The organism is Moorena sp. SIO3E8 (genome assembly GCF_010692445.1).
GTDB classification, from domain to species: Bacteria; Cyanobacteriota; Cyanobacteriia; order Cyanobacteriales; family Coleofasciculaceae; genus Moorena; species Moorena bouillonii.
Genome location: NZ_JAAHHM010000035.1, coordinates 1 through 57,671, shown reverse-complemented (window position 1 = coordinate 57,671; position 57,671 = coordinate 1). Strand labels below are relative to the sequence as shown.

31 protein-coding genes and 1 pseudogene (1 of these 32 running past the window's edge) are annotated in these 57,671 nt (G+C 43.6%); 10 read left to right on the top strand and 22 right to left on the bottom strand.

Annotation, left to right across the window (positions count from 1 at the left end):
* The 13 genes and pseudogenes from F6K46_RS17095 to F6K46_RS17035 form a co-directional block, all read right to left on the bottom strand.
* Positions 1–3,698 carry the 5' portion of a beta-ketoacyl synthase N-terminal-like domain-containing protein gene (locus F6K46_RS17095; protein ID WP_293058820.1) on the bottom strand. The gene continues 451 nt to the left of window position 1, outside the view, so the window shows 3,698 of its 4,149 coding nt (coding positions 1–3,698); the start codon lies at positions 3,696–3,698; its stop codon lies off the left edge, out of view.
* The gene (locus F6K46_RS17090) at positions 3,698–10,252 is read right to left on the bottom strand and encodes a type I polyketide synthase (protein WP_293058823.1); all 6,555 of its coding nucleotides are present in this window, start codon (positions 10,250–10,252) and stop codon (positions 3,698–3,700) included. Before F6K46_RS17090 ends, F6K46_RS17095 begins: the two co-directional genes overlap by 1 nt.
* 89 nt (positions 10,253–10,341) lie before the next feature.
* Entirely contained in the window at positions 10,342–25,476 is a 15,135-nt protein-coding gene (locus tag F6K46_RS17085) for a non-ribosomal peptide synthetase/type I polyketide synthase (protein ID WP_293058826.1), read from the bottom strand.
* 152 nt (positions 25,477–25,628) lie between these two features.
* Positions 25,629–25,784 (bottom strand): hypothetical protein, encoded by a 156-nt coding sequence (locus F6K46_RS17080; RefSeq protein ID WP_293058830.1) that lies wholly within the window; start codon positions 25,782–25,784, stop codon positions 25,629–25,631.
* A gap of 124 nt (positions 25,785–25,908) precedes the next feature.
* Positions 25,909–27,321, bottom strand: coding sequence for a hypothetical protein (locus F6K46_RS17075; protein WP_293058833.1), 1,413 nt, complete (start codon positions 27,319–27,321; stop codon positions 25,909–25,911).
* 132 nt (positions 27,322–27,453) lie between these two features.
* Positions 27,454–28,842 carry a hypothetical protein gene (locus F6K46_RS17070; RefSeq protein ID WP_293058836.1) on the bottom strand — a complete coding sequence of 463 codons (1,389 nt, stop codon included), beginning with the start codon at positions 28,840–28,842 and terminating at the stop codon, positions 27,454–27,456.
* A gap of 80 nt (positions 28,843–28,922) precedes the next feature.
* Positions 28,923–29,279, bottom strand: coding sequence for an acyl carrier protein (locus F6K46_RS17065; protein WP_293058839.1), 357 nt, complete (start codon positions 29,277–29,279; stop codon positions 28,923–28,925).
* Positions 29,280–29,705: 426 nt separating this feature from the next.
* Positions 29,706–30,989 carry an RNA-guided endonuclease IscB gene (gene iscB, locus F6K46_RS17060; protein ID WP_293058841.1) on the bottom strand — a complete coding sequence of 428 codons (1,284 nt, stop codon included), beginning with the start codon at positions 30,987–30,989 and terminating at the stop codon, positions 29,706–29,708.
* Between the two features lie 235 nt (positions 30,990–31,224).
* Positions 31,225–32,973, bottom strand: coding sequence for a fatty acyl-AMP ligase (locus F6K46_RS17055; RefSeq protein ID WP_293058844.1), 1,749 nt, complete (start codon positions 32,971–32,973; stop codon positions 31,225–31,227).
* Between the two features lie 750 nt (positions 32,974–33,723).
* Complete coding sequence (locus F6K46_RS17050) at positions 33,724–34,164, bottom strand: transposase (protein ID WP_269087132.1); 441 nt, start codon at positions 34,162–34,164, stop codon at positions 33,724–33,726.
* Positions 34,165–34,917: 753 nt separating this feature from the next.
* A pseudogene (locus tag F6K46_RS17045) lies at positions 34,918–37,337 on the bottom strand (sucrose synthase).
* A 161-nt stretch (positions 37,338–37,498) separates the two neighbouring features.
* Entirely contained in the window at positions 37,499–39,022 is a 1,524-nt protein-coding gene (locus F6K46_RS17040; RefSeq protein ID WP_293058848.1) for a carboxypeptidase M32, read from the bottom strand.
* A gap of 729 nt (positions 39,023–39,751) precedes the next feature.
* Positions 39,752–40,543, bottom strand: coding sequence for a peptidase (locus F6K46_RS17035; protein ID WP_293058851.1), 792 nt, complete (start codon positions 40,541–40,543; stop codon positions 39,752–39,754).
* A gap of 213 nt (positions 40,544–40,756) precedes the next feature.
* Here F6K46_RS17035 and F6K46_RS17030 point away from each other — a divergent pair, with 213 nt between their 5' ends.
* Positions 40,757–41,974: a transposase gene (locus tag F6K46_RS17030; RefSeq protein ID WP_293058854.1), complete on the top strand. Its 1,218-nt coding sequence runs from the start codon at positions 40,757–40,759 to the stop codon at positions 41,972–41,974.
* A 74-nt stretch (positions 41,975–42,048) separates the two neighbouring features.
* On the opposite strand, the gene secG is transcribed toward F6K46_RS17030, so the two are convergent.
* The gene (secG, locus tag F6K46_RS17025; RefSeq protein ID WP_008191847.1) at positions 42,049–42,279 is read right to left on the bottom strand and encodes a preprotein translocase subunit SecG; all 231 of its coding nucleotides are present in this window, start codon (positions 42,277–42,279) and stop codon (positions 42,049–42,051) included.
* 77 nt (positions 42,280–42,356) lie between these two features.
* On the bottom strand, positions 42,357–43,955 hold the full coding sequence (gene gpmI / locus F6K46_RS17020) for a 2,3-bisphosphoglycerate-independent phosphoglycerate mutase (RefSeq protein WP_293058903.1): 1,599 nt from the start codon (positions 43,953–43,955) through the stop codon (positions 42,357–42,359).
* Positions 43,956–44,447: 492 nt separating this feature from the next.
* On the opposite strand from gpmI, the gene purN reads away from it, so the two are divergent.
* Positions 44,448–45,107 (top strand): phosphoribosylglycinamide formyltransferase, encoded by a 660-nt coding sequence (gene purN / locus F6K46_RS17015; protein ID WP_293058859.1) that lies wholly within the window; start codon positions 44,448–44,450, stop codon positions 45,105–45,107.
* 3 nt (positions 45,108–45,110) lie between these two features.
* Here purN and F6K46_RS17010 read toward each other — a convergent pair whose 3' ends face one another.
* The 6 genes from F6K46_RS17010 to F6K46_RS16985 all read right to left on the bottom strand — a co-directional run bounded on the left by F6K46_RS17010 (position 45,111) and on the right by F6K46_RS16985 (position 49,160).
* On the bottom strand, positions 45,111–45,245 hold the full coding sequence (locus F6K46_RS17010) for a hypothetical protein (protein ID WP_293058862.1): 135 nt from the start codon (positions 45,243–45,245) through the stop codon (positions 45,111–45,113).
* A 102-nt stretch (positions 45,246–45,347) separates the two neighbouring features.
* Positions 45,348–45,941 carry a CPBP family intramembrane glutamic endopeptidase gene (locus F6K46_RS17005; protein WP_293058865.1) on the bottom strand — a complete coding sequence of 198 codons (594 nt, stop codon included), beginning with the start codon at positions 45,939–45,941 and terminating at the stop codon, positions 45,348–45,350.
* On the bottom strand, positions 45,919–47,043 hold the full coding sequence (locus tag F6K46_RS17000) for a DUF3326 domain-containing protein (protein WP_293058868.1): 1,125 nt from the start codon (positions 47,041–47,043) through the stop codon (positions 45,919–45,921). The genes F6K46_RS17005 and F6K46_RS17000 overlap by 23 nt, the downstream gene beginning before the upstream one ends.
* Positions 47,040–47,225: a hypothetical protein gene (locus F6K46_RS16995; protein ID WP_293044317.1), complete on the bottom strand. Its 186-nt coding sequence runs from the start codon at positions 47,223–47,225 to the stop codon at positions 47,040–47,042. Before F6K46_RS16995 ends, F6K46_RS17000 begins: the two co-directional genes overlap by 4 nt.
* Positions 47,226–47,274: 49 nt before the next feature.
* Positions 47,275–48,501, bottom strand: a complete 1,227-nt coding sequence (locus F6K46_RS16990) for a transposase (protein ID WP_293058871.1) — start codon at positions 48,499–48,501, stop codon at positions 47,275–47,277.
* Positions 48,502–48,839: 338 nt separating this feature from the next.
* Positions 48,840–49,160: a 2Fe-2S iron-sulfur cluster-binding protein gene (locus tag F6K46_RS16985; protein WP_293058874.1), complete on the bottom strand. Its 321-nt coding sequence runs from the start codon at positions 49,158–49,160 to the stop codon at positions 48,840–48,842.
* 1,419 nt (positions 49,161–50,579) lie between these two features.
* Here F6K46_RS16985 and F6K46_RS16980 point away from each other — a divergent pair.
* The 5 genes from F6K46_RS16980 to F6K46_RS16960 all read left to right on the top strand — a co-directional run bounded on the left by F6K46_RS16980 (position 50,580) and on the right by F6K46_RS16960 (position 54,206).
* Complete coding sequence (locus tag F6K46_RS16980) at positions 50,580–51,002, top strand: hypothetical protein (protein ID WP_293058877.1); 423 nt, start codon at positions 50,580–50,582, stop codon at positions 51,000–51,002.
* 180 nt (positions 51,003–51,182) lie between these two features.
* Complete coding sequence (locus F6K46_RS16975) at positions 51,183–51,500, top strand: hypothetical protein (protein ID WP_293058880.1); 318 nt, start codon at positions 51,183–51,185, stop codon at positions 51,498–51,500.
* Positions 51,487–51,633, top strand: coding sequence for a DUF5989 family protein (locus tag F6K46_RS16970; RefSeq protein WP_366664712.1), 147 nt, complete (start codon positions 51,487–51,489; stop codon positions 51,631–51,633). Before F6K46_RS16975 ends, F6K46_RS16970 begins: the two co-directional genes overlap by 14 nt.
* A 108-nt stretch (positions 51,634–51,741) precedes the next feature.
* Positions 51,742–52,614, top strand: coding sequence for a sugar nucleotide-binding protein (locus F6K46_RS16965; protein ID WP_293058883.1), 873 nt, complete (start codon positions 51,742–51,744; stop codon positions 52,612–52,614).
* Positions 52,615–52,616: 2 nt separating this feature from the next.
* Positions 52,617–54,206 (top strand): hypothetical protein, encoded by a 1,590-nt coding sequence (locus tag F6K46_RS16960; protein ID WP_293058886.1) that lies wholly within the window; start codon positions 52,617–52,619, stop codon positions 54,204–54,206.
* A 127-nt stretch (positions 54,207–54,333) separates the two neighbouring features.
* Here F6K46_RS16960 and F6K46_RS16955 read toward each other — a convergent pair whose 3' ends face one another.
* Entirely contained in the window at positions 54,334–54,477 is a 144-nt protein-coding gene (locus F6K46_RS16955; protein ID WP_293058889.1) for a hypothetical protein, read from the bottom strand.
* Between the two features lie 189 nt (positions 54,478–54,666).
* Here F6K46_RS16955 and F6K46_RS16950 point away from each other — a divergent pair, with 189 nt between their 5' ends.
* The 3 genes from F6K46_RS16950 (at position 54,667) to F6K46_RS16940 (ending at position 57,582) form a co-directional block, all read left to right on the top strand.
* Positions 54,667–55,929: a class I SAM-dependent methyltransferase gene (locus F6K46_RS16950; RefSeq protein WP_293058892.1), complete on the top strand. Its 1,263-nt coding sequence runs from the start codon at positions 54,667–54,669 to the stop codon at positions 55,927–55,929.
* 27 nt (positions 55,930–55,956) lie between these two features.
* Positions 55,957–56,658, top strand: a complete 702-nt coding sequence (locus F6K46_RS16945) for a glycosyltransferase family 2 protein (RefSeq protein WP_293058895.1) — start codon at positions 55,957–55,959, stop codon at positions 56,656–56,658.
* 186 nt (positions 56,659–56,844) lie between these two features.
* Positions 56,845–57,582 carry an FkbM family methyltransferase gene (locus F6K46_RS16940; RefSeq protein ID WP_293058898.1) on the top strand — a complete coding sequence of 246 codons (738 nt, stop codon included), beginning with the start codon at positions 56,845–56,847 and terminating at the stop codon, positions 57,580–57,582.
* Positions 57,583–57,671 lie beyond the last annotated feature (89 nt).

Below are 57,671 nucleotides of genomic sequence, written 5' to 3'. Positions count from 1 at the left end.
TCAAAAGCAATTAATGCTCCCATGCTATGGCCGAAAAAAGCAAATGGTCTATCTAAGTAAGGACTGATAATTTCTCCTAAAACCTGGATGAGAGGAACAAACTCCGTAAAAGGTTTTTCCTGTAGGCGTCTTTGCCTGCCTGGAAGTTGAATTGGCAATACTTCTATATCTGTTAGGAGCTGATCAGACCATCCTTGGAACATTGAGGCACTTGAACCCCATGGGTGAAAGCAGAATAGACGCAGACGAGCATTGGGTTTTGGTTGATGATATGCAATCCAACGGCTTGTTTTGTCAACCAATTCTTTACTTTCATCTTCAGAATTTATAATCTCTGAAGAATAACTGTCTTGAGTCAATTGTTTAGTAAGCTCTTCTGCTAATTCAATTATGCTAGGTCCTTGTAGAATTTTGCCAGCAGATATAGTCACTTCTAGTTGAGTTTCAAGTTGACTTCTGAGTTCAAGACCAGTTAAGGAATCAAAACCCAATTCTAAAATGGATTGCTGTGGATCTATAAGGTTTGAATCATTGATTAGAAGTATTTTTCCCACCTGCTGTTGGATATATTCAACCAGAATTTGTTTGCATTCTTGAGTAGAAACTGTTGCCAATTTTTGGATTAGTTCAACATTTTTAGTTAATTGCTGCTGTGGAGAGGCACTCTTGATTGTTTCTTCCCCAAAATCTTTAGTGCTAACTGCTTTTAGTTGTTGCTGGTGCTGTTCAACTAGCAGTTCTATAAGTTTTGGTAGAAATTCAACTTCAGTTGGAGAAAGATTTCCCACTCTTTCTAGTTGTTGAGCTAAAGCTTTGGTTTCTCCTTGATTAATCAGATTGACGATCGGGGTACTGATCTTTTCTAATGGGATGCCACCATTTTTTTGATCGTCATTTTTAGAGGTCTCTACCCAATACCTTTGTCGTTGGAAGGGATATGTAGGTAAGGGTACTTTCTCACGAGCATAATCTTGGTCAAATCCTAACCAATCTACTTTAGCCCCCTGTACATGTAACTGTCCTAAACTAGACAGCATCTGTTGCCATTCTTCTACTCCCTCCCGCAATGATGGTAACCACAAACCTGCCCCCTCTGGTAAACATTGCCTTCCCATCCCTAATGATATTGGTTTAGGTCCGATTTCTAGGAAAGTTTCATAGCCTTGCTGGTTTAACTCTTTTATTCCTTGGGCAAACCTTACCGGTTGGCGCACATGACGAACCCAATATTGTGCTGTGGCGATGCTGTTGCCTGCCTGAGTTCCTGTGACATTGGATATGATTGGTATCCTTGGTTGATGGTAGGTGATTTGATTGGCTACAGTTTCAAACTCGGCCAACATCGGTTCCATTAATGGTGAATGGAAGGCATGGGATACTTGTAGTTGTTTGGTCTTGATGCCAACAGATTCAAGGTTAGTTGCGAGCTCTCCTACTGCTTCTGCTTCGCCAGAAATTACTGTGCTTTCGGGTCCATTGATAGCGGCAATGACTACTTTTTCTTCCAACGACATTGCCTTCAAAGTTTCTAGGACTTTCGACTTATCAGCCATGAGTGAAACCATTGCTCCACCAGCAGGTAATTTCTGCATTAAAGAGCCCCTAGCAGCAATTAGTTTTAGTCCATCTTCTAAATTGAACACTCCTGCTACAGTGGCTGCCACATATTCACCCACACTATGACCCATAACTACATTTGGTTTAATCCCCCAGGATTGCCAGAGCTTAAAGAGGGCATATTCTAGAGCAAACAGCACCGGTTGGGTATAGGCTGTTTGCTCTAGTAGGGATGTACTGAGCTGCTCTTTGTCTGCTGCTGGATAGAGAATTTCTCGTAATGAGGTTTCCTTAAACGTTTCGAGGCTACTAAGAATTTCCTCACATTGGTTAATTGCTTCACGGAAAGTTGGTGCTTGCTGATACAACTGCCTTCCCATGTTCACATATTGGGAACCTTGTCCTGTGAATAGGAAGGCGATTTTGGGTACTGTGGTGTTATTTGTCAGTTCTCCTGAGTAGATTCCGCCTACTTCTTCTTTTTTTTGGTGCTGTCGGAGTTTTTCAACTAATTCTTGTTGGTTAGAGGCAACAACTGCTAGTCTGTGGTGGAACTGTGCACGTCCTGTATTGGCTGTATGGCAGATATCAGCTACCTTTAATTCTCGATGAGTTTTTAGAGAATTTTGATAACTATTGACTAACTCACCAAGAGCCGTTTCAGTTTTCGCTGAGAGAGTTAATAGATGAACTGCACGTTCTAGCCCATCTTGAATTTTTAATTTTGACTTTTGACTTTTGGCTTTTACTGGCGCTTCTTCTAAAATTGCATGAGCATTAGTCCCACTAAAACCAAAGGAACTCACTCCCGCAATGCGAGTTTTACCATTGGTTTGCCAAGGGCTAAGTTTAGTCGAGACTTGTAGAGGTAATTGAGACCAATTAATATAGGGATTAGGTTGGTTAAAATGTAGTGATGGTGCTATTTTTTGCTGTTGCAGTTGCAGGACTACTTTCATTAAACCTGCTATTCCTGCTGCTACTTCTAAGTGACCTATGTTAGTTTTAACTGTCCCAACACTTAAGGGGTTTTCTTGAGAGTGAGTTTTTCCAAATACTGTTCCTATGGCTCCAACTTCAATGGGGTCTCCCAAAGAAGTTCCTGTACCATGAGCTTCAATATAACTAACACTTGCTGGGTCTACTCCCCCATTTTCGAGGGCTTGACGGATCACAGCTACTTGAGACGGACCATTAGGTACTGTCAATCCACCACTTGCTCCGTCTTGATTGATCGCACTGCCACGAATTACCGCCAGAATATTATCCTGATTGGCTACGGCGTCTGAAAGTCGCTTCAAAACAATTATTCCGCATCCTTCTCCACGGACGTAACCATTAGCCGAAGCATCAAACGTCTTACAGCGACCATCGGGAGATAACATTTTGGCTTTAGAGAAAACAATACTCAACTCAGGAGATAGGAGTAGATTCACACCACCAGCTAAAGCCATATTGCATTCTCGCTGTCGCAAACTCTGACAAGCCAGATGCACAGATACCAAAGAGGAAGAGCAAGCAGTTTCTACTGCCATATTAGGTCCAGTGAGTCCCAAGATGTATGATAAACGACCTGTAGCAGCACTCGGCACATTACCTGTACCCCAATAAGCCTGTGGTATCTCAGAGGTGGCCAGCTTACTCTGATAATTGCTATTACCAATGCCAATGAATACTCCTGTGAGACTATTAAACAATTTGTCTGGGACTATGTTAGCCCTCTCTATTGCTTCCCAACTAACTTCGAGCAACAAGCGTTGTTGAGGATCTAAGCTGTGAGCTTCTCGGGGAGAAATCCCGAAAAAGGCGGCATCGAAGCGATCTATTTGTGAGATAAAACCACCATCGCGGGTATAAAGTTTACCTGGAGCATCTGGAGAAGGGTCATAGTAGTCATCAATGTTCCATCGCGCTAATGGTACTTCTGCGATCGCATCTACTCCATGATGGAGTAGTTGCCAGAATGCTTCAGGAGAGTTGACTCCACCAGGGAAGCGACAACTCATGCCAATTATCGCTATGGGTTCTATTTTTTGATTTTCAAAAGTTTCTACTTGAGACTGCAAAGTTTCTATCTGGCGAAAAGCATTTTCCATTAATGCTTTGTAGTTTACAGTACGGCTGCTTTTACTTTCTTTCATTAGCTTTTATTTCTTCCCAGAGATTCTATTTTTTTAGCTAGTAGGTTGGCCATTTCTTCTTCCGAAATTTCTTGAAAACGAGATGCGTTATCTATTTCATCTTGTTCTACATTTTCTGTTTCATCTAGGTCAGAATAGAACTCTAGCGAGATGACATCATTGGCTAAATACTCTACCAGTGCTTCTACCGTCGGATAGTCAAACAATAGTGTTGAACTTAAGCTTGTCTCTAAGCTTGATTCCAAGCGATTTTTCAATTCCACTGCCATCAGAGAATCTAATCCTAAGTCAAACAAAGGTTGTCGCATTCCTATCTTTTGTGTATCTGTCCAGCCTAAGGTTTTGGCTATCAAAGAGCGAATCTGATTGGTTAATAACTCCTGACGTTCTGAAACTGGTACTGATTCTAGTTGTTCCCTAAATGCGGACTTTTGAGTTAATGACTGCTCAGTGGAAATCAAAGCCTCTAACAATGGCATCTTTTGCCCACCCGGTAGTTGGCTAACAAACCTTGACCAGTTAATCGGGAACACCCCCACTTGGCTTTGGGACTCTGATAACAATGACCCCAATGCCATCATGCCCTGTTCTGGTTTGATGGCAATCATGCCACTCCTATCAAGCCGCTGCTGATTAAAACTATCTAAACGAGCTGCCATGCCTGCTGCTGCCCATGGTCCCCAGTTAATACTCAATCCTGGTAATCCCTGCCCTCGACGATAGTGGGCTAAAGCATCCATAAACCCGTTAGCGGCGGCATAGTTTCCTTGACCTGGTGAACCAAACATCGAAACCATCGACGAGAAACAGACAAAGAAATCTAAGGGTACATCAAGGGTCAGTTGATGCAAATGCCAAGTTCCGGCCACCTTTGGTGCCATCACTTTGGTAAACTGCTGCCAACTCATGTTTTGCAGTAACCCGTCATCCAATACCCCGGCGGCATGAATCACTCCTTTGAGTGGGGGTAATGATGCTGATATTTCCTGTAGTGTCTTGGCTACATCTTCAGTATGGGAAATATCTCCTAATACTACTCTGACATGGGCTCCAGCTGTTTCTAACTCCTCTATGATGGTTTGTGCTGTTGGATTCGGAGCCCTACGCCCCATTAAAGCTAGATGCTTGGCTCCTTGAGTGACCATCCATTGGGCTACTTCTAACCCTAAGGCTCCTAATCCCCCTGTAATCAAATAACTGGCTTCTGGTTTGATGGACTTTTGCTGATCAGATAAAGCTTCTGGCATCTCCACCACTACTTTCCCTATATGCTTGGCCTGCTGCATATACCGGAAGGCTGCTGTTACTTCTGTACTAGGAAATACTTTATAAGGTAAGGCTTTGAGTTGTCCTTGGTTCCATCCCTGAGTTAATTCCTCTGTCAGTTGAGCCATTACACCTGGTTGTTGTTGGACTACTTCTGATAAATCAAAGGGGTAGTAACGGACATCTGGTCGTTTTTCCTTGACTTGCTGTTGGTCCCAAATCCCAATTTTGCCAATTTCGATAAATCTGCCTGTTGGAGCTAATACTTCTAAGCTTTTGGGAATGTACTCTCCGTTGAGGCTATTGAGGACTACATCTACTCCTTTTCCTGCAGTGTGCTCCAGGATTTCCCCGGCAAACTCTAAGGTGCGGGAGTTCATGACATGCTTAATGCCCAGGGATTTGAGAAATTCCCATTTACTCGGACTTGCTGTCGCAAATATTTCTGCCCCTGCCAGTTTAGCTATTTGCACGGCGGCTTGCCCGACACCACCAGCTGCAGCATGAATTAATACTCGCTCTCCTGGTTGAATTTTAGCTAAGTGCTGCAACCCGTAGTAGGCACTCAGGAATGTCAGGGGTAGGGTGGCTGCTTCGGTGAAACTCATGTGTTTCGGCTTTGGCATCACATACTCAGCGGGAACGGTGATGAAACTGCTGAAGCCGTCGTGCACCATGGTGGCTATGACTTCGTCTCCTACTTGCCACTGTGAGACTTGTGCTCCTACTGCAGTGATTTTACCAGCACATTCCAAACCGAAGGTCAGTTGCTGTGCACTGCTGATACCTAGATGAGAGGCATAGTAGTCTTTGAGTAATCCTAGGGCGTTGAGCACGTCTCGAAAGTTTAGTCCCACTGCAGCTACCTCGATTTCTACTTCCGTGGCTAATGGAACACGCCGCTGCATTAGTTGCCAGTTGAGGTGGTCTATCACTCCATATTCTGGCAGTTTCAATTGCACTGGTTGGTCGGCTGAGGTGATGGGCTGTTTGTGGGGTTTTTGTACCAGTCTGGCCACATAACGACGGCCCTGACGTATGGCGATTTGGTCTTCTACATCTTCTGATAACAGCTCTGTGACTAGGGCATCTAGGTTTTGAGTAATCTGCTTTTCTGGGTCGCAGTCGAGGCGTTTACAGCCTAGTTCTGGGTGTTCTTGGGCGATTACTCGTCCTAGTCCCCATAAGCTTCCATACTCGGGGTTGATTACTTCTTGGTCTGAGTTTACCCTCTGAGTTCCTTGGGTTACTAACCACAGCTGCGGGATTTTTTCCGGTTTGCTGTTGACGATGGCTTGCACCAAATGCAGCAGAGCCCCACAACTTTTTTCTTGAATTGTCTCTAATTCTAGGTGGTCTTTGCCAAGGAGTTCCGCCACGCTCCACAGATGCACCACCCCTGTCATCCCTGGGTTTTCTGCTAGCAGTTGTTGAAATTGTTCGGCACTGGCAGGATTGATTTGATAGTGTTGTGGACTTAGTTGCTCATAGGTCTGTCCTGGTGATACTCTGATGCACTCGTGACCAATGTGTTCTAGTGCTTCTACTAGGTGAGTATCTTCTGCCAATACTAACCATTTGCTGCTTGCTGCTGGTGATGGGGTCGTTGATGGTAGGGGTTGAGCTTGCCAGTTGATTTGATAATACCAATGGCTGATATCTGGTTGCAGACTTCTCCATAGGGCTGATTGTGTGGTTGCCCTTACCCTTAATCCCTCTAGGGAGGCTAGTATCGTGCCGAATTTGTCTACCAGCAAAATGTCGGCGGTTAAGCTGGTTTCTGGTATTTCTGCTATCGCCCATACAACGCTTGTTATCTGACGATACAGTTTCAATTTTTCTATCCCTACTGGCAGATAGGTCTGGTCGGTTTCGGTGTGGTCTATGGCATGACCTATCATTTGTAGAGCTGCATCTAATAGGGCTGGATGTAGCTGATAGTCTGTTACTTGTGTGGTTAATTCTTCTGGTAAGGCGATTTCCCCTAGGACTTTTCTTTGACCTTTCCACAACTGTTTTATTCCTTGGAAACTGCTGCCGTAGTTAATCCCTCTTTCGAGACATTGTTGATAATGTTGTTTAATGTCTATGGCTTGACTACACTCTTTCTGGTATTTTTCTAGGTCGATTGTTGCTTTTATCTTGGTGGTTGAGTCTGGAGAGATTTTCCCTTCGGCGTGCAATGTCCATTGGGGTGTCTGTTGATTTTCTCCTTGTGATGCGGTGAATATCTCGAACTTATAGCTGTTGTTTTCTAATGGGAAGACTACTGTTTTTATTGTCTTGATTTCTGTTTCTGGTAGGATTAAGCCTCTACCTATGAATAAATCTGTTACTGCGACTGGGGGTGAACCGAACAGATTTCTGGCTGCTGCTGTTGCTATTTCTAGGTAGCCTGTAGCTGGGAATAGTGCTTTGTCAAATACTCTGTGGTCACTAAGGTAGGCTGGGGATTCTGCTGTTAGGTGTGATTGATAATGCAGTTGATTCTCTATGCGGGGTAGGTGGATTTTTTCACCTAGTAAGGGATGCAGATATTTTGCTTTTAGCAAATATTGTTTTTGTCTGTAGCCATTTTGGGTTTCCATCCAATACCGTTGTCGTTGAAATGGATAGGTTGGCAACACCACTTTCTGACAGCTATAATCTCGATCTACCCCAGACCAATCCACGTTAGCTCCCTCTAGATACAGCTGTCCTAAACTTGAAAGCATCTGTTCCCAGTCTTCTACTCCCTCCCGCAACGACGGTAACCACACACCGATTTCTTCTGGCAGACACTGCCGCCCCATCCCTAATAATATTGGTTTCGGTCCGATTTCTAGGAAGATTTCATACCCTTGTTGGTGCAAGGTCTCCATACTTTGGGCAAACCTCACTGGTTGGCAGATATGATTCACCCAGTAGTCTGCCGTGATTACCTTATCGGTAGCTGTTTCTCCTGTAACATTAGATATGAGTGGAATTTGAGGCTGATTGTAGCTAACTTGTTGAGCAACTGCTTCAAACTCTGCCAATATTGGTGTCATCAAGGGTGAATGAAAGGCGTGAGATACGTTTAGTCGTTTGGTTTTCACTCCCTCCAATTCTAGGCTGCTACAAATTGCCCCAACAGCTGCACTCGCTCCCGAAATCACAACGCTTTGCGGCCCGTTTATGGCTGCGATTTCTACATTAGACTTAGCCAACCCCAATTTCTCTGCGTAGGTCGCGATCGCCTCTCGTAGTTTTGACTCTGATGCCATTACCGACACCATCTCTCCGACCGATGGCAACTGTTGCATCAACTGCCCTCGCGTGGCAATTAGTTTCAGACCGTCTTCTAAACTAAATACCCCTGCTACGGTTGCTGCTACATATTCACCCACACTGTGACCCATCACTGCACCTGGTTTGATGCCCCAGGATTGCCATAGTTTGAATAGGGCATATTCAATGGCAAATAGGGCTGGTTGAGTATAAGCAGTTTGGTCTAGTAGAGATGAACCAAACTTATTTGTAGTTTGATGATAGAGAACTGCTAAAAGGGATTGGTCTAGAACCGAACTCAGAATTTGGTCACATTCGTCCAAAGCTTCACGAAATGTCGGCTCTTGTTCGTAGAGTTGCCGTCCCATATTAAGATACTGGGAACCTTGGCCGGTGAACAGGAAAGCTACTTGAGGAACACTACTGGTGCTGGAAAATTCTTGTTGAAACACTCCTGCCACTTCTTCCCCAGCAGTCAGGTGGCTGAGTTTTGTCGCTAATTGTTGTTGGTCAGCAGCGATAATGGCCAGACGATGGTTATGGTCAACTCGTCCGGTATTAGCTGTGTAACAGATATCTGCCAGTTCTGATTCTCGGTGAGTTTCCAGGTAATTTTGATAACGACTGACTAACTCTGAGAGTGCTTCTTTAGTTTTTGCTGAGAGCGTTAATAAATGTAAGGGACGCTGATACTTATCTTCACTTTTGACTAGTTCTGGTGCTTCTTCGAGAATAACATGGGCATTAGTTCCTCCCACAGCAAAAGAACTAACTCCAGCTCGGCGAGGAGTGCCATTGCTTTTCCATTCTGACAAAGTGGTATTGACATAAAAGGGACTGTTGGCAAAATCAATTTTGGGATTGGGTTGCTCAAAGTTCAGGCTAGGAGGAATTAATTTGTGGTTGAGAGCCAACGTAGCTTTAATAAGTCCCGTTACTCCTGCTGCTTTCTCTAAATGCCCTACATTAGTTTTTACTGAACCAATGGCACAAAAGCCTTGTTTTTGGGTGCTCTGCTGAAATACTTTGGTCAAAGCTTTAATTTCAATCGGATCTCCTAGTTCTGTGCCCGTGCCATGAGCTTCTATGTATGATATCGTCTCTGCTTCCACCCCAGCCACAACCTGAGCGTCTGAAATAACGGCTGCTTGACCTACCACACTAGGTGCAGTATAACCAACTTTCAAAGAGCCATCGTTATTAATGGCAGAACCCTTGATTACTGCATATATATAATCTCTGTCTGCAATTGCATCTTTGAGTCCCTTGAGTAGTACAATCCCAAGACCATTACCAAATACGGTGCCCTTAGCCTTGGCATCAAAGGCTCGGCAGTGACCATCTGGAGATACAATCATCCCCTCCTGATATAAGTATCCAACTTTTTGAGGAACGCGGATGTTGACACCACCAGCAAGAGCCATGTCGCATTCGCCATTGAGTAAGCTTTGGCAGGCCAGATGAACAGCTACTAATGAAGTTGAACAAGCCGTTTGAACGGTGATGGCAGGTCCGGTTAGATTCAGGTTGTAAGCAACACTTGTTGCCAGGTAATCTTTTTCATTGCCTAGCAGTTGTTGCAACGAGCTGCTAGTAAGGTGAGAAAATTTAAAACTCGGATTAACGTTGTTTAAAAAATAACTGCTCATGTTAATGCCAGCATAAACCCCGATATAACCTTGATAGGTATCTAGGTTATAACCACCCCTCTCTATGACTTCCCAAGCACATTCGAGGAACAGCCGTTGTTGCGGGTCTAGCTCTTCAGCTTGTTTGGGAGTATAGCCAAAGAAACTAGCATCAAACATATCTATGTTTGGGAGCGCATTGCCAGCCCTGACGTAGTTAGGGCTATTCATTAGCTCTTTTTCAATCCCGGAGTTTAGCAATTCTTGTTCTGAGAAGAGAGATATTAACTCAACTCCATCCCGAATATTCTGCCAAAATTGTTCAATATCGTTTGCTCCTGGATAACGCCCGGATATACCAATAATTGCTATATCCTGATTATCATTAAGGTCTTCTTCTATGTTATTCATGCAATTAATTGCCTCCTTGTTAGAAATCTGGCGCTCTTTAATCAATTACCTAATGACAGTTACTAAAACCTAAGCCTAGTCAAAACTACTTAGTTTTGTTGTTGTTTACGTCTGTTTTTTCTAATAGTGCTCCTTTCCTGCCTAGTCTTCCCTTTTTTCGATAGCTTATCCCCACGACTTTTGCTAGTTTCTATGGATATTTTTTCCCGATCAAGCTGAGCAATATGTTGGCTTAAGGAATGTACCGTTGGGTTAGTAAACAGTTCAACTATTTCCAGTTCTATTCCTAATAGTTCTTGTAATTTGTTATGCACTCGGATGACAAGTAAGGAATTCCCTCCTATCCCAAAGAAATTGTCATGTATTCCTACTTCTTCTATCTGAAGCACCTCTCGCCAAACACCAGCAATTTGTTGCTCTATTTTGGTTTGAGGTTGTATATGTTCGGTTTTGGCTACAGTTTTTGTTTGAGGTTTTGGCAATCGTTTGCGGTCTACTTTGCCATTCGTAGTTAAAGGTAAAGTCTCCAGAATAATATATTCAAAAGGCACCATATAAGCAGGTAACTTTTGTTGTAAATATTCCCGCAGTTGAAGAGATTTTGGCTTCTCTCTCCTGACTACTGATTCCTGAAACCACTGCTTAGTCTGAGCTAAATCTATTTTTCCACCCACAAAGCTATAAAGCAAAACCTGACTTGATTCCAACTTCAATAACTCTCGTAATTCTTGAAATTCTAGATGGCCAATGGGGCACAACCCAATTTCTTGCTTTGGTGCGCTACTCATCAGTAACTGACCGATATGACCAGCTTCAAACATACAGAAATCCTTTGCTAATTCTCCATATATCGGAGTGATGGCCTTCAATTTACCAATCAAAAATATCGAAAAAGCGGATTGTGCAAAAATGGGTTGATTGACACCATAAACTTGACCGTCAATTTCGTTAGTGCTAGCGAGTAATATCAAACGATGCTCGGCTGGGTGATAGTAATATAAACCGCCTTCGAGACCTTCAACTCGGTTGGGTTTTATCCACAAGTAAGTCTGCACCGGATAGAGACTTCCCGCCGAAGGATAACGATATTTTGGTAGAGGATAATCATCCAGTTTCATTTGTTGCAGGCAACTTAAAAATTTGCTCAACTGCTTCAAAGAAAGTGGTTGAGATAAAAATTGCCGATAACTCTGCCGCTCCAAATATTTCTGAATCAGACTTTCATCTACCTCAGTTTTGGGTAATTCTACACTGTTAACACAGGAGTCTAACTGCTCCAACCCTGGTTGCTTGAGCTTAAATTCCATGCGCTCTACAGGATCTGTTAGCACTCCTTCAAGTTGGCTAGGTTGGTAAGCTTCTGCCACATTTTTTTGTGGCTCCGAGAGGAATTCTTGGTTGACAACAACGTAAGCCACTAACTGCTTTGTCTGCGGATCTTCTCCCACAGCACTAACCACTGCTTCCTTGACCCCTGGATACTGTTTTAACGCTACTTCAATTTCTCCGAGTTCAACACGATAACCATTGATCTTAACTTGGAAGTCCTCTCTTCCGAGAAACTCAATATTACCATCAGGTAAATACCTTCCTAAATCCCCAGTTTTGTATAACGGCTCTTGAGTGAGTGGATGGGTAATAAAGCTCGCTTTGGTCTTTTGTTCATTTTTCCAATACCCCAAAGCTAAGCCCACACCTCCAATATAAAGTTGCCCGGGAACCCAAACCGGTCTTGGTTCCATCAACTCATTGAGCACATAGAAGCGTTGATTCAACAGGGGTTTACCGTAGGGAATACTCTTCCAATCAGAACCAACCTGTTCAATCCTATAGCCAATCGACCAGATTGAGGCTTCGGTTGCTCCACCTAAACTCATAACTTGGACATTAGACCACAGAGACTGGATTTTGCCTGGTAAGTCTACTGGCAGCCAATCTCCACTCAGCATCACCACTCGTAAATCACCAACTGCTGATTGTGAGGTTCCTAACAAATGTTCCACCAACATCTGCATCACAGCAGGAACTGAGTTCCACAGGGTCACTTGGTGAGCCACGATTAATTCTATCCAACCAGCGGGATCCTTTGCTCCTTCTGGTGCTGGCATCACTATGGCTCCCCCAGCTCCTAGGACACCAAAGATGTCGTAAACTGACAGGTCAAAGTTCAAAGCGGCTAAGGCTAGTACCCGATCCGATGGTTTTACTTCAAACCGTTGATTGATGTCATTGATGGTATTGACTGCTCCACGATGATCAATCATCACTCCTTTGGGTAAACCAGTAGAACCGGAAGTGTAAATCACATAGGCTAAATCTTCTGAAGTTTGTACTGGCTCTAACGGAGTTGGATCCTCAATTGCTAACTCTTCAGTATCGACAGACCAACATTTAATTCCATCAGGCCAACTCAGAGACTGTTTCAGATGAGTTTGAGTCAAAACTTGTTCCACTTCCCCTTGCTCGAGCAGATACCACTGGCGTTCTTGAGGCAGCCCGGGGTCTATCGGTAGGTAAGCACCACCAGACATCAATATTCCCAAGACTGCTACTACCTGTTCCCAACCTTTCTCCATGACTACGGCTACTAGCTGATTAGGTTTCACTCCTAATTTCCGTAGTCCATGTCCTAGCTGATGAGACCGCCTGTGGAGTTCCCCATAACTTAGGATTTTTTGGGGAGTAATAACGGCTGTCGATTCCCTTTGAAGTTGTACTTGCTTGAGAAACAAACTATGCAAGATATCTTCAGACCAAGATTGAGCGGTCTGATTCACTTGGGCTTGTAGTGCTAATTGAGCTGTTGGTAATAATTGATGGTAAGTCTCAACCCAAGGTTGGTCACAGGTGGCTAGCCGTTCGAGAAAATCGCAATAAACCTCAAACATTTGATCGATTAGACCTGAGGGAAATAGCCCTTCAACTGTATACCAAGTAAATAGTAGTGCGCCGTTTTCCTCGGTTACTATATGGTCAAGCAAAACTTGAGGCGTTTGAGATGTAGTATAAACGACCTCTCCGAGTTGCTCCAAACCGAATCCTCTTCCCAACTCTTCATCAGCTAGAGACTTTAATCCCAAAGTGCTAGTAAAAACTACCCCCATTGGTTGACTGCGCCCTCGACGATATAGCTCTCGCTGCACTTCTACGCCACTGATGTACCTATGCTCTAAATCTTCCCAGAGCTGTCTTTGCAGTTTTTGAGCACGACTAATGAATGGAACTGCTTCTGAGTTATCTACCTCCAGCAAGATTACAGAGGTGAAGTCACCTATAAGCTCGTTAACTTGAGGATGTAAGGGAAGGCGGTTAAATAGAGTGAGGTTGAGGGTAAACTTTGGACTCTTGCTCCAGTAATTCAATACATAAGCAAAAGCACTTAACAAGATTCCTGAAGGGGTGAGATTTGCTTGGCTAGCCTTGTGTTTTAACTGTTGCCAATGAGTCTGAGACAGTTGAGCCTTGTGACTGTTAAACATTGGCTCGGTAATGGCAGAAGTTATTTTCGCTTGGGGAATTTCTGGGGCGGGAGGTAGGCGGTCAAGACGGTTGAACCAATATTGCTGAGAACGGAGATACTGTGGGCTATCTTTTAGAGCTGACTCAGCCAGCACATAGTCTCGGAAGGAGATTTCAATGGCAGGTAGTGAACTCTCAGGATTATTGTACAGTTGCACCCACTGCTTAAATAGAAGATAGATACTCCAGGCATCAGATATCAACATATCAAGGCTGATATGTAACCGGAAACATTGTTCATTTAAACGAGTAGCCCGTAGATTAAACAAAGGCCACTGGTTAGTTGGCAAAACCTCATGGGACATCTGATGGCGAATCGTCTCTAGCTCTGAAGCAATGGTTTGATCAGACTCTCCCGACAAATTTAAAACTTCAATTTCATAGGGAGGAATTTTCTCAATAATTTGCTGGTTACCGTCAGCTAAAACCACCATGCGTAGCATATCATGGTGGTCTATCAATTGCCTCCAAGCTTGATTTAAGCGTTCCAAATTTAAGTGGTCACAATCTAATTCTATGTAGACATGGGTAGCAATATTGCCTAAGTCAAAAATTTGATTGCGACCGATCCAATAAGCTTGTTGAATGTCATTTAAAGGAAAAGGTTGATACCGTTGCTCTGGATTAGGAATTAGGGTAGGAAGATCGGTAGATAAATCGACAGGGATGACATTGTTGGCGAAATACTCTACCAGTTCTTCTACGGTAGGGTAATCAAATAATAGTGTTGAACTTAAGCTTGTTTCTAAACTTGACTCCAAGCGATTTTTCAATTCCACGGCCATCAAAGAATCTAAGCCTAATTCAAACAAAGGCTGTCGCATTCCAATCTTTTGTGCATCTGTCCAGCCTAAGGTTTTGGCGATCACCGAGCGAATCTGAGTTGTTAATAACTCCTGACGTTCTGAAACTGCTGCTGCTTCTAGTTGTTCCCTAAATGCCGACTTTTGGGTTAATGATGGCTCAGTGGAAATCAAAGCCTCTAACAATGGCATCTTTGCTCCACCCGGTAGTTGGCTGACAAACTTTGACCAATTAATGGGTAACACTCCGACTTGGCTGGGAGAGTCGGATAACAATGAACCCAATGCCTGCATTCCCCTTTCTAGTTCTATGGCACTCATCCCACTAGCCTCCAGCCGCTGCTGATGTCCACTGGCTAAACGAGCTGCCATTCCTGCTGTCGCCCAAGCTCCCCAGTTAATACTCAATCCTGGTAATCCCTGCCCTCGACGATAGTGGGCGATCGCATCCATAAACCCATTAGCGGCAGCATAGTTTCCTTGGCCATAATTCCCCAACATCGAAGCCATAGACGAGAAACAAACAAAGAAATCTAAGGGTAAATCTTGGGTGAGTTGATGTAAATGCCAAGTCCCTGCAACTTTTGGTGCCATCACTTTAGTAAACTGCTCCCAACTGAGGTTTTGCACTAAGCCATCATCTAATACTCCTGCTGCATGAATCACTCCTTTGAGTGGGGGCAATGATGCCCGCATCTGCTGGAAAATCTTAGCCACATCTTCTTCAATCGAGATATCTCCTAATAAAACATTGACATTGGCTCCTGCTGTTTTCAACTCCTCTATGATTTTTTGTGCAGTTTCCTTGGGAGCACGACGCCCCATTAATACTATATTTCTCGCTCCTTGAGTTACCATCCATTGGGCTACTTCCAATCCTAAGGCTCCTAATCCTCCGGTAATCAAATAACTTCCTTCTGCTTGGATGGACTTTGGCTCACCTGTCGATTGTGGCATCTCCACCACAACCTTGCCGATATGCTTGGTTTGCTGCATATACCGGAAAGCTGCTGTTACTTCTTTACTGGGAAATACTTTATGAGGTAAGGCTTGGAGTTTTCCTTGATTCCATTGCTGGGTTAATTCCTCTGAAAGTTGGGCAATTACCTCAGGCTGTTGTCTCATTACCTCTCCGATATCAAAGGGGAAGTAATCAACATCCGGTAGTTTCTGCTTCACCTGCTGTTGCTCCCAAATGCCAATTTTGCCAATTTCGACAAACCGCCCTTGAGGAGCTAACACCGCAAAACTCTTGTCAATGAACTCTCCATTGAGGCTGTTGAGGACAATATCGACGCCTTCTCCCTGAGTCACATTCATTATTTCGTCCGCAAAATCTAGGGTGCGGGAGTTCATAATGTGCTTGATGCCCAGGGATTTAAGAAATTCCCATTTACTCGGGCTGGCGGTAGCAAAGATTTCGGCTCCCGCCAGCTGAGCTATTTGCACTGCGGCTTGTCCTACACCTCCTGCTGCTGCATGTATTAACACCCGCTCTCCTGGTTTAATCTTGGCTAAGTGCTGCAACCCATAATAGGCGGTGAGGAATGTTAAGGGGAGGGTAGCTGCTTCGGTGAAACTCATCTGTTTCGGTTTCGCTATAACCAGCTCAGCAGCAGTGGTGACAAAGCTGCTGAACCCGTTAGGAACCAAAGCCATTACTTCATCTCCCACCTGCCATTGGGAGACACCCTCTCCCACTGATGTAATAACGCCTACACATTCCAATCCCAGGGTCAGTTGCTCTACACTGGTAATACTCAATACTTCGGCGTAATATTCTTGGAGTAATCCTAGAGCATTGAGTACGTCTCGGAAGTTTAAGCCAACTGCTTTGACTTGAATTTCTACTTCCATAGCTTCTGGAGAACGACGCTGCATTGGTTCCCAGTTGAGGTTGTCTATCAGTCCGTATTCCGACAACTTCAATTGCAATGGTTGATTCTTTGGTATAGGCAATTGTTGTTGTGAGGTGAGTTTGTGCTGTTGTTGTCTTACTAATCGGGGGACATAACGAACTCCTTGACGCATGGCAATCTGGTCTTCGTGATCATAAGACAACAGTTGCTCTACCAATTTGGGGATGGTTTCAGAAACAGGGGATTTGGGGTCTAAGTCAACTCGGCAACAGGTTAATTCTGGATGTTCGAGGCGAATAACTCGCCCTAGTCCCCAGAGAGAGCCCTGTTGAGGTTGCACCACTTCTTTTTGATCGAATACACTCTGAGTGCCCATCGTGACTAACCACATCGGCGGTAGGTGAGTTAGTCCAGCTTGAATTAAGGCTTGCACTAAATGCACTACTGTAGCACAACCTAGTTCTTGGGTTGTTTGTAACTCATTCACAGATTCGATTGTTTCATTGACACCCCATAAATGCACAATACCTTTAATCTCAGCATTATCTTGCAGCAGTTGTTGGAATTGCTCAGCAACAGTGGGGTTGATTTGATAATGTTGAGCATCTAATTTTTTGTACTCTGACCCTGGAGATACCCAAATACAGTTGTCTCCCTTTTGCTGTAACTCCTCTCCAATAAGCTCTGCCAATTCACTAGTGAGAGTAAATACTAACCAATTACCTGTTTGATGTTCAGGAGTAGATTCCGAAGTTGATAATAGGGGTTGGGCTTGCCAGTTGATTTGATAAAACCAATTACTCAAATCTTCATCCAGAGTCATCAGCAAGGTTTCAGGATTGGCTTTCCTCGATTCAAAACCAGTGACCTGAGCTACCAGCTGTCCTTGTTGGTCAAATAATTGTATATCGGCTTTGAATTTTTCGTCTGATTGTTGGTCTTTCGAGCCACGAGTATAGCACCAAAGCGATCCAGGCTGAGGAGGATTATAGAAAGTAAATTTCTCTACCCTAAACGGTACAAAAGTCTCATTCTTGTCGTCGGAAAGATTTACAATAAGTGCTGCAACTGACTGAAAGCACGAGTCAATCAAAGCTGGATGTAGTTGATATTTTGTTGCATCCAGCACTGTTTGGGGTACTCTCAGTTGACCAAGAACTTCTCCGTTTCCTAACCATAGCTGCTCAATCCAGCGGAAACTCTCTCCTAATTTAATTTGTCTCTCCCAGAGATACTGGTAAATTTCTGTACCCTCTATTTTTTGAGTACAACGAGCTTGAACCTCTTGAGGGGATATTAGTGATTGTTCAGTCTTGGTAGTAGCAAATTTTCCTGTAGCATGAACAGCCCAAGAACCGACTTGTTTACCATTTTTTGAAACCCCATTAGTCTGTGAGTCTAAAGAGTCGTCAAAGCTAATTACTTGAAATGTATAGGAGCTATCGCTGGGAGTCAAAGCTACTTGAACCTTTCTTACTCCTGGCTCCGGAATGGCTAGAGCTTGGGGAAAGAGAATATCTTCCAGTTGACATGCGGTTGTGGGCAAGGTTAGCGATGCTGCTGCTAACAACAGGGAAATGTGGCTGGCACCAGGAACTACTACCCGGTCATAAATACGATGGTCTGCTAAAAAGGGTAGGGTAGTGGTACTAAAGTCAGACTCGAAAAAGATTTCTTTTGATAAGGGAGATTGGAATTTTTGATTAATCAGGGGATGGAGTTTGATTGCCGAAATGGCTTTGGCATCCCAACCCTCAGCAGTTTGCACCCAATACCGTTGTCTTTGGAAGGGATAAGTTGGTAAGGAGACTTTCTGACGACTGTAATCTTGGTCAAATCCTGACCAATCTACGTTAGCTCCCTGTACATAAAACTGTCCCAAACTAGAGAGCATTTGTTGCCATTCATCTACTCCCGGACGTAATGATGGCAACCACAGACCTACCTCTTCTGCTAGGCATTGACGCCCCATCCCTAATAATATTGGTTTGGGTCCGATTTCGAGGAAGGTTTCATAGCCTTGTTGGTGTAACTGATTCATTCCTTGGGCAAATCTTACCGGTTGGCGCACATGACGAACCCAATATTGTGCGGTGGCGATGCTCTTGTCAGCTTGGGCTCCTGTGACGTTAGAGATGATGGGAATCCTAGGTTGATGGTATGTAATTTGCTGGGCTAGTGCTTCAAACTCTGCCAACATCGGTTCCATTAGTGATGAATGGAAGGCGTGGGATACTTGTAGTTGTTTAGTTTTGATTCCAGCTGATTCTAGGCTACTGACCATGGCTTTGATGGCAATAGAGTCCCCTGAAATGACTACACTTTCTGGCCCATTGATGGCTGCTAGGGAGATTTCTGGTTGAGCCCCAATTACTTCTGTGACATAAGATTCTGATGCCCTCACCGAAACCATCTCACCACCAGCCGGTAATTTCTGCATCAAAGAGCCTCTGGCAGCAATTAGTTTCAAACCATCTTCTACACTGAATACTCCTGCAACAGTTGCAGCTACATATTCACCCACACTATGACCCATGACGACATCCGGTTTAATGCCCCAAGATTGCCACAACTGATACAGGGCATATTCCACAGCAAACAAAGCCGGTTGGGTATAAGCCGTTTGTTCCAAGACAGACTCCTCTGCTTCTACCGAATAGAGAACTTCCAGTAGAGGTCTGTCTAAATAGGGTTGCAAAATTTCCCCACACTGGTCTAGAGCATTTCTGAAGGTTGGTTGAGTCTCATACAGTTGTTGCCCCATTCCCACATACTGAGAACCCTGACCCGTGAACAACATTGCCACTCTGGGGGATTCTCTGCCACTCGCTACTCCACTCGCTTCTTCCCCTGTACCGAAAGCCCTCAGTTTCTCTTGCAACTCCTCTGTTGTCCCTGCCACCAGACTCAATCGGTGATTGTATGACAACCTTCCCGTGTTAGCTGAGAAGCAAATATCCGCTAAGGCTTGCTCCGGATGGCTCTCTAGATGTTGAATGTAGCTCTGGGTTAGCTGGTACAATGCTTCTTCATTCTTGGCAGATAGCCCCAATACATGTAATGGTCTTTCCCACTCTATTTGAGGGTTTTCAGGTAGAGATGGCGCTTCCTCGAGCACCACATGAGCGTTCGTCCCTGTAAATCCAAAGGAACTTACTCCAGCCAATCGACGACCAGATACCTCCCATGGTTTCAGTTCCTGTGGTATCTGTAGCCAAGGCTGCCAGTCAATCTTAGGATTGGGCTGCTGCAAGTGTAGATGAGCTGGCAGAAGTCGATGTTGTAGGGATAACACCACCTTGATTAGTGCCGAGACTCCCGCCGCTGCCTCCAAATGACCAATGTTCGTCTTCACCGAAGCCATCCATAGGGGGTACTCTGGAGTACGTTCCTCTCCCAACACCGCCATGGCTGCATTTACCTCTATCGGGTCTCCCAAGGATGTTCCTGTACCATGAGCCTCCAAATAACTAATCTCACTAGGCTTGACCTGTGCTTGAGCTAGGGCTTGCTTCATCAGTCGTTGTTGCGAGAGTCCATTGGGTACCGTTAACCCACTGCTCGGTCCATCCTGATTTACTGCACTACCCCGAATCAGTGCTAATATCCGGTCTCCATCTGCCTGGGCATCACTCAAACGTTTGAGCAGTACGATACCACAGCCCTCTCCCCGTCCATAGCCATCTGCTGAGATATCAAAGGTCTTACATTGCCCATCGGCGGAAATCATTCTGGCTCTGGAAGTCCCAATATAGGAGTCTGGGGTCAGATGCAGTTTCACTCCTCCCGCCAGAGCCATCTGACATTCTCCCAGTCGCAAACTGTTGCTGGCTTGATGAATTGCCACTAGAGATGAGGAGCAGGCAGTGTCAATTGTGACTGTTGGTCCAGTGAACCCAAAACTGTAAGCCAAACGACCTGCGGCACTGGAGATGTGGGTTCCTGTGCCCACATAGTTGGCTAAGGGACTCTCTGGGGACTGCTGCAAGTGCTGCTGGAGCAACTGTTCGTAGTCATGGCCATCATTGCCCACAAACACACCCACAGATGCTTCATCCCGGCGCTCTAACACCTGCCCTGCTTGCTCTAGCGCTTCCCAACTCACTTCTAACAGTAGGCGGTGTTGGGGATCCATTGCCGGTGCTTCACGAGGGGAAATCCCAAAAAAGCTGGGGTCAAATTGCTCTACATCCTCGATAAAGTGACCGTAACGAGTCAGCATCTTTCCTGGAGCATCTGGATCTGGGTCGTAGTAGGCTTCAATCTTCCACCGCTGTGCAGGAATTTCTTCCCGGGCACTGATTCCTCCTTGCAGCAACTGCCAGAATTTTTCTGGGTCCGATGCTCCTCCGGGAAACCGACAACTCATGCCAATTATGGCTATGGGTTCATTCCACTCGCTTCTTTTCTGGGGCAACTGAGTATCAGCTGCACCCCCTGAACTTAGCTGCCATACTTCTGAGATGATATAATCGCTTAGTCTTTCGATGTTGGGAAAATCAAAGGTTAAGGTTGATGGTAGATTTACTGCTAATAACTGGCCAAGTCGATTTCTTAACTCTACTGCCATCAATGAATCCATCCCCAGCTCGAAAAATCCTACTTCTGGGTCGGGTTTGTCTGTCGGTGGTAAGCCTAATACACAAGCGACTTCCTCTTGCAGTGTTTGTCGCAGCAGCTGTTTTCTTTGAGCCTCACTGACTAACAACAATTGTTGCTGTAACTGAGAGCTCCTCTCGGTTGTTGATTGCACCAGGTCTTTCACTTCTGGTGGTAGCACCTGAGCGAAGAAATTCAGCTGTGTGGGACTTAACTTTTGACTCAACACCTCCCAGTCAAAAGCTAGCACTCCTAGCTGTCCCCCTGCTCCCAACTGCTGCTCTAGTACTTGCAATCCCTGTTCTGGTTGAATCAGTTTCACTCCCATCATTGCCCATCGCTGTTTTTGGGCTGGGGACATCTGTGCTGCCATACCCACTTCTGACCATGGTCCCCAGTTGAAGCTCAACCCTGGCCAACCTAGACTACGACGATAAGCACACAAACCATCTAGAAATGCATTGGCAGCAGCATAGCTACTCTGAGCAGCACTACCTAACACACTAGCGGCTGAGGAAAAGCAGATGAAAAAGTCGAGATTCTCATCCTGAGTCAGTCGATGTAGGTTCCAACCTCCCTCCACTTTGGGACTCATCACTTTGACCAAACGCTCCCAACTTTGGTTCTCTAGCAGACCATCATCCAGTACCCCGGCAGCGTGGAGTACCCCTCGTACAGGGGGCATTGTGCTTTGCCATTCTGTCCATGCTTGTCTGAGCTGTGTCCAATTACTGACATCTATACTTGCTACCTGAATCTTGGCTCCTGCTGCCTCCAGCTCTGCTATTTTCTGCTGTTGGATTTCATTGGTGATTCCCCGCCTTCCTAGCAATACCAAGTTGCGGGCTCCCTGTTCCACCCACCGTTGGGCTATTTGTAATCCTAGGGCTCCTAATCCCCCACTGAGCACATAGCTGCTTTGTGAGTTCAGCTTGAGTGATGGTGGGATTTTTGGGTAGCGCACTAACTGAGGCCAATAGCGTTTTCCCTGACGATATGCCACCTGGAGCCCTCCTGGTTGGGTTGCCACTTCTGTGTACACCTGTTGGGCGGCTACCGTCAGCTCCTGGTTTTCTTCGAGGTCGATTAATCCCCCCCACAGTTGGGGCTGTTCCTGGGCAATGACTCGCCCCAGACCCCACAGAGGTGTCTGGCTGATCGCCACAGGGTTAGAGTCCACGGCTTGGGCTTGGCGAGTTACTACCCACAGTTTGGACTGAAATCCCGGTAGTTGGCTGATTACTTGTACCAGCTGTAGTAAGGGCTTGATACTTTGTTGCCAGTTCGTCTGCCAATCCCCATCTTCTGGCAATTCATCACTAGGCTTGTTCAAGTTCCACAAATAGATGATTCCATGAAGCGGTAGAGTCTGGTTCTCATTCAGTTGAGTCAGAACTGTTTCTAACCTTTCCTTGCTCAATTGACTGGGATCTGACTCAAGCCAATGGCATTGATGGCCCTGTTGTGTGAAATACTCAGCTAATTCTGAGGCTAAACCCTTGTTCTGAGCAAGCAACCACCATTGTCCTGGTGGTAGGCTGTCTTGGGATAGTGGGGGTTGAACTTGCCATTCAATTTCAAACAGCAGCTCTGATACAGATGCTTGAGCTACTTGTCGCTGATGTAGTTTGATTAAAGATTCTATTGCCTGTTCTGGGGTGTTCGCTTCCCAAACTGTTGGGCTAGCCTCTAGTTGTTGCAGCAGGGCTTGGGTGTTCCCTTGTTGCAATAGAGTTAATACTTCTGAAGAAGATGCTGGTTGCTTGGTTGGAAGTTGTTCTACCCAGTACTTTTGTCTTTGGAATGGATATGTCGGTAAGGCTACTTTGTTACGAGTATAATCTCTATCAAAGCCTACCCAGTCTACTTTGACTCCCTGTACATATAACTGTCCCAAGCTGGAGAGGAGCTGTTGCCATTCATCTACTTCCGGACGTAACGACGGTAACCACACACCAAACTCTTCTGGGAGACACTGCCGCCCCATGCCTAATAATATTGGTTTGGGTCCGATTTCTAGGAAGGTTTCATAGCCTTTTTGGTGTAAGACTGTCATTCCTTGGGCAAACCGCACTGGTTGGCGGAGATGATTCACCCAATATTCGGCAGAAGTAATCTCAGTATCCACCAGTTTGCCAGTAACATTGGATATCAGTGGTATCCAAGGCTGATGGTAGGTGATTTGATGGGCTACTGCTTCAAATTCTGCCAACATCGGTTCCATCAACGGTGAATGGAAAGCGTGAGATACCTGTAGCCTTTTGGTCTTGATTCCCTTAGCTTCTAATTTGTGACAAATAGTACCAAGATCTTCACTGGCTCCGGAAATAACTATACTTTCTGGGCCATTAATGGCTGCAATCGCTACTCGATCATGCAATGGTGCGATCGCGTCTTTAACCTGCTCCTGTGAGGCCAAAAGTGAAACCATCTCACCGCCAGACGGCAACTGCTGCATTAATTTTCCGCGATGGGCGATTAGTTTGAGACCATCCTCTAAGCTAAAAACCCCAGCTACACAAGCAGCCACATACTCGCCAACGCTATGCCCCATGACGGCATTTGGTTTAATACCCCAGGATTTCCAAAGTTGATAGAGGGCATATTCAAAGGCAAATAGGGCCGGTTGGGTATAGGCGGTTTGATCTAAAACAGATGAAACCTGCTCTTCTACTTGAGTAGGATACAGTACCTCTATTAGGGAATGCTCCAGATCCGGGCGCAGAATTTCATTGCACTGCTCGATAGTTTGGCGGAATATGGGTTGGCTGTCGTAGAGTTGGCGTCCCATGTTGAGATATTGGGAGCCTTGACCAGTGAACAAAAAGGCTATTTTGGGCTGCTTTTTGCCTTTCACCTGAGCACTGATCAATCCAGTGGTGTCTTTATGGGCTGCCCAAGCACTGAGTTGCTCAACCAACTGCTCCCTTGAGTCAACCACAACAGCAAGGCGGTATTCGAAATGCGATCGCCCTGTATTTGCCGTAAAGCAAATATCTGCCATTGCTAGGTTGGGATTAGCCTTTAGGTGATGTTGATAACCCTGGACTAAATCTTGGAGAGCTGCTTCTGTTTTTGCTGATAGGGTTAATAAATGACAAGAACGCTCTAGTAAATTTTGACTTTTGACTTTTGACTTTTGAATTTCTAAAGGCGCTTCTTCCAACACCACATGGGCATTGGTCCCACCAAAACTAAAGGAACTAACCCCTGCCAATCTGGGTGCTTTTTGGACTGACCAAGGCTGAAGCTCAGTAGGAATTTGAATAGGAGTATTTGCAATTTTAATATAAGGGTTTAACTGGTTCAAATGGAGATGGGGTGGAATTTCACCATGTTGTAGGGACAACACCGCCTTAATTAACCCCGCAATGCCCGCAGCAGATTCTAAATGACCAATATTAGTCTTGACTGAACCAATCCAACAAGGTTGATTGGGCTGCCTATCTTCCATCAGCACTGCCTTGAGAGAATTTACCTCAATGGGGTCTCCCAAAGGGGTTCCCGTACCGTGGGTTTCTACATAACTAATTTGCGCTGGTTTAACCCCAGCATTGGCTAAGGCTTGCCGGATCACTGCTTGTTGAGAAGGACCATTGGGAGCTGTTAGTCCATTACTGTGACCATCTTGGTTAACCGCTGAACCTCTAATAATTGCCCGAATATTATCCCCATCCCGGATTGCATCTGCCAGCCGCTTCAGGACAACAACGCCACATCCTTCTCCCCTAACATAACCATCCGCAGCTTGATCAAACGTTTTGCAACGCCCATCTGCTGACATCATCTTAGCCTGGGAGCAAATAATTGTCGGCTCTGGCATAAGAATTAGATTCACCCCTCCAACCAGGCACAGATCAGATTCCCCTGTTTTCAAACTTTGGCAGCCATAGTGAAGTGCTACTAAAGATGAGGAGCAAGCGGTATCCACAGCCAGACTTGGTCCGCGCAGATTCAGCACATAAGATAAGCGACCAGGAATAATCGATGGGTTTGTTCCAGTTCCACTGTATGCATCTAAGCCAGAAATATCTCTGGGCATAAGCACAGAGTAATCACAGTTGGTAACACCAACAAAGACCCCGGTCTGACTACCAGCTAATCGTTCTGGTGCTATTCCCGCATTTTCCAAGGCTTCCCAAGCTACTTCCAAGATCAGTCTTTGCTGGGGATCCATCTGCTTAGCTTCGCGGGAGGAAACACGAAAAAAGTTCGGTTCAAATCCATCTACTTGTTCTAATAAACCGGCACAACGGGTATTCATTTTGCCCGGGGTAGCTGGTTCAGGTTCATAAAATGCATCAATATCCCATCGGTCTTTAGGTATCTGAGTGATCCCATCTATCCCATCATGCAGAAGTTGCCAAAACTCTTGTGGTGTTTCAGCCTGAGGAAAACGACAACCAATGCCAACAATTGCTATAGGTGTTGAGTCTGAAATCATCAATACTTACTCAATTATTTAATATACTTTAATTACGCGGTTTAAAACTACTAGTAAATACAAAGATTAAAAGTTTTTTTGCTTACCCAATCAAAGTGCTCCGGGCATTCCTCCCTGCCCACTCAACAAGGATGGAATAGGGTGCACTAAGATCAGATGATTAAGGTTTGGTTGTTGGTATCTAGGAGAATTATATAGCAATTATACGACTTTTGAGGTACACAATTTCTAGAGTTTAGGGAACAGGGAACAGGGAACAGGGAACAGGGAACAGGGAAGAGATAAGAGGGAATAGCGATGCGCTGCATTAAGAGGTGCGACCCGTGGCGAATTTAATTCTTAATAGGTCAAGCGCACCTAACAGGGAATCAACGTCAAAGAAGACTGTACCTCATGAGTCCTAGAAACGCTATAGTATGTTTCCCATGTCTCTTACTCCACCGAATTAGTCACCAATCTAGAAAACTGATCCAAGGTTTGACGATTAGCTTGCAGGGCTTTGTCAATTGAGCCAGCAGCTGCCATCAATCCCATTTCGCGGTTGACAGGCCAAAGGTAATCAATCTCTTCACAAAAACGCCGACTATTTGATAAGAGATTTTGGTAGTTTTTAAGAGCCACATGAAATCCCTCGTGTTCCTGACAGAAACACTGCTGCATCCAATCAAGCGCTTCTCTTTGGGACATACCAAACACAGGTGATTTCAGGACCTTATAAACAAAATCAATCGTAGAAAAGTTATCTTTAGACATCAATACTGGTGATGCACCAGAAATTCCATTATGGAAATTTTTCTGAATTAAATAGATTGTCCAATTAGCGACAAGTTTTTCGTAGGCCGTTGGTTTTGATAATTCTTTGTACAAGTTTCTACCAAGAAAAAGGGACGTTGTGGTGTGAAACGCTTCATCCAACAAATGATAGTAGGAAATGGCTGTTGGACTTGGGATAAATTCACCTTTTTTTTGCAATTTTTGGAAATATTTATAGATAGTGAGTTCTACATTTTTGACTGCCATATTCGCAATGTAGCGCAAGGCATAGTATTGGCACGCCATAAAAGGGGAACCTCCCCAGTTGAAGGTCAAGAACCGTAAGCGAGAGTCTGGTGCTAATCCTAGTCCCCAAAATCCCCCAGCAGACCCTGGTATTGATGGGCTTTTCTGCTCTAATTCCCTCAAATACTGAGAATAGTATTGTTTTGAACTGCTCAACATCCCTTTAGCGATGAAACCCAAGGTTTTATCTCGGTACTCTGACCAGGGCAAATTTTTCAGACTCAAGTATAAATGTTGTGAATCTGAAGACTTTGAACCATTAGCTAAGCCCCTTTTTCTCAATTTGTACGATTTCCCTTTGAGGGGAGCTTTAAAGGCATCTTTCCCTAGTAACGTTCTAGTTGTTAAAAATCCGATTTTGTGAAAGGCGTGAATGTGAGAACGCTCCTGTTCAGTTTCGAGATCCAACTCCTGGGATATAGTTTCGTAACCGCCAATGGCAGCAAAAACACTCTCAGTAACTTGATTATAAGTAATGACCTCAGTTTCCCCAGCAGCAATATTATGGTATGCCAAAAACCAATTCAGGTGATTGAGTGCTATTTTTTGAGAGGGAGAAGCAACTTCATACAGGGGGGTGCCATATAATATGGATTGTTCCGGTTCGCTCCAATAGTGATCGCTATTTTTATGGTAGTTAAAGCTTTTCTCGAGTTCTTCTATTTTTTCTGTATAGTTTGATTCTAAGTTACTGCGACATGTTTTTTCAATTGCGGTTAATGTTTTATTGCCCCGTGAGAGCGTTTTTTTTTGGTTTAATTCGGCTGTTTGCAACTGTTGTGCCATTATTTTTTTATCCAGAATGTATACTAACTATTACAACTAAATTCCATCTGAAAATATTCTAAGTTTGACCGTGGCGTACTATCCACTGCCCCAGAAAATGATGATGGTATCTAACGGAAAAAATCGAGTAGTTTAGGCTACGGACTTAGCAAATTGTTTAAAGCTTTTTATATTTGCTTGGATAGCCCGGTCAATGTTAGCTGCTGAGTCCATCAGGCGCATTTCTCGATTGACTGGCCAGAGGTAGTCAATGTCATTAAAAAAGCGCCGAAGATCAGACAGTAACCGTTGGTGGTACTTGAGGGTAACGTGAAATCCCTCATTTTCTTGACACAAACTTTGTTGCATACTATTGAGTGCTTCGTCCGAAGACATCCCGAATATCGGCGATCGCAGTATTTTATAGCACAACAACATAAACAGCGGCTCATCTGTTACGCACTCACTGGGGAATATACAAGAAATTCCGCTCAAAACATTATGCTGCATCATGTAGATCGCCATATTGGCCACAAATTTTTCATAGGCCGTTGGCGGGGAAAAGTCTTTGTATAAGTCGCGAGCAATGGTCTGGGAAATGGTGGTATGAAACGATTCATCTAACAAATGGAAGTGGGAAATAGCTGTGGGGGTGGGAATGAACTCAGATCCCTTGTGCAAGTCCTTAAAATACTTGAAATAGGAATATTCCTTATTTTTGAGATTTGCATTAGCAATATAGCGCATGGTATAGTATTGGCAAGAAAAGAACGGCGAACTTCCCCAGTTGTAGGCAAAAAACGGCTGCATCTGCCGAGGAGCTAATCGTCCTATTATCCCCTCTGCATGCCCAGGAATTGGCTCATTTCTCTGCACTAGTTCTTCCAAATACTGCGAACGGTAGTTTTTTTGCCCAGGAAGCATTTTTTCAACTGTCCAGCGCCAGGTCTTATCCCAGTCAAGGGACAAGAGCAACTTCTTCGGTAGTAAGTTGACAATATTTCCTCTGAGTCTCCTCTGTTTCTGCGATTTGTACCATTTACTCTGAAACGAATTTTTTAATAGGGCTTTGCCCAGCAGCGCCTGCTTAGTCTTGTAACCAACTTTTTGAAAGGTTTTAACGTGGTAATGTTCTTGGTTGGTTTCGGTTTCCAATTCCCGGCATAGGGTTTCGTAGCCACCAACTTTTACAAAAACGCCCCTTGTGACTTGGTTGTAAAGGATAGTTGCTGCTTCGTTAGCAGCTACACCATTGTACATGGCAACCCAGAACAGATGATTGAGCGCAATTTTTTGCGAAGGTGAGGCAGCTTGGTAAATGGGTGTACCGTAGAGCACCGAAAGTTCTGGGTCACTCCAATAAAAATCGCGATTAACCTGATAGTTAAAGTTTTTACCTAGCTCCTCTATTTTCTCGGTATAGTCAGACTTAACATTATTATTAAAGGTTCTTTCAATCAATGTCAAATGCTTCTGATTATTTTTGTCCTCCAGGTTGGAAGCTTGACTATTTCTGGTTTGATTTGATACAGTTTTTATCACTTTTTTTTCCCGGTGAGTGCAATTAACAACTTTGATGATGTTTATAGTGAAACTGAATCAATGGGAAGATTTAATCCCATTTAAGCCTCTCCTTTGAGTTCATTGGCTAAATGCTGCGCCAGAGATTCAACACTTGGGTAATCGTAAAGAAGGGTAGGAGCGAGTTCCTGCTTTAACCATTCCTCTAAGTCCCCCGTGATTCCAACAGCTGCACTTGAATCCAAACCATAGTCATTAAAGTCTAAGGTAATATCCACCTCATCGGGTTCGATTTCTAACATTTCAGCCAGATAGGATACTAACCAAGCTTGAATTGTTGCTGCAGTTATAGGTTCTTGAGGAGGAGCTATGTGACCATTGTCAGTGCTACTTACTGAAGTATTACTTACTGAATCTATTATTGGCATCTCGGCAACTTCTAGATTTTGATTTTCCATTGTTTAAAAATCCTCGATAATTATTGCTACAATTGACATCAAATGTTCAATTTTGGGAGATAGCCTTAGCTTCTATCATTCCTGTTGTTGGAACTTTAACCTCCCAGACCAAGTCAGCCAATTCACTAGTGCGGATTTAACAGTAAGCTAAGTTAATACTGAGAAGCAATAACAATTGCCAACCCCAATCCCATCACTCTTAATCGTTATTTTTGGCTTCGGTTTCTGCGTGGAATCCGCCATTGATTCTACTGGTGTTGTGGGATCTAAATGCATCGACATAGGTCTTTCTCAGATTCTGCTGAATTTAATACATCCAAAGTTCCATCTGAGATGCGGCAAGGGGACTCCCGTTATACCCGGCACGGGTTAGCGGGAGGGGAATTGCCGCCAACAAGTAAACTACCCGATAGGGTATCCTTATTTTCAAGATTGATATTCATAGCCGTCAGCCTTGTGAATAGTTTTCAAGTATTTGGGATGTACGTCAAATTTTTGAGTTGGTAGTTGAAGGGTAAAGCTAGGTCTAAAGCGAATTGCAATACGTCCGACATATTGACCAGCAAACTTACCTTTGATGACATCAGCTTTAACAATATCACCTGTTTGAAAACCCTGAAAAAACTTAGCTTTTGGAGCGTGAGCTTTCGGAAACCCATATTTGTTAGGACGACAACGCTGCCTAGTTCCGTGTCCTTTAGCTGCAATTAACAGCGGTTTTATTCCCCTGATAAGTAGCCGCTCAGGTGTTGATTTCCCAACACAAGAAGCATCAGTCCAATGGTGTTTTTCAATCATTCTGACCTTACGGTTAAATTTGGTCAGTCCCCCAGAACCTACTTCTACAGGTAACCCGGTTTCTTGAAGTCTTCTATACAATTCCCATCGGGTAGTATTAACCGCAGTCGCGTCTTTAAGTGAAGTCTTGGTTTTCCCCTTAATTTTCTTCAATAGTTCAGGCTTTTTACTTAAAAAATCTTCTACATATTTGTTACCTTTTTTCTGATTACAAGGTCTACAAGCTAAGGTGATATTGCTTACTCTGTTAGAACCTCCTTTTGATTTGGGGACAATGTGTTCTATTTCCAATGGGGTGTTTTCAGCGTTGCAGTAGACACATTTTCTTCCCCATTTGGCAAGCAAGTATTCCTTGACCTCAAAGCCGAATAACTCACCGCGTTGATATTCAACCTCGCTAATTTCAGGGTTTGGCATTTGCTGCAAATCAAACCTGACTAACTCTTGAGAAATAGCGCTAATCGGACAGACTTTTCTAATTCGTTTCACCCAAGTCTCAATATTGTTAATTCGGCTTTCAAGAGATGGGGGTAACCATCCTTGTCTACCAGTTCTGTTCAAAAAACGAGGTTTGCGATATCGAGTCTTACGGTTGCGTCTACCTCTCCTTAATGCCCTGCGAGAGTCTAGAGAATTCTTAATCTGTTGTCCCCTGTGAGATATTTCTAAGGCGCTTGTGACACGTCCTGTTTCTTCTTGAACAATAGCCATCCCGCTTGTTTTACTACCAGGGTCTATCTTTAAACGATGTGAATGAGTGACAGATTTTTCTAAAATCCTGTCTTTTAATACAATTGTAAATGGGTACCGTTTAAATACTTTAGCCCTTCCCATGTTCAATAGCTCTCTTGCTCGTGCCGGGTGGCATGGATCCAGTGGTTTCTTATTTTGATCTAGAACGAAAACTCGCATTACTTTGAACACTCCACAATGTGGGTAAAGTTTGCCTGTGCAAAGCACACGCTTGCGCGAACGACAATGTTATCTAGCTTTGTTCGGTACAGCTCACTGGCTTAACTCGCTACACCTGTTTAAAGCTGTACGACAGTTGCTACAAACTGGCACGCATTTGTAGGTGTCATGAGCTAGATAACGTAGCTCGCTTAGAGCTTAGTCTGGTCAACTATGAGCTTTTTACAAGCTCCCGCTATAGTCTGAAGGACTTAGCGGTGAGTTGTTGACTGAGAAAATTAGCTCGACAACGATGACGCTGAATCTTGCCACTGGAAGTCTTAGGGATACTCCCAGGTTTTAACAGTGCTACATCATGAACCTGCAGTTCGTGGTCAGATGCTACTGCCCGACGAATATGTCTGACTACCTCCTGTGTGTCTAACTTTCGTAGGTAAGTCCGCTCTACTTCCTGAACAATGACTAGTCGCTGTTCACCGTTGACCTCCATTACAAAAGCTGCTCCTGAAGCTGGTCGTAAAGCAAGATGACTCCGCTCCACCGTCAGTTCAATATCTTGGGGATAATGATTGCGACCGCGAATGATAATAACATCCTTGAGGCGACCTGTAACAAATAGTTCTCCATTGTTTACAAATCCTAGGTCTCCAGTCCGCATAAATGGACCTTTTCCTGTATCTGCTATGTAGCCATGAAACGTCTGTTTTGTTTCCTTTGGTTTCTGCCAATAGCCACCAGCTACACTGGCACCGGACACCCAAATTTCTCCTACTTGGTTATCAGCGCATAGCTTTAAGGATTCAGGGTCAACGATGGCAATTTTTTGGTCTAACCATGACTGGCCACAACCTACAACCTTACGGAGACCTGTAACCTCGCTACAGACGGGTATTACTTTATTTTGCTCTAATGCTTTCCCATCAAGCGAACAGATAACTGGTTGCTCTGTTTTCAACCCCCCAGACACAAATAACGTCGCTTCTGCCATGCCATAGCAGGGGTAAAACGCCTCTTTTCGGAAGCCACAGGGGCCAAATTTAGCAGCAAACTGCTCTAGGGTCTCGGCACGGACTGGTTCCGCTCCTGTAAAAGCCACATCCCAGCTGCTCAGATCTAGAGTAGCCAACTGCTCTGGCTTCACCTTGCGAATGCACAGATCGTAAGCAAAATTAGGGCCACCACTAGTGGTAGCTTTGTATCGGGAAATCGCTTTTAACCAACGTATAGGCGTCTGCAGAAATGCCAGGGGTGAGAGGAGAATACAGGGGATCCCCAAATATAAGGGCTGAAGCACGTTGCCAATTAGCCCCATATCATGGAATAGAGGCAGCCAACCAACAAAAATGGTTTGTTCGCTATGTCCGAAGGCTTGCTTAACCATCCGCTCATTGTGTAGCAGATTACCGTGACTTACCATTACTCCTTTCGGTGTCCCGGTAGAACCGGAGGTGTACTGGAGAAAGGCCAGGCTACTGCTGTCTAGGGTTGGTTCAGACCAGTCCAACCCTTGGTCGCGTACGCATGTATTGGTAGCAAGCAGGTGCAGCCTCCCCAGAGCTGGATGCTGGGCAAAGCGACTGGTTAACTCGGTCATAAGAGATGTGGTAGTTAGGGCAAACCGAGCCTCTGCATCTGATGCGATCGCTAATAACCTAGAGAGATTGTGACTGCGTCGGGGTGGTGGATAAGCGGGCACTGCAATTACGCCAGCGTACAAGCACCCAAAGAAGGCAGCAATGAAGTCTATACCTGGTGGATAGACTAGCAAAGCTCGTTCCCCCGTTGCCCCCAGAGACTGCAACTGGCTGGCGATCGCCCTTGAGCGTTTGTCTAATACCTCATAGGTGATACGATCAGTTTCTTCTTCCCCTTTTTCTAGGAAGGTATAAGCGATTTTAGCAGGCTGAGTTAGGGCTCTCAAGCGCAACAACTCTACCAGATTGGAAAACTTCTCGTCAAGGTCTGAACATCTGATATTTTCCAAGTTTCAAGCTCCTTGGTAGATAGCGTTTTTCAACGCTTACTTGCTCCCTTACAACAGTTTTTTACTGTTTTAACTATACTTCGGTGTGCTTATTTTTTGAGCGTTGATAGCGCCCTATACTAAGCACGATTAAAAAACTATCACAAAAAAAAATACTTGTCAACCCTAATCGTAACTAAAATCTGCTTGACTCTCGTCCAACCCTAGCTATATATACCTGAGTTCGATATAAGGGATAAATCTGAAAATCAATCAGAGTAAAGCTTGTGTCAATAATCTGCGTTTATTGACATCAAAAGGTCAAAAAATACTAGTCCAAAAAATCTCAGGGGGTGACAAGCTAATTGAAAATCTTACAGGGGTTAGGTTTTAGGGGTTAGGTTTTAGGGAAGATTGTCAAGCGGGATGGATTTAATAAAACTATAGAAGAAGTTTAATTGGTAAAATTTGCTTCAATTGCTGGCAAATACAAATGACTCCGATGCGCTCATTTTACCCAAAACCTAAAACCTAAAATCTAACACCTATCTAGGTTTGATATTTGTTGTCACCCCGTGAGACAAAAAATACTGTCTTGATAAATTTAACTAAATAAAAAAAGAATTTACAAGTTAATGAAACTAGTAATTTTTGTATTTTAGACCCTCTTTTGTCAAATTTAACGAAGGCTTTTTGGGTTGAAAATAATAAGCAATTAAACCAGCGACGACATTGACCAGAAAATTAATAATGCTAGGATGACGATAATGTTCAATGTCTTGATGCATCGCTTTGTGAAATATTTTTTAACTGGTCATTAACTGTCTCAATTAAAGATCTTTTTCTGAGCATTATTTGTTTCCAGGAAAGCATTAATTTATTATTCATATTCTTTTTGAGAGGTGTAATGAGTTTGATGTTTTTGTTCCAGACTTCTGACCATAATTCTTTTTTGATATAACCTTGATCTCCAGATAACCCCAGATATTCTGGGTTAAATCTGGCACAGGTACAGTGAAGTTTAAAGCAAAAAAACCAACCCATAGAACTTTTGCCCCAGGCCGCTAAACTAGTAAATCCCTTAATTATTAAATGAAGTTTAAAGCAAAAAAACCAACCCATAGAACTTTTGCCCCAGGCCGCTAAACCAGTAAATCCCTTATTTATTTTGGCTCTTTTGGGATGGCAAATTGGTATGGGTATACTGTCGATAAAACGTTCTTCCTGTCACTGGTACTGTACGATAATTTAGCTAAAAAATTAAAGGCATCAAAGTCTGATAAATTAACTCAACAAATCGATTGCAACTAACTAATCGAGGAAAGTTTTGTTGGTAAAATTGAAGTAAATGGTGATAATAAGCCTTGAGAATTCGATAAATTTAACGATTAAAATCAACAATAATATTCATGATTTCACTCAAACACAGTTTACTTTTTCGGATTCTTTTTTTTGTTTGATGTGCAATTAGCTTCGACTTGAAGCTTTCTTCAAAGACTAAACAAAAGTCGTCTATTTCACAAAACAATTTTTCAATTTCCATGCTCTGTTTCTCTCTGAAAAATAATTATTTATTATCAGAGGTTTGGTGCAAAAAAAGAAGATAATGTTAATATTATTTAATTTAAAGTAATAAAAATTTACAATCATGGGAAGTAGTTAACGACAAGGATTTCTCAATAATCATTGATTATTGAGAATTGCTCCGACAGAACAAAACTCTGTAACTCAGGTGAGTTGGTGTTTGTAGCTGATTTTCTTACGTCGAACTCAGGTTAATCGTAACTAAATTCTGCTTGACTCTCTTCCAACCATAGCTATATAGCGTTTCTCATAGCTATGAGGTACACTTTTGATTGGCACTTATTGCCTTAAGAGCTTCTTGCCTTGCTGCCTTCTGCCTTCTGCCTTCTGCCTTAAAAGGATAAGCAATGTCGCTCATGACTATGAGAATTGCTATAAAACCTAAGTAATCTGACTCATATGCTCCTCCAAAAGCTTTTTAGCCCGAGGCTTATAAATCAGATGGAACAACGCTTCTAGATAACGCAGCATATCCTCCTGGTTTGCCTTAGACGTATAGTTCCAGAAGCCGTAAATCCCTGCTAAGGATAGCAAGCGCGTAGTGTGGATTTTCCAAGTATAGGTGCTGTAGACTCGTTCTATGCCCTGATTGGAAATTTCCTCCCAGTACTGGGGATTTTCCTCGCACTTAGTCACAAAATCCTGGATTTTCTGAGCCATTTCCTCCTGGTTAGTAGGGTTAATCAGGATACCATTGACCTTGTCCTGAATAATCTCCAACGGTCCACCAAATTGGGTACCAAAGGTTGGTAAACCAGAAATCATCGATTCCAAAATTGTTAGACCAAAGGCTTCAAACAGGGCTGGCTGCACAAAAATACCATGACGGTCAGCAATCACCCGATAGACTTCACCACAGTCACTCTTTGATAAGCGCACCCCTAACCAGCGGATCTTGCCGTAGAGATTATACTCCTCAATAATCTGGTAAAGCTTGACAATTTCTGCCTTTTCTTCGCTGTCGCTGGAGTCTTCAGTGCGCAAGTTACCCGCAATTAAAATCAAGTTACAGTGTTCCTGCAACTTTCGACTCTTACCAAAGCATTCCGCTAACCCAGTCAGGTTCTTAATGCGGTCAAGACGAGCCATGGAAAAAATCGGGCGCTTGTTAGGATAATCCAGTTTGCCAAACACCTGGGCCTCGTCGTCTAGGGTAAACAGCAATTCATCCAACCGCTTAATATCACTAGCTACTCGCCCTTGAGTGCGGGTGTAGGGGAAGAAGACAGTTTCATTTACTCCCGGTGGCACTACATTAAACTTCGCAGAGAATAACTCAATGCCATTAATCACATGATACAGGTCTGGCATGGTGAAGTTCTGGTAAGACTCATACTGACCGACACTATCAGCAGTACCCACAATTTCCTGATAGGTACTGCTGATAATAAAATTAGCCGCATTCATGGCAATTAAATCAGCAGTAAATTGCAGGGAGAAGTGGTATTGCTGTTCTGAGTCTTGCCAGTACAGGTTACTAAATAGGTATTTGGACTTTTCTAGGGCATGGGCAATATTGCACTGGGTAACTTTCAACCGTCGCGCCAGCAGGAACGCTACTAGATTACCATCGGAATAGTTTCCTACAATCAGGTCGGGACGACCTTGGAATTCTCCTAGCAGTTCCTTTTCGGCATCGATGGCGTAGGTTTCTAGATACGGCCAAATCTCAAACCGAGAAATCCAATCCTCGGTAACTTTGGGATTGAACTCTCGAAACGGTACCCGTAAAATCCAGGCATTTTCTGTACCGTTAACTTTCTCTAACCGTTCATTACACCGAGTTCCATCATTGTTGGGGATTAAGCGGGTGAGAATGATCACCTTAGGCTGAATGTTTAATCCCGCCAGAGTCAGGTTTTCTTGCAACTGCTTTTCTAAACTCTTAGCTTGGTCAAGGACATATACCACTTGACCCCCTGTATCTGGACGTCCTAATACCCCTTCTTGTCCAAACCAGCCGTGAACCGATACCAGGACAATCCGGAAAATCATTGGGATGCGGGAGAGAAACTGTTCCAATGCCCCATCATCCGGTTCATCAATCAATTCATCCAGCATTGCCAAGGTTTCCCGCACCCGACTAGCCGTGTTTCCCCAGCCTGCTTCAAAACCCATCTCTTGCAGCTTAAAGCGGAATTTATCATAGGATTCGCTGTCTGGGCGATCGCTTACAAATTCCAAGGCCAACTTCACCTGTTCTGACAGTTGCTGGTGATTGTGAATGCGCTCGTTAATCAGCAGCTGGTTTCCTTGGAAATGACGCACTTTCAAGAAACCGTACAACGACTCCAACCAGTGCTCAGGGTCTTGAAACAGTTTACTGGAGAGATAGCGGTTTAGGAAGCGGACTCCCTTACCAATATTCTTGGGATCGCGAATGACTGGGCTGTAGTCATAAAACGGCTGAAAATCCAGCTGGAGAACCTCCCCGACCTTGGGGTTGTAGCGATTGACAAAGCGATCGCGTATATTCAGCAGTTCCTCTGGTGTAACCTCTTGCGCCCTTAAGTCTTCAAACAGACGGAAAGCTCTTTTAGCCGCAATTTTTGGTCGGATAATTAGGCATAGACTTTCATCTTCCAGAATAATTTCCTGGGTGTAATAAATCAGCTTCCCTAAATGATAAGAATGATAAAAGTATTCAGATTTTTTGTGGTTAGTGCAGTATTCATTAAAAGCAGCCAGAATTTCGTTGCGCAGTAAGTACCTGGGTTCTGCGCAACGAAATTCTGGCTGGTAAAGTGACGTAGATCGCTCTTTTCGTCACTTTCGAGAACATCCTGAATTAGGTTGAGCATTGAAACTCCCCAAATACAAGTCAACTATATTTAAACCAACAACCCTATAAAAAATTCCTCTAAAGAATAGTGATTCCCGCGCACTACAGATCAGGAATAGATATTCTTTTAGATATATGGACAACGTTCTCGCAAAACAACTATTTTGGCACAAACAAATATTAAAGCATGTAAAGCTGCCCATACTTCTGCCGGATGTAGCTGATGAATGGATCGATGCGTAAAGCAGTACCAGTGACGCTCTTAATCAATTCAGCTGCTGTGTATTTGCAACCGTGTTGGTAAATGTTGTCCTTCAACCAATTATGGAGCGTACTAAAGTTTCCTTGCTCAATTTTTGGTATAATTTCAGGTTGTTCCGTTACTGCAGCTTCAAAAAACTGGGCGCTCATCAAGTTACCCAAGGTGTAGCATTGGAACATTCCCCCAATCTGACCAGTGTACCAGTGAACATCTTGCAACACCCCGTCACTGTCATTCTCGGGAACAACCCCTAAATCTTCACGATAGCGTTCATTCCAGGCTTCCGGTAAATCCCTCACCTGTAGCCTACCCTCAAGCATCATCAGTTCTAAGTCAAAGCGGATCATGACGTGGAGATTGTAAGTCACTTCATCAGCATCCATGCGGATTACAGACCGCTGCACCTTGTTGATGGCCTGATAAAAGGCATTGAGGGAAACATTACCCAGTTGAGAGGGGAAGTACGATTGTACTTGGGGATAGAAAAATTTCCAGAAGCCCCGACTACGCCCAACTATATTTTCCCAAAGTCGGGACTGGCTCTCGTGGACACCCGAAGATGTCCCACAGGCAAGAGGAGTGCCTTCCAAATCTCGTCTAATTCCTTGCTCATAAAGACCATGACCCATTTCGTGGATGCTGCTAAATAGAGCTTGACTCAGGTCATCTTCATCAACACGGGTCGTAATGCGCACATCACCGGTAGAGAAGTTGATCATAAATGGGTGATGGGTTTGGTCTTGCCTTCCCCGCTCAAAGTCATATCCCATTTGCTTCATGACCTTGAGAGTCAAATCTAACTGTTGCTCTTCAGGATATCTTTGGTGTAAACAGTTGTCATCCGTGGGACTTTGGGCAGTAATAGCCTCCACAATTGGCACTAATTCCTCTCGCAACTGAGAAAAAAGCGTCCGCAAAATAGAGACTTTCATCCCATAGTCAGCAAAGTCAATTAACGGGTCAGCGATATGTTCGTAACCAGGGAAAAAATAAGCCATTTGACGGCTGAGGTCAAGGGTTTTTTCTAAGTAAGGGCGCACCGCTGCAAAGTCGTTGGTAGCTCTTGCCTTTACCCAAACACTGTACGTTTCTGTCCGATGTTCAGAGAATTCTCCCATAAATTCCGCTGGCACCTGCACGGCTCTGTGGTAATTTTTTCTAGTGCAGCGGATTAAGCTAGCTTCGTCAGAAAAGTAAGGTAGAGTTTCTTCATAGGGGCGTAACCCTTCCAGGAGTTCGCCCATGGCTGGGTCAGTAAATTTACTATGGGCAATTTTTTGTAGAGTAGCCAGCTGACGTCCCCTAGCAGCTGCACCACCGGGAGGCATATAGGTGGCTTGATCCCAGTACAACAAAGATGCGGCTGCTTCTAAGTCGTTAATTTCACTTAGGCGTTTTTTGAGGTTGAGAAGTTTCGGTTGAGTTTTTTCGGTAGTCTGCATGATGCTAGATTGACACATTCAGGCTATTAGTTTAGGGTTACGGTATTTTGCCGAATAGTAAATGTACACCTGACGACCGAAAATAAAAATCTTACCCACAAAAATGTCCGATACTAATGAATCAGACAAGTGGGCTGAAAGCTAAGACCAAGTTGCGTTTTTCAAGTGCAATTTACTTATCGGACAATGGTGAAAATTCCCAAGTCCTTATTTCCTCTCGTTACGATTTAAGCTGCAACTTGGTACGAGCACTCTGGTAAAGCTAAGTAACTAACTCAGATGCCGATGGCTATGAAAACGTCATACCCATAACTGAGTGTTATAGCATAGTATTCGAACTACTATTGTGCCATTTCTTAAAGACTTATTAGTATAGTGTAATCCCTTAAAACCAGACAATCGCTCTAGCTATTGGCACAGTGGTAAGTATTCCTACCGACTGAAGCTCACAGCCACTAGCTTCGAGCTTGCCCAATACTGGCCGAAAGTAGGATGTCATAAGGATCTCTTTGCACTCTCATTTGGATCAGGACTTATGCACCCTTTCCGTGTAGAACCTCTGTAAATGTGAGGTGCGCTCTTACCATTAAGAATTAAATTCGCCACGGGTCGCACCTGAAGTTCTGTGCTCCACAGTTCGCTTTTTACTATTAGTAAAAACCTATTAGTAAAAACCTATTAGTATTGGCTTCAGGGGCATAAGTCCTATGGATACAAGCCTTTTAGCTTTTAGCTTTTAGCTTTTACCTTCACCAAAGGCCATCCCAAGCGAGTTGGCTGTTCGTATATCCGTTTGAGGGTATTGATGTCTCTAGCAGAAATTTTCGGGGGATTGCGAACTTGGGAAAAGTATAGCGCATCAGTTTCTAAAGGAGAATGACCCCAAATACCTAGTGCATGACCCAGTTCGTGACGGGCAGTGGCAAGGGTGTAGTCAATGGATTGCTGAGGAGAGAGAAGTATGGTAAACTTATGCAATAATATATTATTTACTATTTGCTCTGGTGCCCTGATGGATTGCCCTAGGTAAAATTCATAGCTAGTAACGGCTGAGCGAGCGCGAGACCAATCAAAGGTTCCAGTCTCACGATTCAAGGAAACTTTTAGAGGAGGATGCGATCGCAAAATCGATATATCTGCTAATTCCTCCTGATCAACTAGTTCTAGGGGTAAATAAACCCCCCATTCTGCCACCGCCTTTAGCACCGCATCAACCCATTGTTGGAAGCGCTGATGGTTAGCATCAACCACAGGCGGTGGTTGGGGCTGTTGCACATAAACCTTGACGGGAAACTGAGACCAGATCAGATAACCTAAGGGAGTGCCCTTGATTTCAGCAAAATAATCACCGCTGCCGGTAGGGTCTTGCCACTGGGCAAGGGGATTTGGTAGAGGGTGAGGCTTAGGAGCTGGTAGGGCAGGTGAGGTGACTGGCATCGAAGCTACGATAGCAGAGGAGGCTTCTGTTAATTGGTTAAACTTTAGGTATAAACCGGCTGCGGTGCTGGACTGAATCAACATAACTAACAGACAAGTGACACCCCCTAGAAACAGGGCTATCCATAGCTTCTGATTGTTTTTATAAAAATCTAAACCCTGAAAACCCCGTCTCTTTAGAGCGGGGATGAAAGCGAACAGCGACTTTAGTCGCCATGAGAAAAATATCTTGGGAAGTTCCAGAATTTTATGATGAATATTGTAGAATAAAATATCAGCAGTTATAGGTCGAAACTGATGATCATATTAGAGTTCAAAGCATACGGCAAAAAACATCAATATTCTGCTATAGACGAGGGGATCAGAACGGTTCAATTCATCCGTAACAGTTGTTTGCGTTACTGGATGGACAACAAAGGGGTCTCAAAATACGACCTCAACAAATATAGTGCCGTTCTTGCTAAAAAGTTCCCTTTTGCTAATGAGTTGAACTCTACTGCCCGTCAGTCTAGTGCTGAACGAGCATGGTCATCAATCGCTCGCTTCTTTGACAACTGCAAAAAGAAGGTACCCGGTAAAAAAGGATTTCCCCGATTTCAAAAACATTGCCGTTCGGTCGAGTATAAACAGTCAGGTTGGAAGTTATCCCCTGATAAAAAGTCGATCATATTCAGTGACAAAAAGGGAATCGGGAAACTTAAACTCAAGGGTACATGGGATTTGTGGCGCTTCGATAAGAAGCAAATCAAGCGGGTTAGGATAGTCCGTCGGGCTGATGGTTACTATGTGCAGTTTTGCGTTCAGGTTGATATTAATGAAGAGCTGGAACCGACTGGAAACACAATCGGGTTAGATGTTGGACTAAAGGATTTCTATACGGATTCTGACGGTCATGCTGAACCTAATCCTAGATTTTACCGAACGGGAGAGAAACGGTTAAAATTTTATCAACGCCGGGTATCCCGAAAACAGAAAGGCTCTACTAACCGTCGAAAAGCCATTAACAGACTAGGCAGGACACACCTTAAAATAAGCAGGCAACGTGAAGAGCACGCCAAGAGACTGGCGCGCTGCGTAATTCAGTCTAACGACTTGATCGCCTACGAAGACTTGAGGGTTAAGAACTTGGCTAAAAACCACTGTCTTGCTAAGTCTATTAATGATGCAGGTTGGTATCAATTTAGGAAATGGTTAGAGCATTTTGGAACTAAGTTCGGCAGGATAACTGTTGCAGTAAACCCTGCTTACACTAGCCAAAATTGTTCTGAATGCGGCGAAGAGGTCAAGAAGTCACTATCAACTCGAACTCACGTCTGTAAGTGTGGTTGTCAGTTGGATCGAGACCACAATGCTGCAATCAATATCCTCAAAAGAGCCTTAAGTACGGTAGGGCATACCGGAACTTGGATTGACCGTAGGTCACGCTACGCGAACGACGATCCGAACGCTTACGGAGAGGATACCTCTACTCTTCTTGGCTCCGGCCTGGTTGAGCAAGTAACCTCGTTGAAGTAAGAATCCCCGTCTCTTTAGAGCGAGGAGTGTCAACCCACCTACTCCCCAAGGTTTAATACTACTTATCCACTGGTCTACTGGTTTAACCAACCTGCACTTAAAATCACTGTCAAGCTCATAAAGGTAATCGCCAAGATCCAGGTCACCCGGTTCAGGGCTTTTTCAGCACTCTTGGTGCTGGTAAACAGCTGAGCTTGACCACCGATACCGCCAAGGCCATCTCCCTTGGGACTATGGAGCAAAACCAAAATAATCAGACCCAAGCCAGATAAAACCCAAATAATTTGCAGGATTTGATTAACCATTCTTTTGACAATATTACGGCATTGAGAAGTTTTGAACTCTCCCTCGGTTAAAACCAAGGGGTTCTCAACTTCCTGTGTTATAGAGAAACTCGCACGGGTGTCCGATTATTACGGACTTCCAACTTAGCGGGTTGGATCATAGAACGCCCAGTCATTTCTTTTGGCTGGGGAAGTTGCAAAATTTCCAAGATGGTCGGGGCAATATCTGCCAGACATCCATCACAGCGCAATGCAACTTCTGTACCATGTCCAGGGATTTTTAATTTTTCCCCTTCTACTAGGATAAAGGGTACTGGGTTTGTCGTGTGAGCTGTCCAAGGATTACCTGTCTCATCGCGCATAGTCTCGGCGTTGCCGTGGTCAGCAGTAATGAGGGTAGTGCCACCAACTTTAATTATCCTATCAATTAAGCGTCCTAGGCAACGGTCTACGGTTTCCACTGCTTTTATGCAGGCTTCCACATTGCCAGTATGGCCCACCATATCAGTGTTGGCATAGTTAATCACTACCAGGGAGTAAATGCGTTTTTCGATCGCTGCGATCACTTCATCGGTCACTTCCTTAGCTGACATGGCTGGTGCTTTATCATAGGTTGGTACCATCGGACTTTGCACCAATTTCCGGTCTTCACCCTCGAAGGGAACTTCTAGACCACCATTAAAAAAGTAAGTGACGTGGGCGTATTTTTCTGTTTCCGCAGTTCGGAATTGGCGCAACCCATGCTGGGATATAACTTCCCCCAGAATATTAGTCAAGTTCTGAGGTTCAAAGGCGACCAATACCGGAAAACTGGGGTCATACTGGGTAAAGGTGGCAAAGGTTAGGGGTTTGATCTGTTCCCGCTCAAAGCCATCAAAGTTAGGATCCACGAAGGCTTGGGTCAGCTGTCTGGCTCTGTCTGGACGGAAGTTAAAGAAAATTACTCCATCTCCTGCTGTCACAGCTCCAGGAGTAAGCCGTGTGGGCAAGATAAATTCGTCAGTAATCTCTGACTCATAAGACTCCTTGAGGAATTGTACTGCTGAGATAGCATTTCCAGGACCATCCTGAGTCATGACTTCATAGGCTTTTGAAATCCTTTCCCAGCGTCGGTCTCGATCCATGGCGTAGTAGCGACCACTAATGGTGGCTATGCATCCAATGCCAACTTGATCAATATAATCTTGAATTTTTTGAATTGCTTCAATGCCGTCGGTCGGTTTAGTATCACGACCATCGGTAATCGCGTGGATATAAACTTCAGATAGATTTTGGGCTTTGGCTAGCGCTAGCAATCCTAGGAGGTGATTGAGATGGGAGTGTACCCCACCCTCAGAACACAAACCCACGATGTGCATCTTCCCACCCCGAGATTTAACCTCTCGGCATGCTTGCACAATAGCTTGGTTATCGTTTAAAGTGCCATTTTCCACCGCATCAGAGATGCGCACAAGTTCTTGAGGCACCACACGCCCAGCACCTATATTCAAGTGCCCCACTTCCGAATTGCCCATTTGACCCTCTGGGAGTCCCACGTCCTTTCCAGAGGTGCGAATTAATGTACTCGGATAGGCCGCCCAGAGGCTGTCCATTACAGGGGTTTCTGCTAGGGCTATCCCATTGGCATCAGTTACTTCGCGGTAACCCCAACCGTCTAAGATAACTAGCACCACAGGAGAAACAGGTGCTTGCCTCATCATATCGCCTTTTATCCTACTCTTAATTTCACCGCGATCATATCATTCAAAATCCGCATATTCATGATAAATTTCGATTTTTATTAGGTTTCGGCTGGCAGAGTCAGGATAATGCTTAAATCTGGTCTTAGCACAAGTTTTGAGTCCCACAAGCTAATAGGAATTTATACTCGCAAATCAGGGCAAACCCATCTAAATTATAAAAGCCTTACTCAGACAAAATTAGAAAATTCATAAGCAAAATTACTTATCGTATGAGTTTCATATCGAGTAGGCATTTTAAAATAAGATGGGTTTGCCCTGACTCGGAAATTAAGCTTTGTATGCAATTAATTAGGCGTGCCGGTGCATGTTTGGCTCACGGCTACTGACAGCCTACAGTTACAAGTAACAGAGGTGTGGAAAGGTTACAGAAACTCATTTATCTCAACATTCCTATAAAATTGATATGTTAATGGTCATGCTTATGACTGTGCGATCGCATTTACCGATATGACTGCCAATCTAACTTCTCCAGAGTCCAGTCCCAGTTTGATTTCCCCTACCATTTCTCGACCACAGACCGTAGACTCCTTACCGACTACTTCCCCTCTGAAACTGGGAGTGATGGCTTCCGGAAGTGGCAGTAACTTTGAAGCGATAGCTAGTGCGATCGCTAACGGCCAACTCAATGCCCAAATCAGCGTGCTCATTTACAATAATCCAGGTATTAAAGCGTTAGCTAGAGCTGAAAAATACGGCATTCCAGCAGTCCTACATAATCACCGGCACACCAAAAAACGGAAAGATTTCGATCAACAAATTGTCGAAACTTTACGACAGTATGAGGTGGAGTGGGTGGTGATGGCTGGTTGGATGCGAGTGGTAACACAGGTACTCTTAGACGCTTTCCCTAATCGGATTCTCAATATCCATCCCAGCTTATTACCTAGTTTCAAAGGCGTTCGGGCGGTGGAACAAGCCCTTGAGGCTGGGGTAAAAATTACAGGGTGTACGGTTCACGTGGTCAGTCTAGATGTTGACAGTGGTCCCATCCTTTTCCAGGCAGCTGTTCCTGTGCTACCCGATGATACCCCAGAAACCCTCCATAAGCGGATTCAAGTCCAAGAACATCGGATTTTAGTCGATGCGATCGCATTAATCAATTCTTAATTGTTATTTAGCAAAGGGAACAGGGAGTAGGGAGTAGGGAGTAGGGAGTAGGGAGTAGGGAGTAGGGAGTAGGGAGTAGGGAGTAGGGAGTAGGGAGTAGGGAGTAGGGAGTAGGGAACAGGGCATAAAAATTATCACAATTTATTGAGGATTATTATTTAATTTTTATTTAGTTGTTAATTTTTATTTAATTTTTAATTTTGGATTTTTTTTTAATTAAATTTAATAGTCTTTTATAGTCTATGTTGTATTTTCTAGATTACCCAATTTCCATACCAAGCTAGAGACAAAGTTGGTCACGATATGAGCTACAATTGGTACGAGTAAGTTGTCTGTTGCTACCGCACTATACCCGAGAAGCAAACCAACAAGGGTTGCCCAAACTACATAGGGCCATTGTTGGATACCGCTTAGATGCAAAATCCCAAATAGCATACTGGAGGCTATGATACCGATAGCATTCAACCCTACTGCTGGCAACATCACACCCCGAAACAGTAATTCTTCACTCATACCGGGCAACAGTCCTAGCCACATTAAATCTGGTATGATTAGGGGCTTGAGAATTAACTTTAGGTATACTTCTGCACTCTGGCGATAAGCTGGCCAAAGACGATACACTAAGCCACTGGCTCCAGTAATTGCCAACCCCATGGCTAGTCCTATAACTAGGGCATTGGGGGTAAATGTGATGGGCAGGAGAGTGAGCTTGCCTAGTTGCAGCCATAGCTTGGCAAAGATGAGTAAGACTACGGCAGTTATACCCATTGCCACTAGTACTTGGATGCGGGTTAGGGGTTCAAGTTCGGGATTATCGGGAATTTGTTTTGTCACAAAAATTTAAGCGACCCAGGGATGATAGGGATGGACTCAGAGCGTTAGGACTGATTCCAGCACGATGGCTAACCAGCAAGCCTAGAGCCTCTAAATATGAGTTTACTCGTATGGCTTTAATTCCCAAAGGTTCTGGAGGTACTTCCATGGTAGTTTGGTTTTCTTCAACGGCAATGATCTGGGTTTGCAGCTGGCTAAAGCTTAACATTGCACTACCACCACAGGCGGTTGCTGGTATGACAATCGCATCTACATCATCAGCCCAGATGTCCCCTGGTTTTGAGGAAATAGTTTGAAAATCTGGATTAGCAAGGGAGGAGGGGGAATTTTTTTGGTTGAGGACAAATTGGGGAGCGCGACTCAATCCTACTAAAACACAGGGTAAGAAGGTATAGCCCAATTCTTCTGCTGCTGAACGAGGTGACAATTTAGGATCGATGGGTAAAGGCATCAATGCTGGTGCATGAGCACAGGGAATTTGAAAGGTACGAACAATCAAGTGACTGATAATGGCTTCAGCACCAGCGAGGGGGTCTACGCCTCGGCCATGACGGTAATCTTGCAATGCTTCACTATCCATGTCATCAGGAAAACGCACGACTACTGCGATCGCATCTGCTCCGGCTTTCTCAATCAAGACTTGGGCTGCTCGCAATAAACTATCGGGATTTCCAATTGTTCCCCAACTCGCTCCAGATGCTGCTGTGCGCAGTTCTACATTTAAGGGAGCATCTGTGACTACGTAGTCGGTTAGATTCAGTCCTAGGGTAGCTCTGGTGGCATCTGCTGCTTGTAGGTGTCTCAACCGTAGTTCCGGTTCAATCCCCTGATCCAGGAGTAATCCCACCCGGTTCTGATGTACAGGGCGTAATCCCCAGCATCCAGCGGCAAATTTGTCAAGGCCATAGCCTTCTACATAGAAGGCGTTGGGTAAGTTCCAGTACAACTGGGCACCATTGAGGACATTGGGATGGGTGATTAAGCGATCGCAAACTTGTGCGATCGCTCTAGCTACTGGCAAGGCATCCCCGGCATAGCCACCAATCGACGCTCCTACACCAGTAGGAATGATTAAAACAACGGTATAGGCACGCTGATTCACTTACTATTCGGTGATTTTGTTACAATAGCCTCTACCGTAGCTTTTTCCTGCTCAGGGTCTACATGAGTAACTGCCCAGCGCAGGGGTTCTCCCCGTTCTTGTAGTTCTGCTTCAATAGCTTGGTGCAGTTCCTTAGGGGACTCTTGGAGGTCAATTTCTGCAGTAATGAAATGGGTTGTCATTGTTTTCTCCCTAATTCTGATTAAGATAATGAGATTATCGTGACAGCTCCTACACTGACCTTACAGGTTCAGTGTAAGCTTCCCAGCCAATCCGGGCATTCCTTAGGAGGCGCTGGGCTTTAAGAACGGACTGCCCTTCCGCTCTATTTTTTATATTTATTGCTGCATTGTGGTCTCTGTCCAAACTACAACCGCAGTGAGGACAATCGTGCCAACGGACATGCAGCTTTTTGGAAACTTTTTTGCCGCAATTGGAGCAATTCTGTGAAGTATTCTGAGCACTTACCGGAATCGCCAACAAGCCAGCATTTAAGGCTTTGCTTGCCAGGATTGTCAGAAAGCTTGACCACCCAGCATCCAACACAGATTTAGCCAATCGGGATTTAGCCAGTCCCTTTACATTTAACTTTTCATGAGCAATCACGTCATATTTTGACAGCAAATAATTGGCGGTCTTAAAATGGAAGTCTTTCCGTTTATCCGCTACTTTTTTGTGCTGTCTACCAAGTTGCTTAATAGCTTTGAGTCTGTTACTGCCTCCCAACACCCGTCGAGATACCCTTTTCTGGATAACCTTCAATCTTTTTTGAGATTTTCGGTAGTACTGAGGAATCTCTATTGTCTCGCCTTTGGAGGTAGTTAAAAACTCCTTAAGGCCAACATCAATGCCGACTATTGAGTCAGGATTAAGGTCAGGTTTAACCTCAGGTACACTTTGGTCTTCTAGAGACAAAACCAGATAATATCCATCACACTTTTTGGTAATCGAAGCTGTCTTTATCTTGAATCCATTAGGAATAGGGCGATGTAGTACAACTTTAATTTTCCCTATTTTTGGTAGGTTGATCAGGTTGTATTTTAAGCACCCTTCTTTCATCTGAGGGTAAGTAAAGGTACGGTAGCGGTGTAGTTTTTTAAATCTAGGTCTCCCACTTCTTCTACCACTACTATCCCCTTTGATAAACCGATCAAAGGCTAATTTAACTCTTTTGACTACATCCTGAAGTACCTGAGAATGAATTTCTTTGTACCAAGGATGAGTTTTCTTGAGATTTGGTAGAGTTTTCTTCTGACTGTAGTAATCCGGATTCTCTCTTAGTTTAGGAAGGTGACAAACCAGGGGACAAGCATTAATTGAGCAACGATTTTGCTCGTACCAACTAAACCGCTCAGCTAGCAAGTAGTTATATTGAGCGCAAAGCATTGACAGCCAATGATCTATCTTGGCTTTTTGCTGTTTTGTTGGTTTTAGCCGGTACTGATACGCTATTCTCACTTTGACTTGCCTCAAGTTGGCTCGACCTATTATGATTAGAGCATGCCTACGATCATTTGGCAAGACATTATTAAAAATAAAAAGTTAACAATTATAATTACTGATTTTGAGAAAAGACAACCGGAACAAGATGCCAATCCTATAGGAATGATCTCATCTGAGTTGATTAGGAGTTTAATAGCTCTATCCTTTGATCCGTGCATACCCTGTCCGCGATTCATCCCACACTCATACTACGTATTGAGATGTGGGGCTTCTCGCGGTTTAGCTAATTTATCTAACCATTACGTCTAGCTATTAGGCTAATGGTATTTGATTATATAGCAGCACTGACCTGATCACGGCTGACCAAACTGCCGGTCGTACACTTCATCTTCTTTTTCGGTGTCCAATTTCAGGTTAGAGCGGGGATAAGCTACACACAGCAGCACATAGCCTTCTGCTTGGAGTTCTGGTCCTAAACCCATCCCATCGGTTTGGTCTACACTGCCTTCTGCTACTCGTTTGGCAGCGCAAGTGGTACAGACTCCAGCCGTGCAGGAACTGGGTAAATCTATCCCCGCCCCATGGCCAGCTTCAAGAATTTTTTGATCCTCTGGCACCTCTATGGTGTATGTGTTGCCTTTGTGATTAAATTCGACGGTGTAAGTCTTGGGCATTGTATCAATTTAAAGCTGGATTCTCCCAATCCTATGAATAGGACAGGGAGGGTCACTGGCTTATTTTAGCGCTTTGTGGGATATAAATTAAGCTGGTGCCTTCATTAGTCAATTGACTTGAGTACAAGGGTCAACTATTTATTACAATTTGTCCTAATTGTCAATCTCATGGTGATCTAATCCCAATTCTGAGGGCTCACACGGCTACAGATCAATTTCATCTGGCCATCTCCCCATCTGGCCATCTTACCGCGAGTCTAGTATTGATTAGAGAATATTAGTCCTGAAGTCATTGGTGAACATTATAATCACGTTCTTGATGAAGCCTTGTCAACAGCTGACTAAGCGATCTGTTTACTGTAATTGATTGCTTGATCAATCTTGGAGTTGGCAAAATTGCCGGGTGCATCTCATCTTTGTAAAAAAGAAGGGAAGTGCCGGAAGTGTGGGAAGCGTGGGGATTTTAGGGAGAGTAGGTAGTGTAGGCAGTGTCGGAATTTTATTATAATTTTTGTCTAATTGCAAAAGTAAGATGCACCCAAATTGCCTTGACTTATTCGGCTTTTTTTGATAATTTTTTAATTTGATTCATCGACAATTGTTTACTCAAAGTAATTTAGAGCTGATTTGTAGTATGCAAAGTTATACGCATTTCCTGTCTAGATTGATTTTTTTTTGCGTATAAATACTGTTTTTTTTAAGTTATGTATTTTTTAAAATAGACAGAAATCGTCATAATTAATACTGACAATGTCAAGGGCAGCATGTAGGTTTTACTTAGCAAGTATTTTTTGAAGTATTCGCAGTTTATCGATATTATATGAATATAGGAATGGACAATGCTTTACTAAAAGCAATTTAAAGATTAAGTAGTCGGACATAAATAAACGGTACTGTCTCGAAAACTGTAAAATGCTTGTAACCTTTACCCCAAAAGGTTTTGTTTATATTTACAAAACTTTATACAGCACCCAAAACTTTTGTCCGACTACTTATACATTTGCGTAAAATAAACCTGAAACCCCAGGTCTGAGCTAAAAGCTAATTTACCCCAGAGGTCTATTAGACAAAGTTATTCCAGAAATTTACTCAATTGTCCGGAAAGCTCTACGAAGCTTGAAAATAAATAGTTTGTGCCTAACTACTAATTATTTGTTTAGGTTGGTTTAGGAAATAATTTCAAAATTTACCTCGGTGATTTTTAGACATTAATTAACTAACGAACTACAAAAAAATAAATAAATAACTAAATAGTCTTTAATTTTCGGAGTGGGCTTCGATGGTCCTATTGATCTCAGTCTCTCCCCACCTCACTTTTATCAAGTTTTAATTTCAACGGCAGGAAAGTGAGTAAAGGGGAGATTTTGTGTCTATTTTTACTTAGTAAATGAAAAAAATTAGCTTTTATTTAATAAACTAATGAATCCCGGCAATCAAGCAACAAGTAAAAGAAGAAGTGAACGCAATCGGAAACGTTCTAAAAGAAGAGCTATTTTCTGTCCAATTCATCGTTGCTACCTTGATAGCGCTAGTCAAAAATATCGGTTGTTTGCTGATCGAGCAGGACAACTAATCCAGCGTGGTGTTAAACAAAAATATGCCTTGATGCTGATCGCCAGTAACACCACAGTAGCTCTGGAAGGAGAGTGGCTAGAGGCTTTTTGGTGTAGTCAGTGCCAGGAAACCAACTGGTATCACTTGTGCAAGACAGGCGATCGCACCTATAAGGTATCTTTGGCTCCAGATCAGTTATGGCAACAGGTAACAGGGGTGATGGATCCTCAAGGAAACCCCTCAGTGGGAGAATTTACCCGTCGGCAGTCTAGAAGTGGTAGTTGTTGATGGTTTTCGGTGGGCGATTTTAGGGGTAAAATTCCAGATTTAGATGCCAATAATTCAATTATTTATGGAGTTTATTTGTGGTGTTATTTATAAAAAAAGATATATATAAATTACCTAAACGAATAATTTAATTTCTAATGTATTAGTTTAGGTCGTGCTAGCTTTTCAGGATTAGTTAATATGAGACAACCGGAGAAGTTTGCTACTATTGTATTGACAGGTGCCATTACATTTTGTCTGGCGGTTCTTATTCATTCTACCTTTTTGTCACCGCTTTCCCCGGAGGAGTTAACTAAGTATTATCTAGTTGCTATTGCTGGCCTATTACTGTTTGGTTTTGCTTTATTAAAGTGGCGCGAAGAGATGAAAATCAATTTTGTCCTCGCCCTGCTATCGATTGGTTTCGGTCTATATTTGCTAGAATTGTTACTTTTTTTTGGAGTGGCCGGAGGGATTATAAAACCAACAGACGAACGAATAAGACTTGATTTTAGGTGAAATATTAGTCTTTTTATGGCAACGGAAGCTGTGGTGGTTGATTCCCATAGTTACAATACTTCTTGCCTTTGGTTTGTTCTTAATCTTTGCCAATGCTTCAGGTATTGCACCATTTATTTATTCGCTCTTTTAATGCACCCACCCAGAGTAATTTACTCGCCGCTTAAGTTGTCAAGATATTTACAGCGTCAAGTACTCTTCAATTAAAAATTAATTGCTATATTCGTATAATTAAAGACTATTGAAATTGCATATGCGGATACTTTTAACTGGTGCTGCAGGAGCAATAGGAATAAAACTCACCGGCTATCTCGGCAAGATTGGTCATCAGGTCATACCCGTAGATTTTAAGCCCCATGAGGGTACTATTCGTGCCGACTTGCGAGACCAAACTACTGTATCCTGCCTATTCAAAGCACATAATCCAGACCTGGTTGTACATCTAGCAGCTCTTAAAAATTTACGCTTCTGTGAGCAGAATAAAGAAGCATCTCGGGCAACGAACTATGGCATCACAAAACTACTTACTAGAGCATGCTTAGAATCCAAAACTCGAATGATATTCTTTTCTTCGGATTACGTTTTTGGCAAGTATGATTACTTATGGAAGGAGCAGGATACTCCTTGCCCAACCACCCAGTATGGAATGGACAAAGCAGCTTCTGAATTTCTAATTAGAAAACAACTCTCCAACTACGCAATCGTTCGCACGGCACAACTATACGGTTTTCCTGGGGACTTTGTAAGTTTAGTATGTAAAGCATTAACCTCTCATCAAGACTTCACAGCATTCACGAATCTTGTGAATTGCCCAACGTGGATTAACGATCTTTTTGCCATGTTGAATAAAATCATTCTTCACGATAGCCAGGGCATTTTTCATTGCGTGGGTTCAGAAGCAGTTTCACGATACCAATATGCCTGTAAAATAGCTGAAGCCTTCGCTTTAGACTCCTCCTATATTAAAGCCGTAAACCTAGATTTTTTAACCGATATCCGCCCTCCCGTCGTTCGGCTCAGCGGTGCATCAACCTATAATCATCTTCAGTTTTATACAGGAAGTTTGAAGGATAATCTTCCTTTATGTTCTTCCTATGCAATTCAGGGGAATTGAAAATGCAACAATCAAAATCTGAGCCGCGTTTCTACAAAGCTGTAGATGGCGCAAAGTACTTGTTCCTTGCTTTGCTAGCTAGTCTCTTTTTAGTGCAGCTTGTCTTATCGTTGGGTTGGCCGCTAGAGTTCGATACGTCTTTTATGCACTACATTGCTTATTTAATTAATGAGCATGGCTTTGCACCCTACCGAGACATCTTTGAAATCAACATGCCAGGTACGTACCTGTTCCACATGGCAGTGGGAAAAATGTTTGGTTACTCCGATCTTGCATTTCGGATGGTGGATGTTGCTTGGCTCACCGCAACGCTGACAGTAACGTGGTTTGTTATGAGACCAGCTGGCCGAATAACCGCGCTTGCAAGCTGCCTGCTGTTTAGTCTTATATATCTCGAAGCTGGTCCCAAGATGAGCCTTGAAAGAGATTTCATTGCCATATTACCAATGGCTACTGCTGTTTTACTTGCCACACGGCATAGTCCCTGGCGTTCGGTCAACCTCACAAATTTTCTAGTGGGAGCACTCTTTGCCCTTGCTGCATTAATCAAACCGCATATGGCCATAGGGCTTCCTGCTATGGTTGTTTATAACTCCATATATTGCATTGATGGCTCAAGGTCAGCAAAAACCTTTATCAAGACTTGCACTATAGGGAGCTTGTTTGCGCTCCTCGGTTTTCTATCAACTCTGGCAATTCCTTTTATATGGCTTTGGCGAATTGGTGCAATCTCATCCTTTTGGGATATCCTCTCATCATTTACACCTCTATACTCTCAACTGGCTGGGAATATGGAGGTTATGGGAACTATCTCTGGCTTTATTTATAATCTAAAGTTGTATATATGGTTTGGAGGATTTAGATTGCTGTTTCTAGGCTCAATGTTTGGTGTGTATCACGTCTGGGCGGAACATTCACCCCCTGCAACTAAAAAGTTAGCCCTATTGTTGTTCTCATTAACCATCCTCTACAGCATATCTGTTGCTATAGGTGGAAAATTCTGGCTATATCACTGGATGCCGTATACATATTTTGCCAGCTTGTGTACAGCACTTATGCTCTTTTCTACTCCTTCATTTGAAGGCCTACGCTTTCCGAGGATATTTTTTCCCCTCTTCATTTTCGTCTTTATTATCGTATTGACAGTACGACCATCAAGTGTCGCTTTCAAGCAACTTCTTAAAGGCCCGCCATTTTCAGTCCAGAGTGGAAGAGTTGGCGTTTACGAAATAGCAGCGTACTTGAATGAGAATCTATTACCAACTGACAAGGTTCAACCCCTGGATTGGGGCGGAGGGAGCCTGCATGCAATGCTCATTTCAAAAGCGGTTCTTGCAACCCCCTATATTACTGATTTTCAGTTCTATCTCCATGTATCAACCCCTTATATCCAGAAGTTGAGGAAGCATTTCATCGAAGAGCTGGAACAAGATATACCAGCATTCATTATTGATGTGCACAAAAAGCCAAGGCTGTCAGGAATAGATACAGATTATAGCTTTCCCGCGCTGGAACGATTTATCAAGCAACACTATAGTAAAGATTATACAGGCAATGGTTTTGATATTTTGCGAAGGAACGACAAATCCTAGCAAAACAGTCATTTATACATTCAGATGTATATGTTTTTTGTATTCTTAAAAGAGCATTTTTTTTTCGGTAATTTATTACGATTACATGCCTATGTGGCGTTTTTTTGCTTAAGGGGTGACAACAAGGCTAAAAAGTAGACAGGGTGTGGGGTTTTGGGTGTGGGGTGTGGGGAAAATAGAAGCGATGCAGTCGGCCAAATGGGGTTTCCCCGTGAGGCCACTGCATCGCTACCAACAGCCGCCAGCAAAGGGGATGTTTCTTTTCAGCCATTACCCAAAACCCCACACCCAGTAAGGCTTTTAAGGCTGTTTGTCACCCCGTCAGGTTTTTTTGATCTATATCGCTCAAATATTGCAAAAAAAAAGCTGCTATATTTAGCATATAATTGCTGGAACATAATCCGATTCATAGGCTTTTTATTAATAAAATATTTCTTTCGGTTTAACTAATTACTTTGCTATGAAAAAAAACAAGTATTGCATGAACTGCAAAAGTTCCAAACTGGAGCAGTTTATTGACCTTGGTAAACAGCCAAATGGAAATACTTTTCCTGCATTGAATGAGATCGATAACGAACAGAACTTCCCTTTTGCTATGTCAGTCTGCACTCAGTGTTGGCAGGTGCAATTGGAAGAATTTCCTCCTGTAGAGTACATGTTCACAAATCACCCATACGTCACTGGGTTAAATCAGCCAGTAGTTCACCACTTCGAGGAACTGGTTGATAATACCTTGCAGAAATTCGACATCCCGCCAAATAGTCTTGTACTTGATATTGGTGCCAATGATGGGACGCTGCTCTCAAAATTTCGTGATCGTGGTTTGCGGGTTCTTGGCATCGATCCCTGCAAGGGGAGCAGTGAGTTGTCTCGACAGGCAGGAATTACAGTCTTAGAGGCCTTTTGGAACAGGCAGACTGCTGAGGCCATGAAACGTCTGGGAATCTATCCCGACCTGATCACTGCCACCGCCGTGTTCTACCACGTGGAAGACCTTCATAGCTTCGTCCAAGGTCTAGAGATCCTCATGGAGGAGAACACGATTTTTTGTACCCAATGTGTGTATCTGAAAGATGTTATTGAGAAAAAACAATTCGATCATTTTTATCACGAACACACTATGATTCATGGGATTGCCCCTCTACGAGATCTTTTTTCCAGATATGGCCTGCGATTATTAGATGTGGATTTCTATCCCATTCATGGTGGTTCATTTGTTTTGTATGTAGGCAGAAAAAAGTCACCTTTTCCTACGACGAAAAAAATCGATGATGCAATTTCTGAGGAAAAACGCTTCGGTCTTGATCGACTACAAACATATCTCGACTTTTCTAAGGGCGTGGAACAAAACAAAGAAGAGCTTGTGTCGCTTCTCCAGCAAATTAGAGGGGCAGGAAAGCGTGTCTTTGGACTTGGTGCTCCTCTTAAAGGAAGCACGCTACTCAATTACTGTGGCATCGGCCCTGATCTCGTCGAATGTGCGGTCGAAATCAATCAATACAAAATTGGTCGATACACCCCTGGAACTCATATTCCCATTGTTTGCGAAAGTCTAATTAACGAGCAGCCAGATTACTACTTGGTTCTTGCCTGGAATTTTCTAGATTTCTTTATCAAAAAATATGCCGACTATCTCAATGCTGGTGGTAAGTTCATTATTCCGCATCCAACTGTAACAATTCTTGAGCAAGAATGGGTAGTAAGCAACTGCAAGAGTGCGTAAGCACAAGACTCATTCATTAGTTTTATTATGAAGACATCACTAATTATTCCATTCAAGAACGAAGCAGCATATGTAGAGATGACCATGAGAAAAGCATATGCATACTTGTCCAAACGTGACATCGACTTTGAACTTGTTGCAGTTGATGATAGTACTGATGGAACATGGGAGATTCTTAAATCCTTTGAAAAGTCACACCAAAATGTTGTTGCAGTGAAAGGAGGAAATCCTCCAGGGTATGGAAAGGCCTTACGAAAAGGGTTTAGTGTCGCCACCGGAGACATTTTGATTCCATTCAACGGCGATCTCAGCGATTCACTCGACGACGTGCTTTCTTACATCCAGCTCATTGAAAATGGGAATGACATGGTTTTTGGCTCACGGTTTATGGCTGGAGCAAAAATCACTGAATCCACAGCAGTAAAGGGATTTTTGTCACAGTTTGGAAATTCGTTTCTCCAGTGGATTTTCCGTACAAACTGTAGTGACATCACCAACTCATTTAAGGCATACAGAAGACTAGTTTTGAAAGAAATTAAGCCAACCGCTGATGGCTACAATATTGGAATGGAGATGGCATTAAAAGGTATTATTAAAAAGTATAGGTATACAACAATCCCTGTGGCTTGGTCAGGTCGAAAGTATGGGCGCTCAAAGATGTCGATTATCAAATCAATCCCAACTTATCTGTCTACCGCCCTTAGAGTTAGACTGTTGGGTAATACCTGAGGGGGCGATGAAATAAGCTAAAACGCAGATTTGATAATACTTTCGTTGCTTCATTAAAATCATTCGTAGGGTCAATTTGGGACTGTATCAAGCCTAATATCATTGCCTCAACGCTTTATCTAGTAAGCTTTTCAGGGCTCAGGCCACACCATATTATGCACAAAATAAGCTAGTAAAGGTATTGAGATGATTAAAATAAATCGAGTTAAATTTGCCCTAAACAATCTTAAGAACTCTCTTCGTGGAGGCAAAGATGATAAACCAGGGTTGTATCCGCTAAAAATTGAACTACCCACCTATAGACGAAAACTCCAATTTGAAGCTTTTAGCCCGGTAGAAAAATATAGATTAGCAAACTATGGTGGCGAGAAGTTCTTCGTGGAAGAATTTACAAAACTAATCGAGATAGACGACATTGTCTTAGACATTGGCGCAAGTGTTGGGTTAATGGCTGTCCATGCAGCTATATTTGCTGAAAATGGAAAGGTATTTGCTTTTGAACCCGATCCTGAAACGATGGAACGCCTTCAGAATAATGTTGAACTCAATAATTTATCCAACGTTACCTTCGTACCTTGGGCGGTTAGTGATCGAGAAGGAGAAGCAACTTTGTTCACTGATGGTGCTTCTGGCTTTGCTCCAACCCTGAAAGAGCAGCTAAATAGACCTGGTGCCCCAAAGGGTAAAGTAACTGTGCAAACAAGAACTCTTGATAATGAAATTTCTATTGGTAATCTGCCCCTACCCACTGTCCTTAAGATTGATATCGAGGGAGCTGAGGTTTTGTGTTTGCATGGTGCAGAGAGTTTGCTTAACGGAAGTTTAGGCAAAAAACCACGCTTAATCTTTCTGGAATTACATCCAGAATTTTTACCATCTTTCGGAGCTAGTGCAGCGCGGCAGAAATACTTGAGCAGCTGCTGATAATGGTAAAATAGAAGGATGAACTGCTTACCTACTCGATGCTCAGCTTACCCTATTGTACTCTTCACAACTTGTGCTATGCCTGACCC

Excerpts from the sequence above, each read along its gene's own strand:
- F6K46_RS17090 (WP_293058823.1), bottom strand. The coding sequence starts at position 10,252 with ATGAATAACATAGAAGAAGACCTTAATGATAATCAGGATATAGCAATT.
- F6K46_RS17085 (WP_293058826.1), bottom strand. The coding sequence starts at position 25,476 with ATGATTTCAGACTCAACACCTATAGCAATTGTTGGCATTGGTTGTCGT.
- F6K46_RS17080 (WP_293058830.1), bottom strand. The coding sequence starts at position 25,784 with ATGCAGCGCATCGCTATTCCCTCTTATCTCTTCCCTGTTCCCTGTTCC.
- F6K46_RS17075 (WP_293058833.1), bottom strand. The coding sequence starts at position 27,321 with ATGGCACAACAGTTGCAAACAGCCGAATTAAACCAAAAAAAAACGCTC.
- F6K46_RS17065 (WP_293058839.1), bottom strand. The coding sequence starts at position 29,279 with ATGGAAAATCAAAATCTAGAAGTTGCCGAGATGCCAATAATAGATTCA.
- iscB (WP_293058841.1), bottom strand. The coding sequence starts at position 30,989 with ATGCGAGTTTTCGTTCTAGATCAAAATAAGAAACCACTGGATCCATGC.
- F6K46_RS17040 (WP_293058848.1), bottom strand. The coding sequence starts at position 39,022 with ATGCAGACTACCGAAAAAACTCAACCGAAACTTCTCAACCTCAAAAAA.
- F6K46_RS17035 (WP_293058851.1), bottom strand. The coding sequence starts at position 40,543 with ATGTTGATTCAGTCCAGCACCGCAGCCGGTTTATACCTAAAGTTTAAC.
- F6K46_RS17030 (WP_293058854.1), top strand. The coding sequence starts at position 40,757 with ATGATCATATTAGAGTTCAAAGCATACGGCAAAAAACATCAATATTCT.
- secG (WP_008191847.1), bottom strand. The coding sequence starts at position 42,279 with ATGGTTAATCAAATCCTGCAAATTATTTGGGTTTTATCTGGCTTGGGT.
- gpmI (WP_293058903.1), bottom strand. The coding sequence starts at position 43,955 with ATGAGGCAAGCACCTGTTTCTCCTGTGGTGCTAGTTATCTTAGACGGT.
- purN (WP_293058859.1), top strand. The coding sequence starts at position 44,448 with ATGACTGCCAATCTAACTTCTCCAGAGTCCAGTCCCAGTTTGATTTCC.
- F6K46_RS16995 (WP_293044317.1), bottom strand. The coding sequence starts at position 47,225 with ATGACAACCCATTTCATTACTGCAGAAATTGACCTCCAAGAGTCCCCT.
- F6K46_RS16985 (WP_293058874.1), bottom strand. The coding sequence starts at position 49,160 with ATGCCCAAGACTTACACCGTCGAATTTAATCACAAAGGCAACACATAC.
- F6K46_RS16980 (WP_293058877.1), top strand. The coding sequence starts at position 50,580 with ATGAATCCCGGCAATCAAGCAACAAGTAAAAGAAGAAGTGAACGCAAT.
- F6K46_RS16975 (WP_293058880.1), top strand. The coding sequence starts at position 51,183 with ATGAGACAACCGGAGAAGTTTGCTACTATTGTATTGACAGGTGCCATT.
- F6K46_RS16960 (WP_293058886.1), top strand. The coding sequence starts at position 52,617 with ATGCAACAATCAAAATCTGAGCCGCGTTTCTACAAAGCTGTAGATGGC.
- F6K46_RS16955 (WP_293058889.1), bottom strand. The coding sequence starts at position 54,477 with ATGGCTGAAAAGAAACATCCCCTTTGCTGGCGGCTGTTGGTAGCGATG.
- F6K46_RS16950 (WP_293058892.1), top strand. The coding sequence starts at position 54,667 with ATGAAAAAAAACAAGTATTGCATGAACTGCAAAAGTTCCAAACTGGAG.
- F6K46_RS16945 (WP_293058895.1), top strand. The coding sequence starts at position 55,957 with ATGAAGACATCACTAATTATTCCATTCAAGAACGAAGCAGCATATGTA.
- F6K46_RS16940 (WP_293058898.1), top strand. The coding sequence starts at position 56,845 with ATGATTAAAATAAATCGAGTTAAATTTGCCCTAAACAATCTTAAGAAC.